The organism is Enterobacter sp. IF2SW-B1 (assembly GCF_001743375.1).
GTDB lineage: Bacteria > Pseudomonadota > Gammaproteobacteria > Enterobacterales > Enterobacteriaceae > Enterobacter > Enterobacter bugandensis.
Genome location: NZ_MJAA01000001.1, coordinates 736,034 through 792,895 on the forward strand (window position 1 = coordinate 736,034; position 56,862 = coordinate 792,895).

General features: G+C 57.7%; 57 protein-coding genes (2 of these 57 only partly in view). 28 read left to right on the top strand and 29 right to left on the bottom strand.

The features are described from left to right. Positions 1-1,326, bottom strand: partial view of a type II secretion system secretin GspD gene (gene gspD, locus A6013_RS03605; RefSeq protein WP_048959671.1) — the 5' portion only. It extends 609 nt beyond the left edge of the window; 1,326 of the gene's 1,935 nt are visible here — the first part of the coding sequence; it begins with the start codon at positions 1,324-1,326; the stop codon falls past the left edge of the window. 13 nt (positions 1,327-1,339) lie between these two features. Continuing rightward, entirely contained in the window at positions 1,340-2,071 is a 732-nt protein-coding gene (gspC, locus tag A6013_RS03610) for a type II secretion system protein GspC (RefSeq protein ID WP_069732568.1), read from the bottom strand. A gap of 302 nt (positions 2,072-2,373) precedes the next feature. On the opposite strand from gspC, the gene A6013_RS03615 reads away from it, so the two are divergent. Next, entirely contained in the window at positions 2,374-3,939 is a 1,566-nt protein-coding gene (locus A6013_RS03615; RefSeq protein WP_069732569.1) for an ExeA family protein, read from the top strand. Then, positions 3,939-4,577: a hypothetical protein gene (locus A6013_RS03620; RefSeq protein ID WP_069732570.1), complete on the top strand. Its 639-nt coding sequence runs from the start codon at positions 3,939-3,941 to the stop codon at positions 4,575-4,577. The genes A6013_RS03615 and A6013_RS03620 overlap by 1 nt, the downstream gene beginning before the upstream one ends. Here the strand turns inward: A6013_RS03620 and A6013_RS03625 are convergent, their stop codons facing one another. From A6013_RS03625 to A6013_RS03635, 3 genes are all read right to left on the bottom strand, one after another. Further along, on the bottom strand, positions 4,578-5,201 hold the full coding sequence (locus tag A6013_RS03625) for a helix-turn-helix domain-containing protein (protein ID WP_028012518.1): 624 nt from the start codon (positions 5,199-5,201) through the stop codon (positions 4,578-4,580). It abuts the gene before it with no gap. A gap of 272 nt (positions 5,202-5,473) precedes the next feature. Beyond that, a complete protein-coding gene (locus tag A6013_RS03630) occupies positions 5,474-6,304 on the bottom strand; it encodes an N-acetylmuramoyl-L-alanine amidase (protein ID WP_069732571.1) in 831 nt (276 codons plus the stop codon). Continuing rightward, a complete protein-coding gene (locus A6013_RS03635) occupies positions 6,301-6,624 on the bottom strand; it encodes a heavy metal-binding domain-containing protein (RefSeq protein ID WP_028012516.1) in 324 nt (107 codons plus the stop codon). Before A6013_RS03635 ends, A6013_RS03630 begins: the two co-directional genes overlap by 4 nt. Positions 6,625-6,721: 97 nt before the next feature. Here A6013_RS03635 and A6013_RS03640 point away from each other — a divergent pair, with 97 nt between their 5' ends. From A6013_RS03640 to artJ, 6 genes are all read left to right on the top strand, one after another. Continuing rightward, entirely contained in the window at positions 6,722-7,240 is a 519-nt protein-coding gene (locus A6013_RS03640; RefSeq protein ID WP_069732572.1) for a lipoprotein, read from the top strand. A gap of 226 nt (positions 7,241-7,466) precedes the next feature. Then, positions 7,467-8,195 (top strand): arginine ABC transporter ATP-binding protein ArtP, encoded by a 729-nt coding sequence (gene artP, locus A6013_RS03645; protein WP_008500030.1) that lies wholly within the window; start codon positions 7,467-7,469, stop codon positions 8,193-8,195. 19 nt (positions 8,196-8,214) lie between these two features. After that, positions 8,215-8,946, top strand: a complete 732-nt coding sequence (gene artI, locus A6013_RS03650) for an arginine ABC transporter substrate-binding protein ArtI (RefSeq protein WP_008500032.1) — start codon at positions 8,215-8,217, stop codon at positions 8,944-8,946. A gap of 6 nt (positions 8,947-8,952) precedes the next feature. Beyond that, entirely contained in the window at positions 8,953-9,669 is a 717-nt protein-coding gene (gene artQ, locus A6013_RS03655) for an arginine ABC transporter permease ArtQ (RefSeq protein WP_028012514.1), read from the top strand. Next, a complete protein-coding gene (artM, locus tag A6013_RS03660; protein WP_028012513.1) occupies positions 9,669-10,337 on the top strand; it encodes an arginine ABC transporter permease ArtM in 669 nt (222 codons plus the stop codon). Before artQ ends, artM begins: the two co-directional genes overlap by 1 nt. 179 nt (positions 10,338-10,516) lie before the next feature. Continuing rightward, a complete protein-coding gene (gene artJ / locus A6013_RS03665; RefSeq protein ID WP_015571008.1) occupies positions 10,517-11,248 on the top strand; it encodes an arginine ABC transporter substrate-binding protein ArtJ in 732 nt (243 codons plus the stop codon). Positions 11,249-11,323: 75 nt separating this feature from the next. On the opposite strand, the gene A6013_RS03670 is transcribed toward artJ, so the two are convergent. The 11 genes from A6013_RS03670 to nfsA all read right to left on the bottom strand — a co-directional run bounded on the left by A6013_RS03670 (position 11,324) and on the right by nfsA (position 22,043). Beyond that, positions 11,324-12,793, bottom strand: coding sequence for an ATP-binding protein (locus tag A6013_RS03670; RefSeq protein WP_028012512.1), 1,470 nt, complete (start codon positions 12,791-12,793; stop codon positions 11,324-11,326). Further along, a complete protein-coding gene (locus A6013_RS03675; RefSeq protein ID WP_041912037.1) occupies positions 12,777-13,484 on the bottom strand; it encodes a response regulator transcription factor in 708 nt (235 codons plus the stop codon). Before A6013_RS03675 ends, A6013_RS03670 begins: the two co-directional genes overlap by 17 nt. Positions 13,485-13,556: 72 nt before the next feature. Next, positions 13,557-14,684, bottom strand: a complete 1,128-nt coding sequence (rlmC, locus tag A6013_RS03685; RefSeq protein WP_069732573.1) for a 23S rRNA (uracil(747)-C(5))-methyltransferase RlmC — start codon at positions 14,682-14,684, stop codon at positions 13,557-13,559. A gap of 40 nt (positions 14,685-14,724) precedes the next feature. Further along, positions 14,725-15,198, bottom strand: coding sequence for a YbjO family protein (locus A6013_RS03690; protein WP_069732574.1), 474 nt, complete (start codon positions 15,196-15,198; stop codon positions 14,725-14,727). A 65-nt stretch (positions 15,199-15,263) separates the two neighbouring features. Next, the gene (gene potI, locus A6013_RS03695; protein WP_028012508.1) at positions 15,264-16,109 is read right to left on the bottom strand and encodes a putrescine ABC transporter permease PotI; all 846 of its coding nucleotides are present in this window, start codon (positions 16,107-16,109) and stop codon (positions 15,264-15,266) included. Continuing rightward, positions 16,106-17,059 carry a putrescine ABC transporter permease PotH gene (gene potH, locus A6013_RS03700; protein WP_041910674.1) on the bottom strand — a complete coding sequence of 318 codons (954 nt, stop codon included), beginning with the start codon at positions 17,057-17,059 and terminating at the stop codon, positions 16,106-16,108. The genes potI and potH overlap by 4 nt, the downstream gene beginning before the upstream one ends. A gap of 9 nt (positions 17,060-17,068) precedes the next feature. Next, a complete protein-coding gene (potG, locus tag A6013_RS03705) occupies positions 17,069-18,202 on the bottom strand; it encodes a putrescine ABC transporter ATP-binding subunit PotG (RefSeq protein WP_045630953.1) in 1,134 nt (377 codons plus the stop codon). A 143-nt stretch (positions 18,203-18,345) separates the two neighbouring features. Then, positions 18,346-19,458, bottom strand: a complete 1,113-nt coding sequence (potF, locus tag A6013_RS03710) for a spermidine/putrescine ABC transporter substrate-binding protein PotF (RefSeq protein WP_041910676.1) — start codon at positions 19,456-19,458, stop codon at positions 18,346-18,348. Positions 19,459-19,808: 350 nt separating this feature from the next. Continuing rightward, the gene (locus A6013_RS03715) at positions 19,809-20,285 is read right to left on the bottom strand and encodes a YbjN domain-containing protein (RefSeq protein WP_003858385.1); all 477 of its coding nucleotides are present in this window, start codon (positions 20,283-20,285) and stop codon (positions 19,809-19,811) included. Between the two features lie 63 nt (positions 20,286-20,348). Next, positions 20,349-21,251 carry a 30S ribosomal protein S6--L-glutamate ligase gene (gene rimK, locus A6013_RS03720; protein WP_028012504.1) on the bottom strand — a complete coding sequence of 301 codons (903 nt, stop codon included), beginning with the start codon at positions 21,249-21,251 and terminating at the stop codon, positions 20,349-20,351. A gap of 69 nt (positions 21,252-21,320) precedes the next feature. Continuing rightward, the gene (nfsA, locus tag A6013_RS03725; protein WP_028012503.1) at positions 21,321-22,043 is read right to left on the bottom strand and encodes a nitroreductase NfsA; all 723 of its coding nucleotides are present in this window, start codon (positions 22,041-22,043) and stop codon (positions 21,321-21,323) included. 185 nt (positions 22,044-22,228) lie between these two features. Between nfsA and A6013_RS03730 the strand changes: the two genes are divergently transcribed. Further along, positions 22,229-22,498, top strand: coding sequence for a GrxA family glutaredoxin (locus tag A6013_RS03730; protein ID WP_028012502.1), 270 nt, complete (start codon positions 22,229-22,231; stop codon positions 22,496-22,498). A 30-nt stretch (positions 22,499-22,528) separates the two neighbouring features. Here A6013_RS03730 and A6013_RS03735 read toward each other — a convergent pair whose 3' ends face one another. After that, positions 22,529-22,897, bottom strand: a complete 369-nt coding sequence (locus A6013_RS03735; RefSeq protein ID WP_080339193.1) for an inner membrane protein YbjM — start codon at positions 22,895-22,897, stop codon at positions 22,529-22,531. Between the two features lie 279 nt (positions 22,898-23,176). Here A6013_RS03735 and A6013_RS03740 point away from each other — a divergent pair, with 279 nt between their 5' ends. From A6013_RS03740 to arsC, 4 genes are all read left to right on the top strand, one after another. After that, entirely contained in the window at positions 23,177-24,862 is a 1,686-nt protein-coding gene (locus tag A6013_RS03740) for an aspartate:alanine antiporter (protein WP_069732575.1), read from the top strand. A 253-nt stretch (positions 24,863-25,115) separates the two neighbouring features. Continuing rightward, entirely contained in the window at positions 25,116-25,436 is a 321-nt protein-coding gene (locus A6013_RS03750; RefSeq protein WP_069732577.1) for a metalloregulator ArsR/SmtB family transcription factor, read from the top strand. A 40-nt stretch (positions 25,437-25,476) separates the two neighbouring features. Beyond that, positions 25,477-26,766, top strand: coding sequence for an arsenic transporter (locus A6013_RS03755; protein ID WP_069732578.1), 1,290 nt, complete (start codon positions 25,477-25,479; stop codon positions 26,764-26,766). 12 nt (positions 26,767-26,778) lie between these two features. Further along, on the top strand, positions 26,779-27,210 hold the full coding sequence (gene arsC / locus A6013_RS03760; RefSeq protein ID WP_069732579.1) for a glutaredoxin-dependent arsenate reductase: 432 nt from the start codon (positions 26,779-26,781) through the stop codon (positions 27,208-27,210). A gap of 21 nt (positions 27,211-27,231) precedes the next feature. Here arsC and A6013_RS03765 read toward each other — a convergent pair whose 3' ends face one another. Next, positions 27,232-27,783 (bottom strand): TetR/AcrR family transcriptional regulator, encoded by a 552-nt coding sequence (locus tag A6013_RS03765; RefSeq protein WP_069732580.1) that lies wholly within the window; start codon positions 27,781-27,783, stop codon positions 27,232-27,234. 81 nt (positions 27,784-27,864) lie between these two features. Between A6013_RS03765 and A6013_RS03770 the strand changes: the two genes are divergently transcribed. Together A6013_RS03770 and A6013_RS03775 are read left to right on the top strand one after the other, a co-directional pair. Next, on the top strand, positions 27,865-29,079 hold the full coding sequence (locus A6013_RS03770) for an MFS transporter (protein WP_069732581.1): 1,215 nt from the start codon (positions 27,865-27,867) through the stop codon (positions 29,077-29,079). Further along, positions 29,069-29,881, top strand: coding sequence for a Cof-type HAD-IIB family hydrolase (locus tag A6013_RS03775; protein WP_028012490.1), 813 nt, complete (start codon positions 29,069-29,071; stop codon positions 29,879-29,881). Before A6013_RS03770 ends, A6013_RS03775 begins: the two co-directional genes overlap by 11 nt. Positions 29,882-29,948: 67 nt before the next feature. Here the strand turns inward: A6013_RS03775 and A6013_RS03780 are convergent, their stop codons facing one another. Then, positions 29,949-31,181 (bottom strand): MFS transporter, encoded by a 1,233-nt coding sequence (locus A6013_RS03780; RefSeq protein ID WP_069732582.1) that lies wholly within the window; start codon positions 31,179-31,181, stop codon positions 29,949-29,951. Positions 31,182-31,349: 168 nt separating this feature from the next. Here A6013_RS03780 and A6013_RS03785 point away from each other — a divergent pair, with 168 nt between their 5' ends. From A6013_RS03785 to deoR, 3 genes are all read left to right on the top strand, one after another. Beyond that, entirely contained in the window at positions 31,350-32,078 is a 729-nt protein-coding gene (locus A6013_RS03785) for a phosphatase PAP2 family protein (protein ID WP_047368172.1), read from the top strand. Between the two features lie 7 nt (positions 32,079-32,085). Then, the gene (ybjG, locus tag A6013_RS03790) at positions 32,086-32,694 is read left to right on the top strand and encodes an undecaprenyl-diphosphate phosphatase (protein ID WP_028012487.1); all 609 of its coding nucleotides are present in this window, start codon (positions 32,086-32,088) and stop codon (positions 32,692-32,694) included. Between the two features lie 66 nt (positions 32,695-32,760). Further along, positions 32,761-33,519 carry a DNA-binding transcriptional repressor DeoR gene (gene deoR, locus A6013_RS03795; RefSeq protein WP_047368171.1) on the top strand — a complete coding sequence of 253 codons (759 nt, stop codon included), beginning with the start codon at positions 32,761-32,763 and terminating at the stop codon, positions 33,517-33,519. 39 nt (positions 33,520-33,558) lie between these two features. Here deoR and dacC read toward each other — a convergent pair whose 3' ends face one another. Then, complete coding sequence (gene dacC / locus A6013_RS03800; RefSeq protein WP_032644979.1) at positions 33,559-34,764, bottom strand: serine-type D-Ala-D-Ala carboxypeptidase; 1,206 nt, start codon at positions 34,762-34,764, stop codon at positions 33,559-33,561. 240 nt (positions 34,765-35,004) lie between these two features. Here dacC and A6013_RS03805 point away from each other — a divergent pair, with 240 nt between their 5' ends. Then, complete coding sequence (locus A6013_RS03805) at positions 35,005-35,631, top strand: glutathione S-transferase family protein (RefSeq protein WP_045259989.1); 627 nt, start codon at positions 35,005-35,007, stop codon at positions 35,629-35,631. Here the strand turns inward: A6013_RS03805 and A6013_RS03810 are convergent, their stop codons facing one another. Next, positions 35,632-36,750 (bottom strand): PQQ-dependent sugar dehydrogenase, encoded by a 1,119-nt coding sequence (locus tag A6013_RS03810; protein ID WP_069732583.1) that lies wholly within the window; start codon positions 36,748-36,750, stop codon positions 35,632-35,634. A 108-nt stretch (positions 36,751-36,858) separates the two neighbouring features. Next, a complete protein-coding gene (bssR, locus tag A6013_RS03815) occupies positions 36,859-37,242 on the bottom strand; it encodes a biofilm formation regulator BssR (RefSeq protein ID WP_028012482.1) in 384 nt (127 codons plus the stop codon). A gap of 216 nt (positions 37,243-37,458) precedes the next feature. Here bssR and rimO point away from each other — a divergent pair, with 216 nt between their 5' ends. Continuing rightward, positions 37,459-38,784 (top strand): 30S ribosomal protein S12 methylthiotransferase RimO, encoded by a 1,326-nt coding sequence (rimO, locus tag A6013_RS03820; RefSeq protein ID WP_041910688.1) that lies wholly within the window; start codon positions 37,459-37,461, stop codon positions 38,782-38,784. A gap of 63 nt (positions 38,785-38,847) precedes the next feature. On the opposite strand, the gene gsiD is transcribed toward rimO, so the two are convergent. Genes gsiD through iaaA form a run of 5 tightly spaced genes read right to left on the bottom strand, consistent with a single transcriptional unit; the run spans position 38,848 to position 45,070 of the window. Next, positions 38,848-39,759 (bottom strand): glutathione ABC transporter permease GsiD, encoded by a 912-nt coding sequence (gsiD, locus tag A6013_RS03825; protein ID WP_028012480.1) that lies wholly within the window; start codon positions 39,757-39,759, stop codon positions 38,848-38,850. Between the two features lies 1 nt (position 39,760). Beyond that, on the bottom strand, positions 39,761-40,681 hold the full coding sequence (gene gsiC / locus A6013_RS03830) for a glutathione ABC transporter permease GsiC (protein ID WP_069732584.1): 921 nt from the start codon (positions 40,679-40,681) through the stop codon (positions 39,761-39,763). A 5-nt stretch (positions 40,682-40,686) separates the two neighbouring features. Beyond that, complete coding sequence (gene gsiB, locus A6013_RS03835; RefSeq protein ID WP_048999336.1) at positions 40,687-42,225, bottom strand: glutathione ABC transporter substrate-binding protein GsiB; 1,539 nt, start codon at positions 42,223-42,225, stop codon at positions 40,687-40,689. Between the two features lie 23 nt (positions 42,226-42,248). Further along, entirely contained in the window at positions 42,249-44,120 is a 1,872-nt protein-coding gene (gsiA, locus tag A6013_RS03840; protein ID WP_069732585.1) for a glutathione ABC transporter ATP-binding protein GsiA, read from the bottom strand. Positions 44,121-44,131: 11 nt separating this feature from the next. Beyond that, the gene (gene iaaA / locus A6013_RS03845; protein WP_045260003.1) at positions 44,132-45,070 is read right to left on the bottom strand and encodes a beta-aspartyl-peptidase; all 939 of its coding nucleotides are present in this window, start codon (positions 45,068-45,070) and stop codon (positions 44,132-44,134) included. 188 nt (positions 45,071-45,258) lie between these two features. Here iaaA and moeA point away from each other — a divergent pair, with 188 nt between their 5' ends. Together moeA and moeB are read left to right on the top strand one after the other, a co-directional pair. Continuing rightward, positions 45,259-46,491: a molybdopterin molybdotransferase MoeA gene (gene moeA, locus A6013_RS03850; RefSeq protein WP_069732586.1), complete on the top strand. Its 1,233-nt coding sequence runs from the start codon at positions 45,259-45,261 to the stop codon at positions 46,489-46,491. A gap of 1 nt (position 46,492) precedes the next feature. After that, positions 46,493-47,245, top strand: a complete 753-nt coding sequence (gene moeB, locus A6013_RS03855; RefSeq protein WP_069732587.1) for a molybdopterin-synthase adenylyltransferase MoeB — start codon at positions 46,493-46,495, stop codon at positions 47,243-47,245. 89 nt (positions 47,246-47,334) lie between these two features. On the opposite strand, the gene fsa is transcribed toward moeB, so the two are convergent. Further along, positions 47,335-47,997 (bottom strand): fructose-6-phosphate aldolase, encoded by a 663-nt coding sequence (gene fsa, locus A6013_RS03860; RefSeq protein ID WP_069732588.1) that lies wholly within the window; start codon positions 47,995-47,997, stop codon positions 47,335-47,337. A gap of 127 nt (positions 47,998-48,124) precedes the next feature. On the opposite strand from fsa, the gene A6013_RS03865 reads away from it, so the two are divergent. From A6013_RS03865 to A6013_RS03880, 4 genes are all read left to right on the top strand, one after another. After that, positions 48,125-49,024, top strand: a complete 900-nt coding sequence (locus tag A6013_RS03865; RefSeq protein WP_069732589.1) for a glycyl-radical enzyme activating protein — start codon at positions 48,125-48,127, stop codon at positions 49,022-49,024. A 4-nt stretch (positions 49,025-49,028) separates the two neighbouring features. Further along, positions 49,029-51,461, top strand: coding sequence for a formate C-acetyltransferase/glycerol dehydratase family glycyl radical enzyme (locus A6013_RS03870; protein ID WP_048999330.1), 2,433 nt, complete (start codon positions 49,029-49,031; stop codon positions 51,459-51,461). Positions 51,462-51,627: 166 nt separating this feature from the next. After that, positions 51,628-52,443, top strand: coding sequence for a Cof-type HAD-IIB family hydrolase (locus tag A6013_RS03875; RefSeq protein WP_048999329.1), 816 nt, complete (start codon positions 51,628-51,630; stop codon positions 52,441-52,443). Positions 52,444-52,592: 149 nt separating this feature from the next. Continuing rightward, complete coding sequence (locus A6013_RS03880) at positions 52,593-53,849, top strand: DUF1479 domain-containing protein (protein WP_069732590.1); 1,257 nt, start codon at positions 52,593-52,595, stop codon at positions 53,847-53,849. Here the strand turns inward: A6013_RS03880 and A6013_RS03885 are convergent. Next, a complete protein-coding gene (locus A6013_RS03885) occupies positions 53,846-54,919 on the bottom strand; it encodes a LacI family DNA-binding transcriptional regulator (protein ID WP_069732591.1) in 1,074 nt (357 codons plus the stop codon). The two genes, A6013_RS03880 and A6013_RS03885, sit on opposite strands and share 4 nt — an antisense overlap. A 288-nt stretch (positions 54,920-55,207) precedes the next feature. On the opposite strand from A6013_RS03885, the gene A6013_RS03890 reads away from it, so the two are divergent. Beyond that, entirely contained in the window at positions 55,208-56,509 is a 1,302-nt protein-coding gene (locus A6013_RS03890; protein WP_028012467.1) for an MFS transporter, read from the top strand. Between the two features lie 17 nt (positions 56,510-56,526). Next, positions 56,527-56,862, top strand: the start of a protein-coding gene (locus A6013_RS03895) for a TIM-barrel domain-containing protein (protein ID WP_069732592.1). Its footprint extends 2,028 nt past the window's final position; the window shows 336 of its 2,364 coding nt (coding positions 1-336); it begins with the start codon at positions 56,527-56,529; its stop codon lies beyond the right edge, outside the window.

A 56,862-nucleotide genomic window follows, 5' to 3' on the forward strand; every position in this document is an offset into this window, starting at 1 on the left:
GTCCTGGCCCACGTTAAACGACGCTTCTTTGTTATCCAGCGTGACCACGCTCGGCGTGGAGAGAATGTCGTTTTTACCGTCGGTGGAGAGCGCGGTCATCAGGGCGCCGAAGTCGCCGTTGAAGAAACCGGTCGCCAGGCCGGTGAAGCTTGCCCCCTTCATGGTGCCGTTTTTAATCTGGCTGATAGGCAGGCCGGTTGAGCCGAACTGCACGCCGCCGTGCTTGCTGGTCCACTGCACGCCGAGATCCAGGCCGTTACCGTCCTGCACTTCAGCAATGATCGCTTCCACCAGCACCTGTGGACGGCGAATGTCGAGCTTGTCGATCACCTTCTCCAGGGAGTTCATCACGTTAGGCTGCGCGGTGATCACCAGCGAGTTCGTTGACTCGTCGGCGCTAATATTCAGATCGCTGGCCGCCGTGGCGGTTTTCGACTTCGGCGCACCCGCCTTGTCTTTCAGCTGCTCGCCAATACCGGTCAGCACCGGAACCACTTTGGTGGCGCTGGCGTATTTGAGGTAGAAGACGCGGGTATTCCCCTCGTTGTTCTGCTCGCGATCCAGCTGATGGATCAGGGAACGGGTGCGCATGCGCGCATCTTCCGAACCGCTGATCACCAGGCTGTTGGTCTCGTCATCCGCTACCACCTTGGTGGCGAGCTGCGGCGCGTTCTGCCCCTTCTGCTCTTCGTTGTTGAGGTTGTTCAACATGTCGGAGAGCTCTTTGGCGGACGCAAAGCGCAGCGGCACGATTTCGCGACGCTGAATGCCGTCTCTGTCGACGCGCTGCACCAGATCCACCAGGCGGTTCACCACCGAGGCTTTCCCGGTTAACAGCAGGACGTTCGACGGTTCAAAATGCACCACGTTACCGATACCGGTGGCATCGTTCAGCTGGCGCAGCAGCGGCGCCAGCTCACGCACCGGCACGTTTTCCATGCGCACGACGCGGGTGATGATCTCATCGCCTTTGCCCGGATTTTTGCTGTCGGCCAGCGGGGCCCCGGCGGTGCGGGCTACGCTTGAGCGCACCACTTTCACCATGCCGTTGTCCATCGGGATCACCGACAGACCGTACAGGTCCAGCACGCTCAGGAAGAACTGGTAATACTCATCTTCCGTCAGCACGTTATAGGTTCTGACCGACACCGTGCCCTGAACGGACGGGTCGACGAGAATGGTTTTGTTAAGATTGCGGCCTACCGTATCGATAAACTCGCGGATATCGGTATTTTTAAAGCTCGCGCTAAAGTTGGCTGCAAGCAGCGAACTGGAATATAACGACAATGCGGTCAGCGCCACGCACGCCCAAGGAAATTTCTTCATGTCTGTACACTTGTTAATTGTTTAGAACATTAACCCGAATATTTTCAAGGTGAGCGTGACGTCTGACGACGACCTCCGCTTCTTTCATTTTCGACCAGTTGGCAATAATACTTTTTGCCTTTGCTTCATCGGTCATATCGACAGAGTTGACTTTCACAGCCACGTCGCCCTTTTCCAGCCCGGAATGGCTGAAGAACGCTGAGGCATTCCTTGGATTGATGTTGTAGCCTTCCAGTTGGCCTTTTTCGATTACCGGTTTTAACACCAGATAATCATCCAGATGCACGCTTTCCGCGCCTGCATCTTTCGTCGATTTGGTTACCGGGCCGCTGTCAACGCCGCCCTTAAAATAGTCAGGCTTATTTAACGCCAGTACCTGCGTAGCACCTTCATAATTAACCACCACATTGTCTTTGTTAATTTCCTGAATAAAGGCATCGTTAAAACCGGTCAGCGGCTCGCCTTCGCGATAGCTGCGCTGGCCTGCCGGGGTTTTAATCACCGCAAAGGAGAGCCAGTCATCGTCACTGCTGACAATTCCTTCAATTTCCGCTGCCAGCGGGGCTTTCGCGGCAGCCGGTAAGTTATCCTGACGCACCGCAGCCGTGAACAGAGTAAATGTCTTTTCTTCACGACGATTTTTCAGCGGCTGTTCATCAGATTTAGCCAACTTATTCGTAACTTTTTTATAATCTTTAAACGTCAGATAGCCTTGCTGGCCGCAAAAAATTAACAGCACAAACATAATACAAGGCGTTATCCACCGTGACAGAAATGAGAACCTCATTTTTCATCTGGCCTTTAGCAAAGCGGAAATAAGCAGCGTCGGGCTGCGCCAATATGTGTGAAAAATAGTAATTAACTGCCGTAAATACGACCATCGACTTCGCCATTAACTTTAATAAAAAAAAACTATTGACCAAATAAAATCGGGATGTTAGGTCATTGCAACTGGATATTTTTACCCTGTGCGCAAATTGACCACCCTGTGGCGTTGCTTTACTTTCTCGTCCTGTTGCTATTCCTAATCAGAGACGGTAAGTCGTTATGTATCAGAGCCACTTTAAATTTAAACAACCGCCATTCAGAACAATCACGGGTTTCTCCGGCGATTTTCTGGTGCCTTATCATCAGGACGTATTCAACCTGCTGAAAGAGAAAAGCCAGGTGGCGGGAATTATCGGGCTCTTTTGCAACGACGCACCGCTGCTGGGCCACTTCAGCGATGCGCTGAAGGCCAGCCTTCCTGGCGCCATTGCCATCAACGCGTTTCCTAAGCTGAGTGCCAGTAGCCTGCTGTACAAGCTCAACCCGGGAACGAAAGAGAGCAAGAGCCGCATTCAGGCGGTGGATGCCGTGCTGCATCAGTGGCAGGGCGGAAAAAACCGCAGCAAAACCCTGGTCATCCGTCACGCGGAAGCGATGAAGGAGACCTGCCGTGAGGTGCTGGGGATGTTGCTTACGCGTGCTCAGGAGCTGGAGTTCCGTCTGTCCATCGTGCTGATGGGCAGCGCGGATCAGGAAGCCGCCCTCTTACACCCATCTGAACTTCGCGAATATGCCCATACCCGTCATACATTGCGTCCCCTGACCTGCCGGGAATTTCTCAGCTATGTGCAGGCGCAGTGTGAAGAACACGGGTGCGAAAATTCGCCGCTAACCCCGGCGCGCGTGCGCAAGATGCACGCGCTGACCAAAGGCAACATCAGCAAACTGAATGAACTGGCGCACCTGTCAATGCTCGCGGCCTGGACCGAACGTGCAGCGCAGGTCAGCCCGCGTCATTTACGCCTGGCGGCAGGCGAGATCCTCCCGGCGAAAAAACACGGTAAGCGCCTGGCGACCGTGGGATTGTTCGCCTCGGTTCTGTTCGCCGCCTGCGGATGGTATTTAACCGCCTCAATCAATGCAAAACTGCCGATTCAGCTTCCCGTACCGGCGAGCTGGAAACAGCAGAAGCCAAAAGCCGACGCGCCTGTCGTGCCGGTTATCGACAATGAAGTGGTTAATCAGCCGGATGCGATGCACCAGCTGTACCTGATGTGGGGGTATGACGCCTCCGCGGATGATGCGCTGTGTCAGAACGCCGGGAAGGTCAATCTGATGTGTAAACAGGGCAACGCGTCACCGGATACGCTGGCACAGGAGGGTTATCCGTGGGTCAGTGAACTCAAAACCGGTAACCATCTTAACTACGCTGTTGTCGCCCGCGTAGGCGATGACTCGATGGATCTGCTGATGAATAACCGCACCTGGCAGGTGAGCCGCAGCTGGTTTAACCAGCATGCCACCGGTAACTTTACCCAGCTGCATCGCCTGACGCCGGAAGGCAAAGATGCCATCAGCGCCGCCAGCGATGCGAAAGACATGGGCTGGCTGGATCAGGCGCTGAGTCTGGCTCTTGGCCAGCCTGAAACCCATGCTCAGACCTGGACGGCTGAGATGATGAAACGCACCCGCGAGTTCCAGCAAAAAATGCATCTGCATGTGGATGGCATTCCAGGGGAAGATACGCTGATGCAGTTAATGCGTGAAACCCATACCACGCCGAGCGTGCTGATTCAGGCCACGCATGCCACACCGGACGCCAACACGCAGGAGAAGCATTCCTAATGTCTACCATCTGTCTTGCGGCTCAGCGCAGCTACACCACCGGAGAGGCGGTCTGGTTTTCGTACCGCCTCCCCAGCCTGAGAAAAATTTGCGGTCATACCTTTTTATGGGTATTGGGTTTGTGCGCCCTGGTCATGGCAGGGCTGTACGCGCATATTTACTGGAATTTGCGCCACCCGGCCCCTGAACCGGTAAAAGCGAGCGTCGCTAAACCGGAAACGCAGCTTTCCGATATGCATTATGTGTACGTGAGTAAACCGTTCCCGCATCCGCATCCTAAACCGGCGCCGGTACGGGAAGAGATGCCGCCCATGCAGGATCTGCCGATAAGCACCGATGATGCTGACTGGCAACAGGCCCCTGACAGCACCGTGCCGCAGGATGCCGGGCACGATACCTCGCGTGATACCCTGCCGGGAACCGAGGCGCACGAAAACGCCACCGCGTCGTCGGGTAGTGAAGATGCTTCGTTAGCCGAATTGTTTAAGCAGGCGTTAAAAGAACAAGAGCAGGATTATTCTCAAGGCAAAATTCCCGCGCCGCCGGTTGACGAAACGCAGGATCAATCGCAAAGCAGTTTGTTGCATAACGATAACGTCCAGTCTCCTTTGAGTAAAAAAGGAGACCGGCTGGAGTAGTTAATATTTTTCAGGCAGCGTAGTGAGGTTAAGCAGACGACCTTTCTCTACCACAATATATTGACCTTTTTTCAGGTCGGAGAGGATTTTAATAATGGTACTGCGGGCCAGGTTGGTATATTCCTGAATATAGTCATAGATATTAATATCGCGCTGTTGGTGAACAATCAGCTCATTAATTTCGTAGAGGAATTCGCGGACCACAGAATAGGCGCTACGGGCGACCAGAACATCATCGCGTTTGCTCAGCAGGCAGATGTACCAGGAGAGCACTTTGGTCAATTCAGGCCACAGATTTTTCTCGGTCATAAGCTGCGCGAAGGCCTCTTTTTTGATGCTGCGTACCACGGTGTTTGCGCGGACCAGGCCGTACATATGGGCTGACTGATAGAAAATAGCGGACAGGCCAAACACGCACTGTCCGGTGACGGTAAACATGCAGAGTTCGTCTGATTCACGACGGAATTCGACTTCGCCGCTGACGATAATATGAATATACTGAGAGTCAGCCGTGGAAATTTTCTGCCATTTCTTTAAGGTTTTCTCTTCAAAACCTTCCGTGGCAGAAATAATGGCTTCCATTTCAGGTTGTGGACGTAATTTTTTACCGTAAATGCTTAACATTGTTATACCCATTTAAGATTAGATTTATTAGACATAGCATGGCCGCGGTATTAAAACCGAAAACCAACAATCTTTTCCTGATGAAAGGCTCAAGGAGAAAATAAAAACGCCTGCCGCCAGCAATATTTTTTTGATTTACTTAGCAAGCTATGTGTCTATCTTAAATCCGGATAATTTTAAGTCAATTTACTAAAAATGAATTGAGTTTGTACTTGAGATTAATCTCAAGCACAAATAAGGGGAAAACGCGCATTCGGGCGCAAACCGAAGGTTTACCCCTGCCCGTATTTCTCTAAAAGGGCTTCTGCAATGGCCATCGTTTCCACATCCGCGACGCCGTTCCATACCTGCGGGCGATAGTGCATCTGGAAGGCGGTGATAACGCGTTGCTGCTGCTGATCCGTGGCGTTGTCCGGCACCTCATAGCCATAGCGCATCAGCAGATCGAGCAGGGCTGCACGATCTACCTCCTGATAGCGCGGACGACCATTGATATAGAAGTTCACGCGCCCGGCATCGGGCCAGGCCCCAATCCCCTGCTTCGCCAGCGCCTGCCAGGGAAACAGCGGGCCGGGATCGTCCTTACGCTGGGGCGCGATATCAGCATGCGCCACCACGTTCTGCGGTTTGATGTCGTACCGGGCGATAATGTCTTTCGCCAGCGGGATAAGCGCCGCGATTTGCGCGGGCTCAAACGGGGCGAAAACTTTCACACCGTCGCGCTTCTGCCAGCCGCGGTTCTCCAGCTCAATGCCGACAGACGTGTCGTTGATCCGGTTGGTGCCGCGCCAGAAGCTGATGCCCGCATGCCAGGCCAGCTCGCTCTCCGGCACCAGCTGCCAGATGCGCGGCTTCCCGTCCGGCGTCGGCGGTTTTGCGGGGATGAGATAGTGGGAGCTGACGTTTTTGTCGGTTAAGGTCGCAAGCGAGGTGTCGAAGTCGTCGGCGGTGTAGTGGATCACCAGCACCTTTATGCGCGGGTAGGCCGCCTGCGCCTGATGGCGAGTATCCAGCTCGTAGGCACCTTTATCAACAATGCCTTTTTCCTGGGCGCATCCTGCCAGCAACATCGCCAGCAGGAGCGTTGAAAGCGAGCGCCTCATCGACGGGTTTTCACCGCCGTGCCGCTTACGCTCACCATCAGCATGCTCGAATCTTTGCCGACGGTTTCATAATCAATATCGATTCCTACAACGGCATCTGCGCCCAGCGCTTTGGCCTGCTCGCCCAGCTCCTTAAACGCAATTTCGCGCGCTTTACGCAGCTCTTTTTCGTACGCGCCGGAGCGTCCACCGACAATGTCACGAATCCCGGCAAAGAAATCCCGGAAAATGTTCGCGCCCAGAATCGCTTCGCCGGTGACCACGCCGCAATACTCGGTAATGGTCTGTCCTTCCAGGGTTGGCGTTGTTGAAAACTGCATACTTTCTCTCCTTCTTTAGCGTTCAATGCGTTAGCAACAGCATTATCGGTTCGTTACGCTATGATTGAAAGGATAGTTAATAAATAAGGAAATCAACATGCGCTACTCTGCTTTAACACTTTTAGTGCCCTGCGCGCTGGTGCTCAGCGCCTGTACTACCACGGTCACGCCAGCCTTTAAGGATATCGGTACCCGCAGCGGCCCCTGCATAGACGGCGGCCCGGATACCGTGGCGCAACAGTTCTATGATTACCGCATTCAGCATCGCGGAAATGATCTCACCGCCCTGCGCCCGTACCTGAGCGATAATCTTGCAAAACTGCTCAACGATGCCACTCGCCATCCGCAGCATAACGCCCTGCTGAAATCCGATCCGTTCTCCAGCCGCACCATGCTGCCGGACAGCGCCGAGGTGGCCAGCGCATCAACCATCCCGAACACCGATGCGCGGAACATTCCGCTGCGCGTGAAGCTGACCCAGGGAACCCAAACCTGGCAGGACGAAGTGCTGATGATCCGTGAAGGCCAGTGCTGGGCGGTGGACGATGTGCGCTATATCGGCGGCAGCGTTCATGCCCCGGCCGGCACGCTGCGCCAGTCGATTGAGAACCGCTAGATCATTAGTGATAAAAATGTTACCCCCGTAAAATGTCCGGCATTTCACGCGGAATGCCGACATTTATACTCGCCGACCTTGCCGTTCGCTATTTTGTGCTATGTTTAAGAGGAAATGCGGGTTATATTTAACTTTTAACGCAGAAATATTGCATAACTATTCTGTCAACGGTACTATCTGCGGCCTCAATTGCTATAGATTGCCTGGATGAGTAAAGACTGCCCCGATGAGTATTAAACTAAACGGCATTAACTGCTTCTACGGCGCACACCAGGCGCTGTTTGACATCACGCTGAACTGCCCGGAAGGCGAAACGCTGGTTTTACTTGGCCCAAGCGGCGCAGGCAAAAGCTCCCTTCTGCGCGTCCTTAATCTGCTTGAAATGCCCCGTTCCGGTACGCTGGCTATCGCCGGTAACCATTTTGATTTCGCGAAAACCCCGTCAGATAAAGCTATACGCGAACTGCGTCAAAACGTCGGCATGGTCTTCCAGCAATACAATCTCTGGCCGCACCTGACGGTGCTGCAAAACCTGATTGAAGCCCCGTGCCGCGTGCTGGGGTTAAGCAAAGATCAGGCCATCGCGCGTGCTGAAAAGCTGCTGGAGCGTCTGCGCCTTAAGCCCTACAGCGACCGCTATCCGCTGCACCTCTCAGGGGGTCAGCAGCAGCGCGTGGCGATTGCCCGTGCGCTGATGATGGAGCCCGCGGTACTGCTGTTTGATGAGCCGACCGCGGCGCTGGACCCGGAAATCACCGCCCAGATCGTCAGCATCATTCGCGAGCTGGCGGAAACCAATATTACGCAGGTCATTGTTACCCACGAAGTGGAAGTGGCGCGTAAAACCGCCAGCCGTGTGGTCTACATGGAAAACGGGTATATCGTTGAGCAAGGTGACGCGAGCTGCTTCGCGAACCCGCAAACCGATGCCTTCAAAAACTATTTATCTCATTGATTGTGTCAGGGGAAATATAATGAAAAAAGTATTACTTGCCGTGCTGCTTGCTGGCGTTACCCTTTCCGCTACCGCAGCCCAGACCATTCGTTTCGCCACGGAAGCCTCCTACCCTCCGTTTGAGTCCATTGATGCGAACAACAAAATTGTTGGCTTCGACGTAGACCTGGCAAACGCCCTGTGTAAAGAGATCGACGCAACCTGTACCTTCAGCAATCAGGCGTTCGACAGCCTGATCCCAAGCCTGAAGTTCCGCCGTATTGACGCCGTCATGGCCGGTATGGACATCACTCCTGAGCGCGAAAAGCAGGTGCTGTTCACCACCCCTTACTACGACAACTCCGCCCTGTTTATTGGTCAGAAAGGTAAATTCACCTCTGTCGATCAGCTGAAAGGCAAGAAAGTCGGCGTGCAGAACGGCACCACGCACCAGAAATTCATCATGGATAAACATCCGGAAATCACCACCGTTCCGTACGACAGCTACCAGAACGCGAAGCTGGATCTGCAGAATGGCCGTATCGACGGCGTATTTGGTGATACCGCTGTCGTGACCGAGTGGCTGAAAGCCAACGACAAACTGGCGCCAGTGGGCGACAAAGTGACCGATAAAGATTACTTCGGTACCGGTCTGGGGATTGCCGTTCGTCAGGGCAACACCGAGCTGCAGCAGAAATTCAACGCTGCGCTGGAAAAAGTGAAGAAAGACGGCACCTACGAAACCATCTACAAAAAATGGTTCCAGAAGTAATTCCTGATGAATGAAATTTTTCCTTTAGCAAGCGCCGCCGGGATGACCGTCGGCCTTGCCGTTTGCGCACTGATTATCGGCCTGGTGCTGGCGATGTTCTTTGCGGTGTGGGAATCAGCAAAATGGTTCCCCGTCGCCTGGGCGGGCTCCGCGCTGGTCACCGTACTGCGTGGGCTACCGGAAATTCTGGTGGTCCTGTTCATCTATTTCGGCTCCTCACAGCTGCTGCTCACGCTGTCGGACGGCTTCACGATCAATCTCGGCTTTGCGCAGATACCGGTGCAGATGCAGATTGACAACTTTGACGTCAGCCCGTTCCTCTGCGGCGTGATTGCCCTCTCCCTGCTCTACTCCGCGTACGCGTCGCAAACCCTGCGCGGTGCGCTGAAAGCGGTACCGCAGGGGCAGTGGGAATCCGGTCAGGCGCTGGGCATGTCGAAAGCAGCGATCTTCTTCCGTCTGGTGATGCCGCAGATGTGGCGCCACGCCCTGCCGGGCCTGGGCAACCAGTGGCTGGTATTGCTGAAAGATACCGCGCTGGTGAGCCTGATCAGCGTGAACGATTTGATGCTGCAAACCAAAAGCATCGCCACCCGTACTCAGGAGCCATTTACCTGGTACATCGTGGCGGCGGCTATCTACCTGGTAATCACGCTGCTCAGTCAGTACATCCTCAAGCGTATTGACCTGCGTGCGACGCGCTTTGAACGGAGACCAGGCTGATGCTTGAATATTTCCCGGAGCTGATGAAAGGGCTGCACACCAGCCTGACGCTGACCGTGGCGTCCATCATTGTGGCGCTGATCCTGGCGCTCATCTTCACCATCATCCTGACGCTGAAAACGCCGGTGCTGGTGTGGATCGTGCGCGGCTACATCACCCTGTTTACCGGTACGCCGCTGCTGGTGCAGATCTTCCTGATTTACTACGGTCCGGGCCAGTTCCCGTCGCTGCAGGCGTATCCGGTTATCTGGCACCTGCTCTCTGAGCCGTGGCTCTGCGCTCTGATTGCCCTTTCGCTGAACAGCGCGGCCTATACCACCCAGCTGTTTTACGGGGCGATCCGTGCCATCCCGGAAGGACAATGGCAGTCCTGCGGGGCGCTGGGCATGAGCAAAAAAGACACGCTGGCGATCCTGCTGCCGTACGCCTTCAAGCGCGCGCTCTCCTCTTACTCCAACGAAGTGGTGCTGGTGTTTAAGAGTACTTCTCTGGCCTACACCATTACCCTGATGGAAGTGATGGGTCACGGGCAGCTGCTGTACGGGCGCACCTATGACGTGATGGTGTTCGGCGCGGCCGGCGTGGTCTATCTGGTGGTGAACGGTCTGCTGACGCTGATGATGCGACTGATTGAGCGTAAAGCGTTAGCGTTTGAGCGCAGAAATTAACCACGCGAGTGCATAAAACGTAATTACCAGAGCGGATAACCCGATGGCTTATCCGCTTTTTTTTATACCAAACACAATATTTAATCATATTTATTGCATATAAATTCATTAACTGGCATTGTACATCCATGCCGCAGACACGGCGCATAATGACAAGATAGACAGACGGGAGCATTACAATGAAAAAGTTAGTTCTGGCCGCACTACTCGCCACCTTCGCCGCTGGCGCATCCGCTGCTGATAAAATCAATTTTGGCGTTTCGGCCACCTATCCGCCGTTTGAATCGCTGGACGCCAGCAATCAGATCGTCGGTTTCGATATCGACCTGGCGAAAGCCCTGTGCAAGCAGATGCAGGCCGACTGCACCTTTACCAACCATGCCTTCGACAGCCTGATCCCGTCGCTGAAATTCAAGAAATACGATGCGGTGATCTCCGGGATGGACATCACGCCGGAGCGTAGCAAGCAGGTCGCGTTCACCGACCCGTACTACGCCAACTCGGCGGTGGTAATTGCGAAGAAAGGGGCTTATAAATCCTTTGACGAGCTGAAAGGCAAACGCATCGGAATGGAAAATGGCACCACGCACCAGAAATACCTGCAGGACAAACATCCTGAAGTGAAAACCGTGGCCTATGACAGCTACCAGAACGCGATTATCGACCTGAAAAATGGCCGTATCGATGGCGTATTCGGCGACACCGCCGTGGTAAACGAATGGCTGAAAACCAACCCGCAGCTGGGTACGGCGACCGAGAAAGTGACCGATCCGCAGTACTTCGGCACGGGCCTCGGCATCGCGGTACGTCCGGATAACAAAGCCCTGCTGGAAAAACTGAACGGCGCGCTGAAGGCGATTAAAGCAGACGGCACGTACCAGAAAATCAGCGAGCAGTGGTTCCCGCAGTAATCTCTTTTTGCCGGGTGGTCTGGCCTACGGGGGTGGTCTGTAGGCCGGGTAAGCGCAGCGCCACCCGGCAATTTTTCACAGCGGCACAAAGAACCTGAACCGCGCCCCGCTCACGGACTCCATCAGCCTGATCCCGCCGCCGTGCAGCTCCAGCATTCGCTTAACGATTAACAGCCCTAACCCGCCGCGGTTCTCCCGCGATGCCTGGGTATTCAGCGCCGAAGGCCGCTGGAACAGATCGTCGCGCAGCGAGGCATCCACACCCGTTCCGGAGTCTGCCACTTCGACCTGAAGCCGTTCATTCTCCTGCCAGACCGCCAGACGAATTTCCCCGCCAGTGGGCGTATGACGCATCGCGTTATCGAGCAGGTTGGTCACCACGCGCTCGATCATCGACACATCGGCATTGACCAGCGGCAAGGGGCCCGGCACGTCAATATGCAGATTCACCTCGCGCGTGCGGGCGGTAAGCTCAAACTTCTGCGCCACGTCGGAAATCAGCTCTCCCATCGCGAACCGTTCGCGCTGCGGCTTAATGCCGCCGTGCTCAAGGCGCGCCAGCTCGAAAAGCTGCTGGGAAAGATGTCGTACCTTTTGTCCCTGACGCAGCGCGGTGGCGAGATACTGCTGGTGCTCCTGCGGCGTCAGGGTGGCGGATTTGAGCGACAGGGTTTCAAGATAGCCCAGCAGCGAGGTCAGCGGCGTGCGAAGATCGTGCGAAATGTTGGCGATAAACTCCCGGCGCTGGCGATCGCTGTCGGCCAGCTGGTCCCACTGGCGGGTAATTTTCCGCGCCAGCTCGATGAAACTGTTGCGCAGGAGCGCCACTTCGTCATTGGCTGCGGCATCCGGCGGCTGTGCTGCGAGCAGCCTGATTGCGCTAATGCTGTCCTGCTCCAGGCCGGTGACCTCTTCCGTCAGGCGCTTAACCGGACGCGTTACCCAGTACCAGACCAGCAGACCCGCCAGCAGGCCAAACAGCGCGACCCACAGCAATGACCAGAGCACCGTGCTCCAGAGCGCCTTATGCCAGGCCATTTCCGCCAGCGCGTTCGACTCCTCGCCCTGCAAAATAATGTACAGGTAGCCCTTAAGCTCGCCGTCCTGCCGCAGCGGCGTGGCGCTGAACACTTTTTTATTTTGACTGCGCGGATCGTCGCCCAGTACCGGTATGGCGGTACCGCTCAGGAAGGTCTGAACCGGTGCCAGGTCGATTTTTTGCCGCTGAATATGGCCCGGCGGTGCGGCATCGGCCAGGATTTCGCCGTCCGGCGAGATAACGTACAGTTCAACGCTCGGGTTGAAGGTCATCAGCCGGTCGAACAGCGGCTTCAGCGCGGTGCGGTCAACCCTGCCCTGCGCGTCCAGAATCGGTTCCCGCTGGACAATCTGCTGCGCCAGGCCGCCCGACAACCGCTGCACCATCGCGTTGCCGTACTGCATACTGCTGTAGAGCTGTACCGCGCAGGCGACGGTAGCGCAGAGCATCATCAGCAGGACAAACAGCAGCGTCAGGCGCTGGCTCAGGCTAAAGCGGCGCATCATGGTTTGGCTCCGCAAATTTATAGCCCTTGCCCCAGACGGTGCGAATTATCTCCGGCTCGGCGGCGTCCTTCTCAATCTTGATGCGCAGGCGGTTGATATGGGTGTTGACGGTGTGCTCGTAGCCTTCGTGCTGATAGCCCCACACCTGCTCCAGCAGCGCCAGACGGGAAAACACCTCGCCGGGATGGCGGGCGAAGAAGTACAGCAGTTCGAATTCGCGCGGGGTGAGATCCACCACCTGGCCGTGAAGCAGCACGCTGCGCGCCAGGGGATCGATCGTCAGGCCGTGGGCCTGAATTTGCCCGTCAGCCTGCGCCTGCCCCATCGCCTGCTGGCGGCGGAACAGCGCTTTGATGCGGGCAATCAGTTCCTGCACTGAAAAGGGTTTTGCCAGATAATCATCGGCGCCGGTTTCCAGCCCGGTGATGCGGTCGGTTTCGCTGCTGCGGGCGCTGATGATGATCACCGGCAGGTAGCGGGTCATCTGGCGGATGCGGCGGCAGATCTCCAGGCCGTCAACGTTGGGCAGCATCAGGTCGAGGATCACCGCATCCCACGGCTGTTTTTCAAGGCGCTGCAGGGCGTTGCCCCCGTCGGGCTCGTGGGTGATGGCGTAGCCTTCGTCTTCTAAGTTGAGCCGCAGAAGCGCCGCGATATCGTGGTCGTCTTCCACCAGCAGGATCTGCTTCATGGGTAAGCCTTTATTCATCTCTTATGACGTAAGCTTACCTGATTTTATGGGCGGGCAGAGTTCACATTTTGTTTAAGATTTCACGAGCAACGTCAGGACTTCATAATGCGCGGTATGCGGGAACATATCGAAAAGCTGCACGCGTTCAATGCGGTAGCCCGGCAGATTAGCGATATCTTTCGCCATGGTCTGTGCGTTACAGCTTGAATAGACGATGTATTCCGGCGCCATCTGGCTCAGGTAGTCGCACAGGGATTTGCCAATCCCACGACGCGGCGGATTAACCAGCACCAGCTCCGGCACGTTGCCCTGACCGGTCGCGAACTGCGTGGAGTCCAGCGCCTGAAAGTGCAGATTGGTTAACCCTAACTCGGCGGCGGACTGCTTTGCGCAGGCAATCGCTTCGGCGGAGATCTCAATGCCGGTGAGCTGCATCTCAGGCGTGGCGCAGTGCAGGCCAAAACCGCCCACGCCGCAGAACAGATCCCACATATGATGGATGTTTAACGCGTGCACCCAGTCGCGGGCGGTGGCGTACAGGCTGCTTGCCACGGTCGGGTTGGTCTGGAAGAAGCTTTGCGGGCGGATCCACAGCGGCACGCCGTTGAAGCTCTCCGCCAGCGCGTGCTGGTCGGTGAAGAAAACCTCTTTCTCCCCTTCCATGATCGCCATATGCACCGGCTGAATGTTTGCGGTAATCACCTTTAACTGAGGAAGCTGTTCCTGCAGCCACGGCAGCGCCGCGCGCAGCTGCGCCAGCTTGGCTTCCGAGCGCAGCACGAAGCGCAGCATCATGCCGCCGTCGATCTGGCTTTCCGTCAGGAGAAGGTACTTCAGCTCGCCGCGCCTGCGGGCAACGTTGTAAGGCGTTAACCCCGCGCGAGCGATAAACGGTTTCAGTGCGGCAAAGACCGGCTTAAACGAGGCGGGATAGAGCGGGCAGTCGGTTAAGTCTTCCGGCGTGCCGTCGCGGTGCAGCATCCCCAGCAGCGGTTTTTCAACGCTGCCGCTGACCACCATTTTGGCTTTGTTGCGAAAGCCCTGCTCCGGGCCGCTGACGGGTGCGCACCACTCGCCCACCGCGTGCGCTGCCAGCAGCTGTTGCAGGTCGGCCATTTTGGCGGTGAGTTGTTGAGAGACCGGCTGTTCTATCCACTGACAGGAGCGGCAGCGTCCGGCGTCATAGAGTGCGCACTGCATATGAAAACCTTAAGGAAAACGAGGGCTGCGATTATACACATTATTGCAGTCGGAAGAACCGCCGACTGGACGCCGGAACGAAAAGCAGGCAGAGCACCAGCATATCCGGCAGTTTTTGCATGACCAGCGCATGGAAAATCTCACGTCGCGACTCGCCCGGAATGCTGAACAGCTCAGGATAGCCATAGCCCAGCGAGGCGGCCCACAGATAGCTGGCGGCGGTCACCTGCGTGAGCAGATAGACCCAGCGCGCCCAGTTTCGCCCTTTGACCAGCGAAAACGCGCAGTAGATCTCGATAAACACCAGCACCAGGCTGCTTAAAAAGACCAGGGTCAGATTCCACGTCTGCACGCTGCGGTGAATGAATTCCCCGATGCCGCGCATGCCCAGCGTATTCAAAATCATCAGCACGTCCAGGCAGCGGATCATAATAATGGCGAGCGCCGCCACCTGAACCAGCGCAGGAACGTTAGGACGGGCGTGCGTAATACGTGATTTTTTTACTAATCCCAATGTTTTACTTCCCTGAAAAACAGTGCCGCGTCATGCGCGGCACATCACCGGAAATTTTAAATCCTTCAGCCGCGTCTTGCACGCTGGATATCGCGCACGCGCTGTTTTTCCGCGCGCGCCATCAAATACCAGGCGATAAATCCGACAATTCCGACCACGCCGAGGATGATAGAGGCCAGAGCGTTGATCTCCGGGTTCACCCCCATGCGCACGCTGGAGAAGACCAGCATCGGCAGCGTCGTCGCGCCCGGCCCTGAGACAAAGCTGGCGATAACCAGATCGTCGAGGGAGAGCGTGAACGCCAGCAGCCAGCCGGAGATCACCGCCGGCATAATCATCGGCAGGGTAATGATGAAAAAGACCTTTAGCGGCGTGGCGCCGAGATCCATCGCCGCCTCTTCAATGGAGCGGTCCAGCTCGCGCAGGCGCGAGGAGATCACCACCGCCACATACGCGGTACAGAAGGTGACGTGCGCCAGCCAGATGGTGAGCATGCCGCGATCCGCCGGCCAGCCGATGGCGTGCGCCAGGGCCACGAACAGCAGCAGCAGCGACAGGCCGGTAATGACGTCCGGCATCACCAGCGGGGCAGTGATCATAAAGGCGAAACCGTTTGAGCCGCGAAAACGCCCGAAGCGCACCATCACCAGCGCGGCGATGGTGCCCAGAACGCAGGCCATCGTGGCCGCCAGCGCGGCAATGGTCAGGCTCAGCCCCACCGCGCTCATCATCGCGTCGTCGTGGAACAGCTCGCTGTACCAGCGCGTCGACCAGCCCGCCCAGACCGTCACCAGCTTAGAGCTGTTGAACGAGTAGATCACCAGCATCAGCATCGGCGCATACAGGAAGGTGAAGCCGATAACGAGGATCAGAATGCGCCACGGGGAGCGTACTACCGGTAAGTTGTTCATCCGCGATCTCCCATCTGTTTCTGCTGATGCTTATGGAACCACATGATCGGGACGATCAGCAGAAGGAGCATGATAATCGCCACCGCCGACGCCACCGGCCAGTCGCGGTTATTGAAGAACTCCTGCCACAGCACGCGGCCAATCATGATGCTGTCCGGGCCGCCGAGCAGTTCCGGGATCACAAACTCCCCGACCGCCGGAATAAACACCAGCATCGACCCGGCAATGATTCCGCCTTTGGTCAGCGGGACAATCACGCTGAAGAAGGTCTTCAGCGGACGCGCGCCGAGATCGAGCGAGGCTTCCACCAGCGAGTAGTCAATCCGCGTCAGGGCGGTGTAAATCGGCAGCACCATAAACGGCAGATAGGCATACACAATGCCGATATAGACCGCAAGGTTGGTGTGCAGGATGGTCAGCGGCTGATCGATAACCCCAAGCCACATCAGAAAATTATTCAGCACCCCGTTGTTTTTCAGGATCCCCATCCACGCGTAAACGCGTATCAGAAACGAGGTCCACGACGGCAGGATCACCAGCAGCAGCAGGATGTTACGCGTTGACGGCTTGCTGTGCGCCACGGCCCACGCCAGCGGGTAGCCCATCACCAGACAGCAGAGCGTCGAGATCGCCGCCACCTGCAGAGACTGCAGATAGGCTTCGAAATAGAGCGGATCCTCGGTGAGCTGGAGGAAGTTGCCCAGATTCAGCGTCAGCGTCAGCTGCCCGTCGGCCCACTCCCACAGATCAGTATATGGCGGGATCGCCCGCGCCATCTCCGCCAGGCTGATCTTAAAGACGATCAGGAACGGCAGCAGGAACAGCAGGATCAGCCACACGTAAGGCATGGCGATTACCAGCTTGCGGCCGTGGTTCATCTTAAGGCGCGTCAGCCAGTGGGCAAAGCCGCCCGGTTTTTTGACGCGGGCTGGAGGTTCAAGTGTGCTCATGATCGCTCCTTATACCGTCAGCACGACGCAGCTGTCCGCGTCCCAGCACAGGCGCACTTCGTCGCCCCAGGTCGGCTGCCCCTTGCGGTAGCGATGTTCGTTCTGTAGCTGCGCGCTGAGCATCTGTCCGCTTTTCAGGCGCACGTGGTAAATGGAGAGATCGCCCAGATAGGCAATGTGCACCACTTCCCCGACGGCAAAGTTATAGCCATCGGCAGGCGGATCGTCACAGAGCATGATCTTCTCCGGGCGCAGCGCCACGTAGACCGGCACGTTATCCACCACCGAGCTGTCAGGATCGACCTTAAGCGGATGCTGCAGCCCCGGCGATTCGATGACCAGACCATCCTCCTGACGATCCTTCAGCAGCCCTTCGAAGACGTTAACCGAGCCGATGAACTCCGCGCTGTAGCGGGTGGTCGGATGCTCGTAAATCTCTTCCGGCTCGCCAATCTGCACGAACTTCCCGCGGTTCATGATCGCGATACGCCCGGCCATGGTCATGGCCTCTTCCTGGTCATGGGTGACCATCACGCAGGTCACCCCCACGCGCTCGAGGATATCGACCACTTCGAGCTGCATACGGTCGCGCAGCTTTTTATCCAGCGCGCCCATCGGCTCGTCGAGCAGCAGCAGTTTCGGGCGTTTCGCCAGGCTTCTCGCCAGCGCCACGCGCTGACGCTGACCGCCGGAAAGCTGGTGCGGCTTACGCTTCGCGAACTCCTGCATATGCACCAGGCTCAGCATTTCGGCCACGCGCGCGGTGATTTCGGCTTTCGGCAGCTTGTCCTGCTTCAGGCCAAAGGCGATGTTTTGCTCCACCGTCATGTGCGGAAACAGCGCGTAGGACTGGAACATCATGTTAATCGGGCGCTGATACGGCGGCACGCTGGAGAGATCCACGCCATCGAGCATAATTTGCCCGGCGGTAGGCTGTTCAAAACCGGCCAGCATACGCAGCAGGGTCGATTTACCGCAGCCCGATGCGCCCAGTAGCGCGAATATTTCGCCTTTATAGATAGTCAGGCTGACGTCGTCCACGGCATGCTGGCCATCGAAAGATTTGGTGAGGTTACGAATTTCAAGAAGCGGGGTCAGCGCTTTACGGACTTTCGCCTGCGGGCGGGGGATCGCGTCATTCACGGGGTGCTCTCCGGCATAGATCAATACTGGTGCAAACGCACCGTCTGGGTGCGCATCGCCGGGCGGCGCGAACGCTTGCCCGGCCTACGGGTTGTGTAGGCCCGGTAAGCGATAGCGCCACCGGGCAACATTACCAAACGCCGTTATTTACCGCTTTTCACCTTGGTCCACGCGCGGGTACGCACGCGGTCAATTTTTGGATCCTGAACCTTCAGGGTGAACAGCTTGGCGAACACGTCCGCTGGCGGATAGATTGCCGGGTTACTGCGGATCGCTTCACTCACCAGCGGCACGGAGGCCTTGTTACCGTTGGCGTAGTAAACGTGGTCGCTGATGTGGGCGATCACCTCAGGACGCATCAGGTAATTCAGGAACTGGTAGGCTTCGTCTTTGTTTTTCGCGTCAGCCGGCATGGCGAAGACGTCAAAGAAGGCCAGCGCCCCCTCTTTCGGAATGAAGTAGGACACATTCACGCCGTTTTTCGCCTCTTTCGCGCGGTTCGCCGCCTGCCACACGTCCCCTGCCCAGCCGATCGCCACGCAGATGTCGCCGTTCGCCAGGTCGTTGATGTACTGGGACGAGTGGAAATAGCGAATGTTTGGACGCAGCTTCAGCAGCAGATCGGTCGCCGGGCCGGTGTAATCATCGGCTTTATTGCTGTTCGGGTCTTTGCCCAGGTAGTTCAGCACGGTGGCGAAAATCTCTTCCGGCGCATCGAGGAAGGAGACGCCGCAGCTTTTCAGCTTCTCAAGGTTTTCCGGCTTCAGCACCACGTCCCAGCTGTCCAGCTTAACGTCCGGGCCCAGCGCGGCTTTGACTTTATCCACGTTGTAGCCGATACCGGTGGTCGCCCACAGGTAAGGCATGGCGTATTTGTTGTCAGGGTCGTGCTTCGCCACCAGCTTCAGCACTTCCGGATCGAGGTTTTTCCAGTTCGATAACTTGCTCTTGTCCAGCGGCTGGAAGACGCCCGCCGTCAACTGACGCTCCAGGAAGCTTGCGGAAGGTACGACCAGGTCAAAACCGGTGCTGCCTGCCATCAGCTTTCCTTCCAGCACTTCGTTGGAATCGAAAACGTCATAGACCACTTTAATGCCGGTCTCTTTTTCAAAATTAGCGACCGTGTCCGGCGCAATATAGTCAGACCAGTTGTATACGTGCAGCGTTTTTTGTTCCGCAGCGAGCGTGCCGGCAGAGACGGCCATCAGAGCACCCGCAACCAGACCCGATAACCATTTTTTATTCAAGGCGATCATAGTGTTATTCCTTCTGAAAGCTCGTTAACAAACGAACTAAACTGTGCAATCTGGATATATGCAAAAATCATGCATAGTTTGTCGCTCTGCTCAAAATAAAAAGAAACCTCTTTACCCGGCAGGATCCGCTCGCTTTTTTAAGCATCGCAAGAATAACTGTAGCCCGTGTCTCCGGCTATAGCCCAGACGAAAAAACGCCTTTTATCAATTTTTTATGCAGGTTAAGTCTACGTGATAAGCCGAAATGGCCTTGAGGGAGGTGAAAAATTCTTTAAAGAAAGGTTAAAGGCAGCAGAAAAAATGGCCTTCTGCAGCCGCTATGGCAGCGACTGCGCAAAAGTCAGACAGGCTTAGTGAAGAAAATTGGGAGATGCATCATTATTCTCAGCATCGTCTTCCGCGCTATACAGCAGATGATGTGCATTGGCTTCCATCATAACCATGGAAATTTGCTCTTCGCTCAGGCGCATAAACCAGGCGAACTGCTTGAACGACAGCCCTGCCCCGGAGAATAAAGACTGGCAAACGACCAGTTTAGGCAGATTATCGTCCTGTATATCGAGAAATGCTTTCACCGTCAAAGAACTGGCGTTGATAGCCGAGAGATCGGAGGCCAGCGCCAGCAGCGCAGAAGGCTTCACTTCGGCCAGCGCGGAAAAAAGAATCACGTCGTTAATCAGATCGATTTTGGCATCGAAAATGCCGTCGAAATTCTGCATATGAGGCAGATGCAGCGCCTGGCAGGAATCACATTCGAAGAAGGTGATCCCGGCATCATCAAGCCATTGACGTAACGTATCCAGTGTAGGTACGACCTGTAAATCCATCGCTGTGCAGCCTCTTTAGTAAAAACTTCGCATAGGGTACTCAAAAAGCGCCCGGTAATCCATTTAACCGCCCGTTTTCAGACAGTAACCCGGCGTGGCATGACGCTCGATCCATGAGATCATTTTACCTGCAATATCGACCCCTGTGGTTTTTTCCACACCTTCCAGCCCCGGGGAGGCGTTCACCTCCATCACCAGCGGCCCGCGTGTCGCGCGCAGAAGGTCCACACCCGCTACGTCCAGCCCCAGGGTTTGCGCCGCTTTCACGGCTATTTCCCGTTCGCGTTCGCTAATATCGGCTACCCGCGCAACGCCGCCGCGGTGAAGGTTAGAGCGGAAGTCGCCCTCTTTGGCCTGGCGCTCGATGGCCGCTACAACCTCGTTCCCCACCACGAAACAGCGAATGTCGCGCCCTTTCGCCTCTTCAATGTACTCCTGCACCAGAATGTGCGCATTCAGCCCGCGAAAGGCGTCGATCACGCTCTCCGCCGCCTGACGCGTTTCCGCTAACACCACGCCAATGCCCTGCGTGCCTTCCACCAGCTTGATCACCAGCGGCGCGCCGCCCACCATGTCGATGAGATCGCTGGTGTCGTCCGGTGAATGAGCAATGCCTGTGACCGGAAGATCGATCCCCTGTCGTGCGAGCAGCTGTAGAGAGCGCAGCTTGTCGCGGGCGCGGGAAATGGCGACGGATTCGTTGAGCGGATAGCTGCCCAGCATCTCGAACTGGCGCAGCGCGGCGGTGCCGTAGTAGGTAATCTGGGAGCCGATGCGGGGGATGACCGCGTCAAAGTGCGGCAGCTTGCGGCCTTTGTAGTGAATCGACGAGGCGGCGGGGTCGATATTCATATAGCAGGACATCGGGTCGAGGATCTCAACCTGATGCCCGCGTTTCGCCGCCGCTTCTCGCAGGCGCTTACATGAATAGAGCGTTCCGTCCCGGGACAATATGGCAATTTTCACCCTGCACCTCTCTGAAGACATGGAAAAAGCCTGCATATCATATACGCAGGCAGGCGCAGGAGGAATGGACTATCGCGTTGCCCAGCCCTGCTTGTGCAGATACTCAAGAATAAACGGGCGGTTTTCTTTGATGATGGTGCGGCGAATATGGTCCGTCCAGGTGTCGCGACGGTTATTGCTGCCGCGCGTCATGTAGTAGTTCGCCAGCTCTTCGTCGTATTGATTCAGGACATCCTGATCGACCGGCTGGTAATGGTTTTCATGCACCAGCATCGCGGCAGGAATGCGCGGCTTGAGATCCGGGTTGTCCGCCGGCCAGCCGAGGCACAGGCCAAACAGCGGCAGCACGTGTTTTGGCAGCTTCAGCAGGTCGGTCACGCTTTGAATGTTGTTACGCAGCCCGCCGATATAGACACCGCCTAACCCCAGCGATTCCGCGGCCGTAAAGGCGTTTTGCGCCATCAGCGCGGTATCCACCACGCCCAGCAGCAGCTGTTCGGCCAGCCCCAGCTCGGCCTCAGGGCAGATCTGCAGGTGGCGGTTAAAGTCGGCGCAGAACACCCAGAACTCGGCTGCCTGAGCCACATGCTTCTGCCCGCCGGTGAGCGTCACCAGCTGTTCACGCATGGCCTTATCGGTGATGCGGATAATCGAGCTGCACTGCAAAAAGCTGGAGCTGGAGGTGGCTCTTGCGCTGTCAATAATCGCATTACGCTGCGCCTCGGTAATCGGCTCATCGGTAAAGTGGCGAATGGAGCGGTGGGACTGGAGCAGGTCTATGGTTGGCGTCATCTTGTCTCTCTTTAGTCTTGCTTAATACGTATGGCAGCCAGTATAGGCAATGATGTGCGCGGTGTAATTGGCGAAACATAGCTCATAGATATTATAACGACAGGCGAAACCTTCTTTAATGACGGCGGGTTATGGGGCACTATACGTGTCATTCGCCGTCAGGCTTGTTTTTTGAGGAGAGAGAAATGTTTGCAGTAATTTTTGGTCGTCCAGGGTGCCCTTACTGTGTGCGCGCGAAAGAGCTGGCTGAGAAACTGACCGAAGAGCGCGATGACTTCAACTTCCGCTATGTGGACATCCACGCGGAAGGCATCACCAAAGCCGACCTGGAAAAAACCGTCGGTAAGCCGGTTGAAACCGTGCCGCAGATCTTCCTCGATCAGAAACACATCGGCGGTTGCACCGACTTTGAGGCCTACGCTAAAGAGCATCTGGGCCTGTTTGCCGAGCAGTAATGAAGAGACGCCCTCACCCTGAGGGCGTTTTTATTTGCGGTGCCGTCGGTGCTGAACCAGGCTGCGCACAAACAGATAGCACAGCGCGCCAAGCGCGCACCAGAATACGCCGCTCAGCAACCACGCCAGCTCCTGCCAGAAACTCCGCGTTGAAATATACATCAGGCGCATCATCAGCAGACACAGCGGTGCAGCGAGCATGGCGCCCAGCAGCGGCTTCACCACCTCCCCTTGACGGGAGAGAAAACTGGCGGCAGCCCCCGGCAACGTGAAGAAGAGCAACCCCAGCTCAGGATGCCCGGACGCCCTGAACGCGCCCTTTACATTAAATGCGAGCGACATGCACACGACCGTGAACAGCAAAAAACAGCTGATCACCCCCGCCCAGTTTCGTTTCATATTCAAACTATCCTCCTGACTTATCTCTATCAAATACACATTCGTCGGGTAGACGCCCAGTCAGATAAAGCAGTGCGGCAATCCATGCCAAAGTACGCACAGGGTGATGCGATAATCAGTAGCTGTCAGTAGCTAATGCGATTAAACTACACGCCAGCTAATGTTTTAGGGAATAAAGCAGGAAACAGGGAGCGTTAGCGCTTTTCCCTGATCCAGAAAACAGTAGCCCAAAAAGTCCTTTCATTCAACAACTTACTGGTAAACAAGAAGTTAGCCTCCGTGAATATAAACGTCGCAGACTTGTTAAATGGGAATTACATCCTGTTATTATTTGTGGTACTGGCGCTGGGTCTTTGCCTGGGTAAATTGCGTCTGGGTTCGGTTCAACTCGGTAATTCCATTGGCGTTTTAGTCGTCTCCTTATTATTAGGCCAGCAGCACTTCAGCATTAACACGGACGCGCTGAACTTAGGTTTTATGCTGTTTATTTTTTGCGTTGGCGTAGAAGCGGGACCTAACTTTTTTTCAATTTTCTTCCGCGACGGCAAAAATTATCTGATGCTGGCGCTGGTGATGGTCGGCAGCGCGCTGCTGATCGCGTTAGGACTGGGCAAACTGTTTAGCTGGGATATCGGGCTTACGGCCGGTATGCTGGCCGGCTCTATGACGTCAACCCCCGTGCTCGTGGGCGCCGGTGATACCCTGCGCCATTCCGGCATGGCGGGCGCGCAGCTCTCTACCGCCCTCGACCATCTGAGCCTGGGCTACGCCCTGACCTATCTGATTGGTCTGGTGAGCCTGATCGTTGGCGCGCGCTACCTGCCAAAACTGCAGCACCAGGATCTGCAGACCAGCGCCCAGCAAATCGCCCGCGAGCGCGGCCTGGATACCGATTCCAAACGTAAAGTCTATCTCCCGGTTATCCGCGCCTACCGCGTCGGACCGGAGCTGGTGGCATGGGCAGACGGCAAAAATCTTCGCGAACTGGGGATTTACCGCCAGACGGGCTGCTACATCGAACGTATCCGCCGCAACGGCATTCTGGCGAACCCGGACGGCGACGCGGTGCTGCAGATGGGCGACGACATTGCGCTGGTGGGTTACCCGGACGCCCACGCCCGTCTCGACCCGAGCTTCCGTAACGGCAAAGAGGTGTTCGACCGCGACCTGCTCGACATGCGCATCGTCACCGAAGAGATCGTGGTGAAAAACCATAACGCCGTGGGCCGCCGCCTGGCGCAGCTGAAGCTGACCGACCACGGCTGCTTCCTCAACCGCGTGATCCGCAGCCAGATTGAGATGCCTATCGACGACAACGTTGTGCTCAACAAAGGCGACGTGCTGCAGGTCAGCGGCGACGCGCGACGCGTAAAAACCGTTGCCGACCGCATCGGCTTTATCTCCATTCACAGCCAGGTCACCGACCTGCTGGCCTTCTGCGCCTTCTTCATTGTTGGCCTGATGATCGGGATGATCACCTTCCAGTTCAGCAACTTTAGCTTCGGCATCGGTAACGCCGCCGGTCTGCTGTTCGCCGGGATCATGCTGGGCTTCCTGCGAGCGAACCACCCGACCTTCGGCTACATTCCGCAGGGCGCGCTGAACATGGTGAAAGAGTTCGGTCTGATGGTGTTTATGGCGGGCGTCGGCCTGAGCGCGGGCAGCGGCATCGGCCACAGCCTGGGCGCCGTCGGCTGGCAGATGCTGGTTTCCGGCCTTATCGTCAGCCTGGTGCCGGTGGTGATCTGCTTCCTGTTCGGCGCCTACGTGCTGCGTATGAACCGCGCCCTGCTGTTCGGGGCAATGATGGGGGCCCGTACCTGTGCCCCGGCGATGGAAATCATCAGCGATACCGCGCGCAGCAACATCCCGGCGCTGGGATATGCAGGCACCTATGCTATCGCGAACGTACTGCTGACGCTGGCGGGTACGCTGATTATCATCATCTGGCCGGGACTCGGATAACTCCTAAGTTTGCGCGTAATGAAAAAATTTTTGTAACGCGCAGAACTTTTTTAGCAGGGGGCAGTCATAACTAGTGCCACTGCTTTTCTTTGATGTCCCCAATTTGTGGAGCCCATCAACCCCGCCGTTTTGGTTCAAGGTTGATGGGTTTTTTGTTGCCTGAAATTCCCCTTTCTGTAATCTGACCTTCTCTCTTCCCACCAAAACATATATGATTAAACGAATATGATCTAATCTACCCTCAGGAATCCCCATGCTCCACCCACTCCAGCTCTTCAAAATCCTCTCCGACGAAACGCGACTCGCCATCGTCATGCTGCTTCGCGAAACGGGAGAATTGTGTGTCTGCGATCTCTGCTCCGCCACCAACGAACCGCAGCCGAAAGTCTCCCGCCACATGGCCTTGCTGCGCGAGTCCGGGCTGGTTATCGATCGTCGCGAGGGCAAATGGGTCCATTACCGTCTCTCTCCCAACATGCCGGCATGGGCGGCAGCCGTTATCGACACCAGCTGGAACTGCCTGCGGGAAGAGACGCGCATGAAGCTGAAAAACCGACTCTCAGGCTCGTGCTGATCACAACACATTCACAAAAACAGATATAATGGAGTAAGCGATGTTTCTGGCAGGGGCAATTTTTCTGTTTACGCTGGTACTGGTCATCTGGCAGCCCAAAGGGCTCAGTATCGGCTGGAGCGCGACCATTGGCGCCGTGCTGGCGCTGGCCAGCGGGGTAATTCACATTAACGATATACCTGTGGTCTGGAATATCGTCTGGAACGCCACGGCGACGTTTATCGCCGTCATCATTATCAGCTTGCTGCTGGATGAGTCCGGCTTTTTCGAATGGGCGGCGCTGCACGTTGCCCGCTGGGGAAACGGTCGCGGGCGATTGCTGTTTACTTATATCGTGCTGCTGGGTGCGGCCGTGGCGGCGCTGTTTGCCAATGACGGCGCGGCGCTGATCCTGACGCCTATCGTCATCGCCATGCTGCTGGCGCTGGGGTTCAGCAAGCAGGCCACGCTGGCGTTTGTGATGGCGGCAGGTTTTATCGCCGATACCGCCAGCCTGCCGCTGATTGTCTCCAACCTGGTCAACATCGTGTCGGCAGACTTCTTTAAGCTGGGGTTCAGCGAATACGCCTCGGTGATGATCCCCGTTGATATCGCCGCGATTGTCGCAACGCTGGTGATGCTGCATCTCTTCTTCCGCAAGGAAATTCCACCGGAATATGACCTGGCGAAACTTCAGGAGCCCGCGCGGGCCATTCACGATCTCCCGACGTTCAGAACGGGCTGGATCGTGCTGCTGCTTCTGCTCGTCGGCTTCTTTGTGCTTGAACCTCTCGGCATTCCGGTCAGCGCCATCGCCACCGTCGGCGCGCTGATTTTATTCGCTGTTGCAAAACGGGGACATGCAATAAACACCGGAAAAGTGCTGCGCGGCGCACCCTGGCAAATTGTTATTTTCTCGCTCGGGATGTATCTGGTGGTGTATGGCCTGCGCAATGCCGGGCTGACGGATTATCTCACAGGCGTGCTGAATAGCCTGGCCGGACACGGACTGTGGGCCACCACGCTGGGAACCGGATTCATCACCGCGTTCCTGTCATCCATAATGAACAATATGCCCACGGTGCTGATTGGCGCGCTCTCCATTGAGGGCAGTACGGCGACGGGATTGATTAAGGACGCGATGATTTACGCCAACGTGATTGGCTGCGATCTGGGGCCAAAAATCACGCCTATCGGCAGCCTCGCCACCCTGCTCTGGCTCCACGTGCTGGCGCAGAAAAACATGACGATTACCTGGGGCTACTATTTCCGGACGGGCATCATCATGACGCTGCCGGTCCTGTTTGTGACGCTCGCCGCGCTGGCGCTACGTCTCTCCTTCACACTGTAATGAGCCACTGATATGAGCCACATCACCATCTACCACAACCCAGCCTGCGGCACCTCGCGCAATACGCTGGAGATGATCCGCAACAGCGGCACGGAGCCGGAGATTATCCTCTATCTGGAAACCCCGCCGTCGCGCGATAAGCTGACCACCCTGATTGCCGACATGGGCATTTCGGTGCGGGATCTGCTGCGCAAAAACGTGGAGCCCTATGAACAGCTCGGCCTGGCCGAAGATATCCTCAGCGACGACCAGCTTATCGACTTTATGCTGCAACACCCGATTCTGATTAACCGTCCGATTGTGGTCACGCCGCTGGGCACCCGCCTGTGCCGCCCGTCTGAATTCGTCCTCGACATCCTGCCGGACGCGCAGAAAGGCGCGTTTAGTAAAGAGGATGGCGAAGCCGTCGTGGACGCCAGCGGGAAAAAAATCGAACGCAGGTAAAACAGGCAGGGCGAGTGATGCCTAAGGGTTCCCCTCGCCCGCAATTCTCCCCACCATCGCCCGAATTTCCTCCCGGCTTAATGGCTCTCGGTCAGTCACATAGTGCAGCGTCATCCCTTCGATGAAGGCATCCAGCGCACGGGTGGTGACCGGGTCGAACCACTGCTCCAGCGTGGTCTGGCTCATTTTCATCCAGTCCTGCATCACCGTTTTGAGCGCCGCGCTGCGGTGCATAAAGGCGTAAAGCTGATACATCAGCGCCATGTTGTGCGGCATGGTCACCTGCGAGCTGTGGATCAGGGTGGTGATGGATTCACACGCCATCTCCGGCCCGGTGACGCCCGCGAAGAAATCCCGGTACTGCTGCGACATCTGCCGCGTAAACCACGTGAAGGCCTCCTCCAGCAGCGGCTCCATGCCGTCGAAATAGTAGGTCATCGACCCCAGCGGCACGCCCGCGCAGGTGGCGATTTTGCGGTGCGTGACGGCGTGAATCCCGTGTTCGGCAATGGTGTCCAGCGTCGCCTGGAGAATTTTTTCACGTCGATGCGGATCGTTCGGTGGTCTGCTCATAAATCCCTCACCTGGTTTGTGTACAAATGTACACAAACTTGCTAGTGTTGTCGCTACTGTTGTACTTCTGGTGCTACCCCAATGACGCTGACCTCTTCCCGCAACGCCCTGCGACTACGCATGTGGGCATTGTTTATGTTCTTCTTTATTCCCGGTCTGCTGATGGCCTCCTGGGCCACACGTACGCCCGCCATTCGCGATATTTTGTCCGTCTCTACCGCGGAGATGGGCATCGTGCTGTTCGGTCTGTCGATAGGCTCCATGAGCGGTATCCTCTGCTCCGCGTGGCTGGTGAAGCGCTTTGGCACGCGGGCGGTGATCCGCACCACCATGTGCTTCGCGGTAATTGGGATGATCGTGCTAAGCGTGGCGCTGTGGTTTGCTTCGCCGGTGCTGTTTGCCCTGGGGCTGACGGTATTTGGCGGCAGCTTCGGCTCGGCAGAGGTTGCGATAAACGTTGAAGGGGCGGCGGTCGAGCGCGAGATGAACAAAACCGTGCTGCCCATGATGCACGGCTTTTACAGCCTCGGCACGCTCGCCGGCGCGGGCGTGGGGATGGCGCTGACGGCCTTTGGCATGAGCGCGAATCTGCATATCCTGCTGGCGGCGCTGGTATGCATCATTCCGATCCTGACCGGCATTCGGGCGATCCCGAACGGTACCGGCAAGAATTCCGCTGAAGAACAGCATTCGACGGAAAAAGGGCTGCCCTTCTACCGCGATTTCCAGCTGATGCTCATCGGCGTGGTGGTGCTGGCGATGGCGTTCGCGGAAGGCTCCGCCAACGACTGGCTGCCGCTGCTGATGGTGGACGGCCACGGCTTTAGCCCGACCTCCGGCTCGCTGATTTACGCCGGGTTTACACTGGGGATGACCGTAGGGCGCTTCACCGGCGGCTGGTTTATCGACCGCTACAGCCGCGTGGCGGTAGTGCGCGCCAGCACCCTGCTCGGCGGCCTGGGTATCGCGATGATCGTCTTTGTGGACGTGGACTGGATTGCCGGGGTCTCGGTGATCCTCTGGGGTCTGGGCGCGTCGCTCGGCTTCCCGCTGACTATTTCGGCCGCCAGCGACACCGGCCCGGATGCCCCGACCCGCGTCAGCGTGGTGGCGACCACGGGCTACCTCGCCTTTCTGGTCGGGCCGCCGCTGCTCGGTTTCCTCGGTGAGCACTACGGGCTGCGCAGCGCCATGCTGGTGGTGTTAGGGTTGGTGATTATCGCGGCGCTGGTGGCGCGCGCGGTGGCAAAGCCGGAAACGGAACAAACGTCAATGGAGAAGGGATATGAGCGTTAAACTGATCGCCGTCGACATGGATGGCACATTCCTGAGTGATGCCAAGACCTATAACCGCCCGCGCTTTCTGGCGCAGTATGCGCGCATGAAGGAGCAAGGCATTCGCTTTGTGGTCGCCAGCGGCAACCAGTATTACCAGCTGATCTCCTTCTTCCCGGAGATCGCGCATGAAATTGCCTTTGTTGCCGAAAACGGCGGCTGGGTGGTCGATGCCGGGGAAGATGTCTTCAACGGCGAGCTGACAAAAGCGCATTTCAGCACCGTGGCCACCGTCTTAAATGACGTCCCCGGCATTGAGATTATCGCCTGCGGGAAAGGCAGCGCCTACACGCTTAAGACCTATGACGATGCCTTCATTGATATCGCGTCAAAATATTATCACCGCCTCGAAAGGGTGCAGGATTTCAACAGCCTGAACGACATCTTCTTCAAGTTCGGGCTCAACGTTTCCGATGACGAAATTCCGCGCATTCAGGCGCTGCTGCATGAAAAGTTAAGTGACATTATGGTGCCCGTCACTACCGGTCACGGCAGCATTGACCTGATTATCCCCGGCGTGCATAAAGCCAACGGCCTGCGGATCCTGCAAACGCGCTGGGGCATCGAGGACAGCGAAGTGGTGGCCTTTGGTGACAGCGGCAACGACGTGGAGATGTTGCGTCAGTCCGGGTTCAGCTTTGCGATGGCAAATGCCAAACCGCATATTAAAGCGGAGGCGCGCTTTGAAGCACCGCATAATAACGAGGAAGGCGTTTTAAACGTGATTGAGAAGGTGTTGAACGGGGAGGCACCGTTTAATTGACCGCATGCGGTATGGCAGCCTCGCCCCTCACCCTGGCTCTCTCCCCAAAGGGGAGAGGGAAAAAAGATTATGGTTGCAGGGCGTTTCCGACGCGTTTGTCCTTCAGGAACACCACCATCAGGCCAACCCACAGCACGCCGTTGGCGAGGTTAAACAGGCTGAACAACCCGTTGCCGCCCAGCGCGTAAGCGTGCTTGCTCACCTCGATACCGACGGTAAAAATCAGCATCTGCAGCATGCCCATCGCCGCAGAGACCGTACCTTTACTCATCTCGCTCGCAAACAGGGTCAGGCGCACCAGGCCAGCGTTCGCCACGCCAATTCCGAAGGCATAAATGCTCAGCCCCGCCGTCATCCACAGGTAGGCGTGGGATGACGCGACGGTCGCTACCGCCGCCAGAATCAGCCCTGCCGCAATCGGCCAGCCGCCCATGATAATCAGTGAACGCACGGTGCGGCGAGACGTCAGACGGGCCAGCAACAGGTTACCAATAATCAACGCGCCAAAGATCGGCACCTGCAGCAGGCCGTACTCGTAGCTGCTGAGCTTTTCACCGCTGATGATAATAACCGGTGACTGCGCGATCCACGCCAGCAGAGGCAGGCTAACGAATCCGGTCGCCAGCGCCCCCGCCACAAAGCGGCCATTTTGCAACACTGCTTTGTAATCCCGGCCCAGCTCTTTCAGCGAGAGTTTTTCGCCCAGACGGGTAGCCGTTTCCGGCATCGCGCGGTGCAGGCCGAAGAACGCGATGGCGGCGAGAACAGCAAAGAGCACAAACATCCCTTCCCACGGCGCAACGTGCACCCACGCGGCCCCCACCAGCGGCCCGAGTAAGGGGGCGATCAGCGCCACGTTAGCCATCAGCGCGGTAATTTTGATACACACCGCCTCCTCAAACGACTCCTGGATGGCGGCATACCCCACGGCGCCGATAAAGCACAGGCTCACCCCCTGCAGGAAACGCAGCAGCGTAAATTGTTCAATGTTTTGCGCCAGCAGCGTGGCGAGGCAGGTAACGATAAACCACACCACGCCCGTCAGCATCACCGGACGGCGGCCAATACGATCCGACAGCGGGCCTAACAGCCACTGCAAAAACATGCCGCCAGCCAGATAGGCGGTCATGGAGGTCGGCACCCACTCGATTCCCGCGTTGTACTGCGCCACCACGGCCAGCATACCGGGCTGGATCATATCGTTGCCGATATAGGTAGAGAATTCGTAGAGCACCAGACACAGAGGGAAAAGCAACGCCTGACGACCCAGACGTGAACCAGAAGAAGAACGGTTTAACATGCAATCTCTTTATAATGACAAAATCGCGACGAGTTTAATGAAATGCCGTAATCCGAGATAGTGATTTATCGAGGAGAAACAGAAATAAAGCACATATCGTCTTCGTTTAAGGTTTCCTTAAGTTGACAGATTTATGATAGCGCGATTACTCGTCACTGATCCCTAATTATGGCACTCACTTCCAGCCGTTCAGAATTGTCTAACTTACAGACTAATAAGACAAAACAACTTTACCGCTTACCGTCCCGCTTTTATGGTTATCAGCTTTTGGTGCTAGTAGCGCTTGCCGTGGTGTTTACGTGGCTATCGCGCGATGAAGCGCTCGACAGATGGATCACCGGTTTTTGGTATGACGCGGCGACACAGACTTTCCCGCTGCAGAAAGACCACCTGCTGGATCTGCTGAACCATCGTCTGGCGAAGTACATTGCGATTGCCTTAGGCGCCGTGGCGCTGCTTTACGGCGCTTACAAACGTAACGCAAGGCTTGTCACAGCCGCGCTGCTGATGGGGCTTGGCGCGCTGGTGGTCGGCGTGCTGAAAAGCATCAGCCACCACAGCTGCCCGTGGGATCTGGTGGAATATGGCGGTAAGGCCGTGTCTTACCCCCTGTTCAGCGCCGTTCCGGCAGACAGCGGTCCGGGCCGCTGCTTCCCGGGTGGCCATTCTTCCAGCGGCTTTATGGTGATGGGGCTGTTTTTTGCCTTCTGGCGCGAGCGTCCGCGTCTCGCCTGGAGCTTTGTGGTCCTTGGCGCGGTTCTGGGTCTGGCGATGGGCTTCGGCCAGGTGATGCGCGGGGCACATTTTTTCTCTCACAACCTGTGGGCCGGGTGGTGGGTCTGGTTTTCCCAGGTGGCGGTCTACGGGCTGGTTTCCACCCGGTTTGCAAAAGAGTGATTACGCTATGCTAGAGAATCTGAATTATCAGCTGTTTTATCTGATCAACGCCACCCCGGCCTCGCCAGAGTGGATGATTGATTTTGCCACCTTTCTGGCGAAAGACCTTATCAGCATCGTGCCTGCGCTGGCTGCCATTCTCTGGCTGTGGGGGCCGCGCAGCCAGGTTAAGGCACAGCGCCAGCTGGTGATCAAAGTCGCGATGGCGCTCGGGGTAAGCGTGCTGGTCAGCTATCTTCTCGGCCACGCATTCCCGCACGATCGTCCTTTTGTCGATCGCATTGGCTACACCTTCCTGCACCACGCGCCGGATGACTCTTTCCCGAGCGATCACGGTACGGTTATCTTCACCTTCGCGCTGGCTTTCCTGTTCTGGCATCGCCTGTGGTCGGGTGCGGTGCTGATGGTGGTCGCTGTGGCTATCGCCTGGTCGCGCGTCTATCTTGGCGTCCACTGGCCGCTGGATATGGTGGGCGGTTTCCTGGTGGGGCTGATTGGCTGCGTGAGCGCGGCTATCCTGTGGAATCTCTTCGGTGAGGCGCTCTACCGCGGGCTCTCTTCGCTCTATCGCGCCATTTTTGCCATCCCGATCCGTAAGGGCTGGATACGTGACTAATCCCAACCGGACAGGTTACACTGAGCCCCCGCCCTGCGGGGGCTCACTTTTTTATCCCGAGGAACTATGGAAACACGACGCGATGACCGCATTGCTCAGCTGCTGCAGGCGCTGAAGCGCAGCGATAAGCTGCATCTGAAGGAAGCCGCCAACCTCCTCGGCGTCTCAGAGATGACCATTCGTCGCGATCTGAACAGCGACAGCGCCCCCGTGGTACTGCTGGGCGGGTACATCGTCCTTGAGCCGCGCAGCGCCAGCCATTATCTGATCAGCGACCAGAAGACGCGTCTGGTTGAAGAGAAGCGCAAAGCCGCGCGCCTTGCGGCTACGCTGGTTCAGCCGCACCAGACGCTGTTTTTTGACTGCGGCACCACCACGCCGTGGATTATCGAAGCCATCGACAGCAGCATTCCCTTTACCGCCGTGTGCTACTCCCTGAACACCTTTCTGGCGCTTCAGGAGAAACCCGAGTGCCGGGTGATCCTCTGCGGCGGCGAGTTTCACGCCAGCAACGCCATCTTTAAACCGCTTAACCTGCAGGACACGCTTAGCAATTTATGCCCGGACATCGCGTTTTATTCTGCCGCAGGCGTGAACGTGCGCCAGGGTGCAACCTGCTTTAATCTGGAGGAGCTGCCGGTCAAGCACTGGGCGTTAAATGCCGCGCAGTATCATGTGCTGGTGGTCGATCACAGTAAGTTTGGCAAGGTGCGTTCGGCAAGAATGGGCGAGCTGGCGCAGTTTGACGCCATCGTCAGCGATTGCCGCCCCGATGACGAGATTGTGGCCCATGCAAAGGCACAGCAGGTGAAGTTGATGTATTGAGGTTATGCCGGGTAAGCGCAGCGCCACTCGGCATAAAACTTAACTAAACCAGCTGCCAAACCAGCTATGGAATTTCATCAACACGAAATCCCACATCCGGCTGAAGAAGCCGCCCTCTTCCACCGCTTCCATCACAATCAGCGGACGCTGTTCAATCGACTTACCGTTTAGCTGGAAATCAATCGTCCCGACCACCTGGCCTTTTTTCAGCGGCGCGGTGAGCTGCGGTTCGGTCAGGGTATAGCTTGCTTTCAGGTTTTTCAGCTGACCGCGTGGAATGGTCACGGAACCGGCCTCACCCGCCCCCAGATTCACCTCGCTCTTATCACCAAACCAGACGCGCTGGCTGACGAACGTGGCATCCGGTTTAATCGGCGTCACGGTTTCATAGAAGCGGAAGCCCCAAGTCAGCAGTTTTTCTGACTCGTTAAAGCGGATGCGGTCGGTTTTGGTGCCCAGCACCACCGAGATCAGGCGCATGTCGCCCTGCGTCGCGGAGGCCACCAGGTTGTAGCCCGCGCCGGCCGTGGTGCCGGTCTTCATTCCGTCCACGTTAACGTTGCTGCTCCACAGCAGGCGGTTGCGGTTCGGCTGGCGAATTTTGTTGAAGGTAAACTCTTTCTCTTTGTGGATGGCGTATTCATCCGGCACGTCGTGGATCAGCGCTTTTCCCAGCAGCGCCATGTCGCGCGCGGTACTGAACTGTCCCGGCGCATCCAGGCCGTGGACCGTTTTGAAGGTGGTGTTGGTTAAGCCGAGCTTTTGCGCATAGCCATTCATCAAACCAATGAAAGAATCCTGACTGCCGGCAACGTAGTCGGCCAGCGCGATACACGCATCATTTCCCGACTGAATGATTACCCCTTTGTTCAGATCGGAGACGGAGACCTGATCGCCAGGCTTCAGGAACATCACCGACGAGCCCCGCAGCGCCGGGTTGCCTGTCGCCCAGGCATCCTTCCCGATGGTGACCATATCGTCCAGCTTGATCTTGCCCGCTTTTAACGCCTGCCCGACCACATAGCTGGTCATGATTTTGGTCAGGCTGGCCGGATCGAGTTTCTCATCCGCATTGCCTTCCGCCAGCACCTTACCGCTGGAATAGTCCATCAGGATCCAGGCGCGCGCGTCCACAGGCGGCGCTTCGGGCGCAGCCTGTTCAGCCGCGTAGAGTGTTGGTGCAAACAGGAAAAGAAGCGCAGAGCCTGCCGCCAGGCTGCGCAGAGAAGTCATTTTTCGCGTCATAAATGCCACCCGAGTGTCCATTCAAAAATTACGTCACATCACCGTGTCGCAAGAAGCGATGAGTAATAGCGCACTAAAACGGTTAAAGAAACCCAACGAGGGTAAAGTTATTAAAGTTTATGCAATAACATTCATTTACGCTTTGATTCAGGCGATTTTTTTGTCTTCTGTTGCGTAATTGTTAGGTTTATCTCACCATGGCAAAAAGCCGACCCAGATTCACACTCAACAGGAGTAAATATGATTACGCTGTGGGGCAGGAATAATTCGACCAACGTTAAGAAAGTGCTCTGGACGCTGGAGGAACTGGATTTACCGTTTAACCAAATCATGGCTGGCATGTCGTTCGGCGTGAACAAAGAGGCCGACTATCTGGCGATGAACCCGAACGGCCTGGTGCCGCTGCTGCGCGATGACGAAACAGACGCAACCCTTTGGGAGTCCAACACCATTGTGCGTTACCTCGCCGCCCAGTACGGTCTTGGCCGCCTGTGGGTTGAAAACCCGGCGCAGCGCGCGCAGGGTGAGAAGTGGATGGACTGGGCAAATCAGACGCTCTCTCCCGTTCACCGCGTGATCCTGATGGGGCTGGTGAGAACCCCTGAAGCCGAGCGCGACTACCCCGCCATTCATGCCGCGCAGGATGCCTGCGAAAACCTGTTTGCGATGATGGACGATGAGCTGGCGAAGCACGCCTGGTTCTCCGGCGATACGTTCGGCGTGGGGGACATTGCCGTAGCGCCGTTCGTCTGGAACCTGACTAACCTCGGTCTGAAATGGACGCCGCGCCCGAACCTTGACCGCTGGCTTAAGCAGCTTAGCGAGCGCCCGGCGTACCGTAACGTGGTGATGATCCCGGTCACCTGATTACGCACCGGACGGGCTGACTTTTAACAGCTGCCCGTCCGTTTCGTCGGTCAGGACATACAGATAGCCATCCGGCCCCACCCGCACATCGCGAATACGCTGCTCCCGGTCGCCCAGGATCCGCCCGTCCTCCGTCACTTTATTGCCGTCCACGCTCAGCACGATAACGTCCTTTTCCTTCAGCGCCCCAATAAACAGCTTGTTTTTCCACTGCGGGAACACGTCGCTATTATAGAACGCCATGCCGCTGACCGCGGGCGACACTTTCCAGACAAACAGCGGCTTTTCGGCTCCCTCAACGTGCTCGCCTTTGGCTTCCGGGATTTTCAGCCCGCTGTAGTTAATGCCGTGCGTCGCCAGCGGCCAGCCGTAATTTTTGCCCTTCTCCGGGATGTTGATTTCATCCCCGCCGCGCGGGCCGTGCTCGTTCAGCCACAGCGTGTCGCTCCACGGGTTCATCGCCATCCCCTGCGGGTTACGAATGCCGTAAGACCAGATTTCCGGCCGCGCGCCGGAGGTGTTCACAAAGGGGTTATCCGGCGGCACTTTACCGTCTTCGGTGAGGCGCGCCACTTTACCCTGCAGCTTGTCCAGATCCTGCGCCGTCGGGCGCTGGTTGTTCTCGCCGAGTCCAATAAAGAGATACCCTTTGCCGTCGAACACCAGTCGCCCACCAAAATGGTTACCGGTAGAGAGTTTCGGCATCTGGCGGAACACCACCTGGAATCCCTCGATGCGGGAAAGATCGTCGCTCAGGCGGCCATAGCCCACCGCCGTTCCGGCCTTGCCGTCACGCCCGGCTTCGGCGTAGCTCAGCCAGACGCGGCGCGACTTTTCAAAATCAGGCGCCAGCACCACGTCCAGCAGTCCTCCCTGGCCGTTCGCCCACACCTTCGGCACGCCGACAATGGGATCGGAAAGTCCTTTCCCGGCCTGCCAGCGCTTGAGCTGCCCGCCCTTAAGAGTGACCAGTAAACCGTCATTGCCCGGCAGGAACGCCATCGACCAGGGGTGATCGAGTCGGTTTTGCAGCACCTCAACCTTTACCGCCTCTGGCGCAGCAAGAAGCGAAAACGGAATAAACAATGCAGGTAGGAAAATCAACGAGGATCGAGGCATAAAGCGCTCCTTTTTCGGCATATGGCATAAAGATTAGCCATTACCTCCGGGCGTGTTACCACTTTTACAAAAGCTTAATCAGATGGGGGGAGTTGTCTCCCCCCGAACTCAGTGCTGTGCAAGCGTCTCGTGCTTGTTAAGACACATGATGCAAAGAGAGAGCGTTGTCAGGCAGTTTTCAAGCTTCTCCGCGTTAACAGCGATAAAATTTGGGCAGTCGTGGCGTCCGTTCATCAAACATACCCCTGCAATGGAGAGCACCTCAGCGGCGCGACGCAACGCCATCAGCTCGCATTCATCGTATTCCGCCTTCAGGGTCGGTGCTTTTTCACGCATGAAATTACACAGTTCAAACAGATTATCACGCAGATGTTCGCTTTCGCTGACTGACATATAGCCCTTTGCCTTCCTGAGCTGCAGATAGGCGGCCAGGTCGATTCGGGCGTTGATCAGCTTGTTAAGCAGATCGCGTTTCAGTCTGTCAACGGACATGCTATTTCCTCCTCTGTCAGCCATGTTGCACATTCAGAATAAGGTCATTTTTTGTACAGTTTAATGCCTGAGATCAATTATTCTTAACTGATTAACATTATTTACAATGTTACAACCTCGGCCTGGCGCATCCACCTTGCAAAGAGTGTATAAATCCCCCGCGATACGCTGTAAAATCCCGCCCTGATAACTCCATAATTGATGAATTTTTAACCTATGAGCAATGTTACGCACCAGCCGAAAATCGGCTTCGTCTCCCTGGGCTGCCCGAAAAACCTGGTGGATTCAGAACGCATCCTGACCGAACTGCGCACCGAGGGCTATGACGTGGTGCCAAGCTACGACAACGCCGATATGGTGATCGTTAACACCTGCGGGTTTATCGACAGCGCGGTCCAGGAGTCACTGGAAGCCATCGGTGAAGCGCTGACCGAAAACGGCAAAGTGATTGTTACCGGCTGCCTGGGCGCGAAAGTGGACCAAATCCGCGAAGTGCACCCGAAGGTGCTGGAGATCACCGGCCCGCACAGCTACGAGCAGGTGCTGGAACATGTTCATCACTACGTGCCAAAACCAAAGCACAACCCGTTCCTGAGCCTGGTGCCGGAACAGGGCGTGAAGCTGACGCCGCGTCACTACGCCTACCTGAAAATTTCTGAAGGCTGCAACCATCGCTGCACCTTCTGCATCATCCCGTCCATGCGTGGCGATCTGGTGAGCCGTCCGATTGGCGAAGTGCTGGCGGAAGCGAAACGTCTGGCCGACGCGGGCGTGAAGGAGCTGCTGGTGATTTCCCAGGACACCTCAGCTTATGGCGTGGACGTCAAACACCGCTCCGGTTTCCACAACGGCGAGCCGGTGAAAACCAGCATGGTGGGCCTGTGCGAGCAGCTGGCTAAGCTCGGTATCTGGACGCGTCTGCACTACGTTTACCCGTACCCGCACGTTGACGATGTGATCCCGCTGATGGCGGAAGGCAAAATCCTGCCGTACCTGGATATCCCGCTGCAGCACGCCAGCCCGCGTATCCTGAAGCTGATGAAACGCCCTGGCTCCGTTGACCGCCAGCTGGCGCGCATCAAGCAGTGGCGTGAAATCTGTCCGGATCTGACCCTGCGCTCCACCTTTATCGTCGGCTTCCCGGGTGAAACCGAAGAAGACTTCCAGATGCTGCTCGACTTCCTGAAAGAAGCCCGTCTGGACCGCGTCGGCTGCTTCAAGTACAGCCCGGTGGAAGGCGCAACCGCCAACGAGCTGGCGGATCAGGTGCCGGAAGAGGTTAAGGAAGAGCGCTGGAACCGCTTCATGCAGCTGCAGCAGCAGATTTCTGCCGAGCGTCTGCAGGAGAAAGTGGGCCGCGAGATCATGGTTATCATCGACGAAGTGGACGAAGAAGGCGCGATTGGCCGCAGCATGGCGGACGCCCCTGAAATCGACGGTGCGGTGTACCTGAACGGCGAAACCAACGTTAAGCCGGGTGATATTATTCGCGTCAAAGTTGAAAACGCCGACGAGTATGACCTGTGGGGTAGCCGGGTTTAATCTCACTGCACATCTTTTACAGGCCGGGTAAGGCGTAGCCGCCACCCGGCACATTTCACTGCACTACCCCTTTATCCTCGGATCCAGCGCGTCGCGCAGTCCATCCCCCAGCAGGTTAAACGCCAGCACGGTCAGGAAAATCGCCAGGCTCGGGAAGATCGCCACGTGCGGCGCAATCACCATATCGGCCCTCGCCTCGTTCAGCATCGCACCCCACTCCGGCGTCGGCGGCTGTGCCCCTAACCCCAGAAACGACAGGCTGGCCGCCGAAATAATCGACACGCCGATACGCATGGTGAAATAGACCACGATGGACGACACCGTCCCGGGCAGAATATGGCTGAACAGAATGGTGGTATCGCTGGCTCCCATGCTGCGGGCGGATTCAATAAACGTCTGCTGCTTCAGCACCAGCGTGTTGCCGCGCACCAGGCGGGCAAAGGCCGGAATCGAAAAGACCGCCACCGCGATAATGACGTTCGCCATCCCGCTGCCCATAATGGCGACAACGGCAATCGCCAGCAGAATGCCGGGGAAAGCAAACAGCACGTCGCAGATGCGCATGATGATGCGGTCCCACCAGCCTTCATAATACCCGGCGACGAGCCCCAGCACGGTACCGATAGCCGCGCCGATCAGCACCGCGACTACCCCGGCGGCGAGAGAAATTTGCGCCCCCACCAGCACGCGGCTGAAGATATCGCGGCCAAGCGAGTCCACGCCGAACCAGTGCAGCATTGAGGGGCCGTCGTTCAGGCGGTCATAGTCAAAGTAGTTTTCCGCATCAAACGGCGCTACCCACGGCGCAACGATCGCCACGGCAATCAGCACCAGCACGAACAGCCCCGCCGCCATTGCGACCGGCTGACGGCGAAAACGTCGCCAGAATTCGGACCATGGGGTGCGGACATGCTCCGGTTTCAGCCCCGGCATCGCGTTCAAAACGGCCTGACGCCGCCAGTTCAACAATCGCATCTTACTTATACCTGATGGCCGGGTTAATGGCGGCGTAGAGCACGTCCACCACTAAGTTGATAAGAATAAACTCCAGCGAGAAAAGCAGGACTTCTGCCTGAATCACCGGGTAGTCGCGCATCTCGACGGAATCGACCAGCAGGCGCCCCAGCCCCGGCCAGTTGAAGACCTTTTCCACGACGATAGAGCCACCCAGCAGGAAACCAAACTGTAGCCCCATCATCGTCACCACCGGGATCATCGCATTGCGGAACCCGTGCTTGAGAATGACCCACTTCTCGCTGACTCCTTTCGCCCGCGCGGTGCGAATATAATCTTCGCTCAGCACGTCCACGAACGAGGCACGGGTAAAGCGGGCCATCACCGCCGAAACGGCAGCGCCCAGCGTCATGGAGGGCAGAATGTAATGCTTCCAGGTATCGGCCCCGACGGTCGGCAGCCAGCCCAGTTCAACGGAGAAGATCTGCATCAGCAGCATCCCCAGCGCGAACGCCGGGAAGGAGATGCCGGTCACCGCCAGGGCCATGCCGAGCTTGTCCGGCCAGCGGTTACGCCAGACGGCCGCAATAATCCCCGCGCCCAGCCCAAACGCCACCGCCCAGCTCATGCTGGCAATCGTTAGCCAGAACGTGGGCATAAAGCGGCTGGCAATCTCCTCCGACACCGGACGCCTCGACACCATCGAGATACCAAAATCGCCCTGCAGAACGTTGCACATATAGTGCAGAAACTGCATATACAGCGGCTGGTCGAGGCCCAGCTGTTTACGCACCAGCTCAATGACGGTGGCATCCGCTTCGGGCCCGGCTACCAGACGCGCCGGATCGCCCGGCAGCATGTGGACAAACAAAAACACCAGCACCGCCACTATCAGCAGCGTCGGGATAAGCCCCAGCAGACGTTTACAAACATAATTCAGCATGAGGTTTATTTTAAATCCGCATCGTCAAAGCTAAAGCCGGTGTCCGGCATGATGTAGAACCCGGTCAGCGCTTTGTTATGGGCTGAGACCAGTTTCTCCACCACCAGCGGTACCCACGGCGACTCTTTCCAGATAATGTCCTGCGCGTCCTTGTAGAGGCGGGCTTTCTCCTCCGGTTTGGTGGTTTTCAGGGCATCGGCCAGGTCTTTGTCCACCTGCGGATTGCTGTAAAACGCGGTGTTGAACAGGGTTGGCGGCCAGTTCTGCGAGGCGAACAGCGGCGACAGCGCCCAGTCGGCTTCACCGGTCGAGGCCGTCCAGCCTGTGTAGAACATTCGCACGCCGCTCTCTTTCTGCCCTTTCCCCTCCACTTCTGCCGCACGCTGCCCGGCATCCATCGCGGTGACCTGCGCCTTAATCCCCACCTGCGCCAACTGCTGCTGGGTAAACTGCAGCACCTTCTGCGCGGTGCTGTGATTGTGCGACGACCACAGCGTGGTGCTGAAGCCGTTCGGGAAACCCGCCTCTTTCAGCAGCTCGCGCGCTTTAGCCGGATCGTACGGCCACGGCTGATAGCTTTGCGCATACGCGATAGACGGCGGCAGCACGCCGGTGGCCGGGGTGGCATAACCCGCAAAAGCGACCTTCACCAGCGCCTGACGGTTAATGGCATAGTTGATGGCTTCACGCACCTTCGGGTTATCGAACGGCTTCTGCGTGACGTTCATGCTGATGTAGCGCTGCATGATAGACGGGCTGGCAACCAGCTCCAGCTTGCTGTTTTTCTGCAGAATGGCGGCCTGCTCATAAGGGATGGGGAAGGCAAACTGCGCCTCGCCGGTTTGCAGCATTGCCGCGCGGGTGTTGTTATCCACCACCGGACGCCAGGTGATGGTGTCCAGCTTCGGCAGACCCTGCTGCCAGTATCCCGCGAATTTTTTCACCTTCACAAAATCGGTCTGGTTCCAGGTGAGCAGCTCGTACGGCCCGGTTCCCACCGGGTGGAAGCCGATCTCTTTACCGTACTTTTTCAGCGCGGCGGGCGAGATCATCGCCGTCGCCGGATGCGCCAGAATATTGATAAACGCGGAGAATGGCTCTTTCAGGGTGATTTTTACCGTTGCCGGGTCGACTACCTCGGTGCTGGCGATATTTTTATACAGGTTATAGCGCTTGAGGCTGTTTTCAGGATTGCTGGCACGGTCGAGGTTGACCTTTACCGCCTCCGCATTGAAATCAGTCCCGTCCTGGAACTTCACGCCGGAACGGAGCTTGATGGTATAGACCAGCCCGTCGTCGGATACGGTGTACCCCTCCGCCAGCACATTTTTCAGCTTCATCTCTCTGTCGAGACCAAACAGCCCCTGATAGAACGATTTCGCCACCGCCTGGGAGAGCGTGTCGTTGGCGTCGTACGGATCGAGCGTGGTGAAGTTGGAGCCGACGGCAACCACCACGTCTTTGGCGGCGAACGCGGGGGCAGCGGCCAGGGCTGCCGTCACGCTCGCGGCTAACAACCATTTACGCGCTACAAATGTAACCATTGTGTTCTCCTGCCTGTTGTAAGTTATAACCGTGAGAAGGCATTGTCCTGGCGCGGCGGAGCCACGAAGTGGCCCGGACCAACCTCACGCAGCGTGACGCGCTCCACGGCTTCGCCCCGTTTACGAATGTTGCTCGGCATCTCATCCTGCAGCAGCACGCGCTGGCCGTGACGGTGCGCGGGATCGGCAACCGGCACCGCCGCAATAAGCTTGCGGGTGTAGGGGTGCTGCGGGTTCTCAAACACCGCCCTTCGCGGGCCAATCTCCACGATCTGCCCCATAAACATCACCGCCACGCGGTGGCTGATACGCTCTACCACCGCCATATCGTGCGAGATAAACAGGAAGGCAATCCCCATATCCCGCTGTAAATCCAGCAGTAAGTTGATAATTTGCGCCCGGATCGAGACATCCAGCGCCGAGACGGATTCATCCGCAATCACCACCTTCGGGTTCAGCGCCAGCGCGCGGGCGATGCATATACGCTGCCGCTGCCCGCCGGAAAACTCATGCGGATAACGCCAGGCGTGTTCCGGCTTCAGGCCAACGCGCTCCAGCAGCCAGGCCACGCGACGCTGCGCCGCCTCGCCGTCGAGCAGGTTATGCACCCGCAGCGGCTCCATAATTGAGTACCCTACCGTATGGCGCGGGTCGAGAGAGGCATACGGATCCTGGAAGATAAACTGAATATCTCGTCGTATCGCCTGTAATTTATTATCTGGCAGGGCGTCGATACGTTCACCGTTAAAGGTTATCGTCCCCTCCTGGGTCTCCACGAGCCTGAGCAGCGCCCGCCCGGTGGTGGATTTCCCGCAGCCGGACTCTCCTACCAGCGCCAGCGTTTCACCCGGCCAGAGATCGAAACTGACGTTTTCCACCGCATGCACTTCGCGCTTCAGGCGGTTGAAAATTCCGCTGCGCAGCGGAAAGCGGGTCACCAGATTGCGCACTTCGAGTATCGGTTTGCCCGACACCACGGTGTCCTGCTCGCCTTCATCCTCCTGCAGCTCTGTCGCCTCCAGGGAAATCAGCGGAAAACGGCGCGGCAAATCGCTGCCGTTCATTGCCCCAAGCCGCGGCACCGCCGCCAGCAGCGCTTTGGTGTAAGGATGCTCGGGGGCATGGAAAATCTGCTCGACCGCACCGGTTTCCACAGCATTGCCCTTGTGCATCACCAGCACCCGATCGGCGATGTCAGCCACTACGCCCATATCGTGAGTGATGAAAATCACCCCCATCTCCATCTCCTGCTGCAGCACTTTGATGAGCTGCAGGATCTGCGCCTGAATCGTCACGTCCAGCGCCGTCGTCGGCTCATCGGCAATCAGCACCGCCGGACGGCAGGAGAGCGCCATGGCAATCATCACCCGCTGGCGCATGCCGCCGGAAAGCTGATGCGGGTAGCGCCCCAGAATGGCCTGCGCCTCCGGAATGCGTACCAGCTCCAGCATCCGTCGGGCCTCTTTGAGCGCCTCATCGCCGCTCAGCCCCTGATGCAGCCGGATGGACTCGGCAATTTGCTCCCCGACCGGGAACACCGGGTTCAGGGAGGTCATCGGCTCCTGGAAGATCATCGCGATATCCGCCCCGCGCACGCCCTGCATCTGCGCGCCGCTCAGCTCGTTTAAATCAATGACCTGACGGTTACGGCGGCGCAGGAGCATTTTCTCGCTGCTGATTTGCCCGCCCGTCTGTTCCAGCAGGCGCATCAGCGCCAGCGCGGTGACCGATTTCCCGGAGCCGGATTCGCCAACAATAGCCAACGTCTCGCCGCGCCTGAGCGAGAACGATAAATTCTGTACTGCGGGGATGAACTGCCGCTCTTCCTGAAACGCAATATTCAGCTGATGGACAGCCAGCACCTCGCGGTTGTCCAGTTCTTCAGTGTGCGGCACGCGCTGCCCCCTTATTCACGATAGATGCCCGTGCTCGGCTCATCACCGGCATAACCCCAGGCGCGGTACATGCCTTCGCTGTTGAACGGCAGGGCCACGTTGCCCTCACGATCGACCGCAATCAGCCCGCCGACGCCGCCCAGGGCAGGTAATTTTTCCATCACCACGCGCTCGCAGGCCTCGCTCAGGCTTAAACCGCCGTAATCCATCAGCGCGGTGATGTCGTAGGCCGCGAGGGCGCGAATAAACACTTCCCCGGTGCCGGTACACGACACCGCCGCCGTGGCGTTATTGGCATAGCAGCCCGCGCCGGGCAGCGGGCTGTCGCCGACGCGTCCCGGCAGCTTGTTGGTCATGCCGCCCGTTGACGTCGCCGCCGCGAGGTTACCGGCTTTATCGAGCGCCACCGCGCCAACCGTGCCCATTTTGGTGGTTTCATCCAGCGGCGCAGTATGGTCAAGCTGCGTTATGCCCGCCGTACGGGCTTCCAGCAGCTGCTGATAGCGTTCTTCCGTGGAAAACAGATCCGGCGATACCGGTTCCATTCCGTGCTCAAAGGCAAATTTTTCCGCCCCAGCGCCCGCCAGCAGAACGTGCGGGCTCTCCTCCATCACCAGACGCGCCGCCAGCACCGGATTTCGCAGATGGCTCACGCCCGCCACGGCGCCCGCCTTCAGGGTGACGCCGTCCATCACGCAGGCGTCCAGCTCGTGGGTTTCATCCCGGGTAAAGACCGAACCTATTCCGGCATTAAAGAGCGGACACTCTTCCAGCAGGCGCACCGCCTCGGTGACCACATCCAGCGCGCTCTCGCCCGCTTCCAGCATTTTCTGGCCCGTTTCCACAATGGCGTACAGCGCGTCAATGTAGCGCTTTTCCTGCTCGGGACTGAGCTGTGCACGGGTGATTGCCCCTGCGCCGCCATGAATTGCGATTACCGCATTAACCATTCGCATCACCCGTTAGCCTGATTCGCGGCTTTTTCTATAAATATCATTATCGTCGATGAAACTTCAGATGATTTTTGAATATAGAAAGACGCAACAGTGATGTAAAGCGTACACCCATCGGGTCATACAGTTAGCCGCACTTTTCTGCCATAATGGGCGCTTTCGTTGTTACTCCGCAGGAGCCCACCATGGATTTTACCGCCGGACTGATGCCGCTTGAGACGGCACTCTCGCAGATGCTTGACCGTATTTCTCCGCTGCATGACGTTGAGACGCTGCCGCTTGTGCGCTGTTTTGGTCGTATTGCCGCGCGCGATATCGTCTCGCCGATGAACGTGCCGGGGTTCGATAACTCCGCGATGGACGGTTACGCGGTGCGCCTGGCGGATCTCCAGACGGGTAACGCCCTGCCGGTGGCGGGTAAAGCCTTTGCGGGCCAGCCGTTTAGCGGCGAAAGGCCTGCGGGCACCTGCGTGCGAATCATGACCGGCGCGCCGGTTCCGCAGGGCTGCGACGCCGTGGTGATGCAGGAAGAGACCGAGCAGACCGACGACGGGGTGCGTTTTACCGCGAACGTTAAAGCGGGCCAGAACATCCGCCGCACGGGCGAAGACATCACCCTCGGCGCGACCGTTTTTGCCGCCGGGCAGAAATTGACGGTAGGTGAACTGCCGGTGCTGGCGTCGCTCGGCATCGCGGAAGTTGACGTTGTCCGCAAGGTGCGCGTGGCGGTCTTCTCCACCGGCGACGAGCTGCAGCTTCCGGGCCAGCCGCTGCAGGATGGCCAGATTTATGACACCAACCGCCTGGCGGTACACCTGATGCTGGAGCAGCTGGGCTGCGAGGTGATTAACCTCGGGATTATTCCAGACGACCCGGAAAAACTGCGCGCGGCGTTTATCGAGGCGGACAAATCCGCCGACGTGGTCATCAGCTCCGGCGGCGTCTCCGTGGGCGAAGCGGATTACACTAAAACCCTGCTTGAAGAGCTGGGCGAAATCGCCTTCTGGAAGCTGGCGATTAAGCCGGGCAAACCGTTCGCGTTTGGCAAGCTTCCGCACAGCTGGTTCTGCGGCCTGCCGGGTAACCCGGTCTCTGCGGCGCTCACCTTCTACCAGCTGGCGATCCCGCTGCTGGCGAAGCTTTCAGGCAACAAAGCCAGCCCGCTGCCGGAGCGCCTGCGCGTGCGTGCCGCTACGCGCCTGAAAAAATCACCGGGTCGTCTCGATTTCCAGCGCGGCATTCTGGCACGCGGCGCGGACGGTGAGCTCGAAGTGAGCACCACCGGACATCAGGGCTCGCACATTTTCAGCTCCTTCAGCCAGGGTAACTGCTTTATCGTGCTGGAGCGCGAGCGCGGCAACGTGGAAGCCGGCGAATGGGTTGAGGTTGAGCGCTTTAACCACCTGTTCGGAGGCTGACATGACGGTGGAGCTGAGCGACCAGGAGATGATGCGCTACAACCGCCAGATCGTGCTGCGCGGGTTTGACTTTGAGGGTCAGGAAGCGCTTAAGGCAGCCAATGTGCTGGTCGTCGGTCTCGGCGGGCTGGGCTGCGCCGCCGCGCAGTATCTTGCGGCGGCGGGCGTGGGCAGGATGACGCTGTTGGATTTCGATACCGTCTCGGTGTCCAACCTGCAGCGCCAGACGCTGCACAGCGACGCGACGGTTGGCCAGCCGAAAGTAGACTCTGCCCGCACGGCGCTGGCGCGCATCAACCCCAACGTTCAGTTCCCCCTGATTGACGCGATGCTGGATGACGACGCGCTGTTCGCGCAGATTGCGCAGCACGATCTGGTGCTCGACTGCACCGATAACGTCGCCGTCCGTAACCAGCTGAACGCGGGCTGTTTTGCCCACAAAACCCCGCTGGTCTCCGGCGCGGCAATCCGCATGGAGGGGCAAATTAGCGTCTTCACGTACGCGGATGGTGAACCCTGCTACCGCTGCCTGAGCCGTCTGTTTGGCGAGAATGCGCTGACCTGCGTCGAGGCGGGCGTGATGGCACCACTCGTCGGCGTGATTGGCTCATTGCAGGCAATGGAAGCGATTAAAGTGCTGGCGCACTACGGCACGCCTGCCGCGGGGAAAATCGTGATGTATGACGCGATGACCTGTCAGTTCCGCGAGATGAAGCTGATGCGCAATCCGGGGTGTGAGGTTTGCGGAGGTTAAAGCAAACGGCAACCTTCAGGTTGCCGTTTTAGTGTTTGCTCCCTCTCCCTGTGGGAGAGGGTTGGGGTGAGGGCATCAGGCCGCACCCGTCAGATAGACGTCCGTCCAAACGCCCCCTGCCAGTCCTGCTCAAACTTCACGATCGCCGCATCCACCGCAGGCGAGGTAATAAACTGCTGCGCCACGTCCAGCGGCAGCGTGATGGACTCGCACCCTGCCAGCAGGCAGTCCAGCGCCTGACGCGGGGTTTTAAAGCTCGCGGCCAGCACCTTTGACTGCGGGGTATGCAGCGCCAACAGCTGCTGCAATTCAATCACGGTCTGAATCCCGTCCCCGCCCTGCGCGTCCACGCGATTAACGTAAGGGGCCACATACTCTGCTCCGGCCAGGGCGGACAGCATCCCCTGCGCGGCGCCATACACCGCCGTGCCCAGCGTCGGGATCCCTTCCGCTTTCAGCATCTTAATGGCCGCCAGCCCTTCTGCGGTCACCGGCACCTTCACCACCAGGTCGTTAATGATAGCGCGCAGCTTGCGCGCGTCTTCCACCATCCCTTCGGCGGTGGTTGCCATTACCTGCGCAAACAGACGGCCCTTACCGCCCAACGCGTCGTGCAGCGCGGGCAGCAGCTCGTCGAGCGGCGTTTTTCCTGCCGCCACAATGCTTGGGTTGGTGGTCACGCCCGCCAGCGGGAAGATACGCGCCAGCTTTTTGACTGCCGCAACGTCAGATGTGTCGAGATAAAGTTCCATGATGTCACCCTCAAAATTAGCCTGCACTTACCCTATCACGACAAAACCTGCTCAAGAGTTGACCTGCATCAAGATAACTTTCATTCGAAAGTCATTTAATCTTCACATGCAACTTGAGGGCAAAAATATGATCTTCAATATTCAGCGTTATTCCACCCACGACGGCCCCGGTATTCGAACCGTGGTGTTCCTGAAAGGCTGCTCGCTGGGCTGTCGCTGGTGTCAGAACCCGGAAAGCCGCTCGCGCAGCCGGGACGTGCTGTTTGACGCGCGCCTGTGTCTGGAAGGCTGCGACCTGTGTCAGCTGGCGGCACCGGGCTGTATCGAACGCGCGCTCAATGGCCTGGTCATCCACCGCGAAAAGCTGAGTGAAGAGACGCTTAACGCCCTCACCGACTGCTGCCCGACGCAGGCGCTTACCGTCTGCGGTGAAGAGAAGCAGGTGGACGAGATCATGACCACCGTGCTGCGCGACAAACCCTTTTATGACCGCAGCGGCGGCGGGATCACCCTCTCCGGCGGCGAGCCGTTTATGAACCCGGAGCTGGCGCACGCCCTGTTCAAGGCCAGCCACGAACAGGGTATCCACACCGCCGTCGAAACCTGCCTTCACGTGCCGTGGCACTATATCGAGCCGTCATTACCGTACGTCGATCTGTTCCTTGCCGACCTTAAGCACGTCGATGGAGCGGTGTTCAAACAGTGGACCGACGGTTCGGCCAAACGGATCCTGGACAACCTGAAGCGCCTCGCCGCTGCCGGGAAAAAGATCACCATCCGCGTGCCGCTGATCCAGGGCTTTAACGCCGATGAAGCGTCCATCACAGCCATTACCAACTTCGCCGCCGACGAACTCGGCGTCGATGATATTCATTTTTTGCCGTATCACACGCTGGGCATGAACAAATACACCCTGCTCAGCCAACCCTACTCTGCCCCTGACAAACCGCTGGATAACCCTGCCCTGCTGGATTTCGCGCAGCAGTACGCCTGCCAGAAAGGGTTAACCGCGACCTTACGAGGATAAACCTATGACCACCCTGAATCTCAACACCCTCAGCGAACGTATTAAAGCGCATAAAATGGCGCTGGTGCATATCGTCAAGCCGCCGGTCTGTACCGAGCGCGCGCAGCATTACACCGAAATGTACCAGCAGCACATGGACAAGCCGATCCCGGTGCGTCGCGCCCTGGCGCTGGCACATCACCTGGCGGAACGCACCATCTGGATCAAGCACGACGAGCTGATTATCGGCAACCAGGCAAGCGAAGTGCGCGCCGCGCCGATCTTCCCGGAATATACCGTCTCCTGGATTGAGAAAGAGATTGACGATCTGGCGGACCGTCCGGGTGCGGGCTTCGCGGTGAGCGAAGAGAACAAGCGTGTGCTGCATGAAATCTGCCCGTGGTGGCGCGGCCAGACGGTGCAGGACCGCTGCTACGGCATGTTCACCGACGAGCAGAAAGGCCTGCTGGAAACCGGCATCATCAAAGCCGAAGGCAACATGACCTCCGGCGACGCCCACCTGGCGGTAAACTTCCCGCTGGTGCTGGAGAAAGGTCTCGACGGCCTGCGCGCCAAAGTGGACGAGCGCCGCTCGCGCATCAACCTGACGGTGCTGGAAGACCTGCACGGCGATCAGTTCCTGAAGGCAATTGATATCGTGCTGGAAGCCGTCAGCCTGCACATCAAACGCTTCGCCGACCTGGCGCGTGAGATGGCGTCTACGGAAACCCGCGAAAGCCGCCGCGACGAGCTGCTGGCGATGGCGGAAAACTGCGACGTGATTGCCCACGAGCCGCCAAAAACCTTCTGGCAGGCGCTGCAGCTGTGCTACTTCATTCAGCTGATCCTGCAGATTGAGTCCAACGGCCACTCCGTGTCGTTTGCGCGGATGGACCAGTATCTCTATCCGTACTACCGCCGGGACGTGGAGCTGGACCAGAGCCTGGACCGCGAGCACGCCATCGAGCTGCTGCACAGCTGCTGGCTGAAGCTGCTGGAAGTGAACAAAATCCGCTCCGGCTCGCACTCCAAAGCCTCTGCCGGCAGCCCGCTGTACCAGAACGTCACCATTGGTGGTCAGAAGCTGGTCAACGGCGAGCCGATGGACGCGGTGAACCCGCTCTCCTACGCGATCCTGGAGTCCTGCGGTCGCCTGCGCTCCACCCAGCCGAACCTGAGCGTGCGCTATCACGCGGGCATGAGCAACGACTTCCTCGACGCCTGCGTGCAGGTGATCCGCTGCGGCTTCGGGATGCCTGCCTTTAACAACGACGAAATCGTGATCCCGGAATTTATCAAGCTCGGCGTTGAGCGCGATGATGCCTATGACTACGCGGCCATCGGCTGCATCGAAACCGCGGTAGGCGGCAAGTGGGGCTACCGCTGCACCGGCATGAGCTTTATCAACTTCGCCCGCGTGATGCTCGCCGCGCTGGAAGGCGGCCGCGACGCCACCAGCGGCAAGGTGTTCCTGCCGCAGGAGAAAGCGCTCTCCGCCGGTAACTTCGACAATTTCGAGGAGGTGATGGCGGCGTGGGATACCCAGATCCGCTACTACACCCGCAAATCTATCGAAATTGAGTACGTGGTAGACACCATGCTGGAGGAGAACGTCCACGACATTCTCTGCTCGGCGCTGGTGGACGACTGCATCGAACGCGCGAAAAGCATCAAGCAGGGCGGCGCGAAGTATGACTGGGTCTCCGGCCTGCAGGTGGGTATCGCCAACCTCGGCAACAGCCTGGCAGCGGTGAAAAAGCTGGTCTTTGAGCAGGGCGCTATCGGTCAGCAGCAGCTGGCGGCGGCGCTGGCGGATGACTTCGACGGGCTGACCCACGAGCAGCTGCGCCAGCGCCTGATCAACGGCGCGCCGAAGTACGGCAACGACGACGACAGCGTGGACATGCTGCTGACCCGAGCCTATCAGACCTACATTGAAGAGCTGAAGCAGTACCACAACCCGCGCTACGGCCGCGGCCCGATTGGGGGTAACTATTACGCGGGCACCTCTTCCATCTCCGCGAACGTGCCGTTTGGCGCGGCGACGATGGCGACGCCGGACGGACGTAAGGCGCATACCCCACTGGCGGAAGGGGCAAGCCCGGCCTCCGGTACGGACCACCTCGGCCCGACGGCGGTGATCGGCTCGGTCGGTAAACTACCTACCGAGGCGATCCTGGGCGGCGTGCTGCTTAACCAGAAGCTGAATCCGTCGACGCTGGAAAACGACAGCGATCGCCAGAAGCTGATGGTACTGCTGCGTACCTTCTTCGAGGTGCACAAGGGCTGGCATATTCAGTACAACATTGTCTCCCGCGAAACGCTGCTGGAAGCGAAGAAGCACCCGGACCAGTACCGCGACCTGGTAGTGCGCGTGGCGGGTTACTCGGCGTTCTTCACCGCCCTGTCGCCGGATGCGCAGGACGATATTATCGCCCGTACTGAGCATACGCTGTAAGAAAACGCCCGGTGGCGCTGCGCTTACCGGGCCTACAGAGTCTCCCCGTAGGCCGGGTAAGGCGAAGCCGCCACCCGGCTTTCTGACTTTCATTCGAAATTAAATTTGTGCTCCCCGTCACCTTGTTATTAGAATGTTTCAAAACGCAGTGACCCAGGAGCACAGTATGACCGTTAAAGTTATCGTCACCGATATGGACGGAACTTTCCTTGATGATGCCAAGCAGTACGATCGTGACCGCTTCCAGGCACAGTTTGAGCAGCTTAAATCCCGCAATATTGAGTTCGTTGTCGCCAGCGGTAACCAGTATTACCAGCTCATCTCCTTCTTCCCCGAGCTGAAAGAGCAGATCTCCTTCGTGGCGGAGAACGGCGCGCTGGTGTTCGACCACGGCGAACAGGTTTTCCACGGCGAGCTGACCCGCCATGAGTCGCAGATCGTTATTGGCGAACTGCTGAAAGACGAAGGGCTGAACTTTGTAGCCTGCGGTCTGGAGAGCGCCTACGTCAGCGACAAAGCCCCGGACGCCTTCGTGGCGCTGATGTCAAAGCACTATCACCGCTTAAAACGCATCAGCGATTACCGCGAAATCGACGACGTGCTGTTTAAGTTCTCCCTGAACCTGCCGGACAGCGATATCCCGAACCTGGTCGATAAACTGCACGTCTCCCTGGACGGCATCATGAAGCCGGTCACCAGCGGTTTCGGTTTTGTCGATTTGATTATCCCCGGCCTGCACAAAGCCAACGGCATTAGCCGCCTGCTGAAACGCTGGAAAATCTCCCCGCAGGAATGCGTCGGCATTGGCGACAGCGGCAACGATGCCGAGATGCTGAAGCTGGTGAAATACTCTTTTGCGATGGGCAACGCGGCGCAGAGCATTAAAGACATTAGCCGCTACAGCACCGACGATAACAACCATCAGGGCGCGTTGAACGTGATTCAGGCCGTGCTCGACAACCACTCTCCTTTCGACGTCTGATCCTTTCCTCGCCGGAGCCCCGCTCCGGCCTCTCACTCTTTTTCCGACCTGTGGCTTGCGTCAAGTTTTTAAACTTGCATTAACTTATTTTTAACTTAAAGTATCACTTGTAGACATTTTTACTTTCGAATGAAAGATGCGAGGCAGTTATGACCTTTACCAGTGAAACCTTGCCAGCGGACCACAAAGCGGCAATCCGTCAGTTAAAACGTGAGTTACGCGCGCAGATCGGCGACGTGCAGGCGGTGTTCGACAAGCTCAGCGATAAAATCGCCACCCGCGTGGCGGAGATCAACGCCCTGAAAAATAAAGGCGAATCCGTCTGGCCGGTGATTCCGTTTGCAGATGTGAAAAACGGCACGATTACCGACGCTCAGCGCGAGGCCGTTAAGCGCCGCGGCTGCGCGGTGATTAAAGGTCACTTCCCCCGCGAGCAGGCGCTGGCGTGGGATCGGTCGATGCTCGACTACCTCGATCTGAACAAGTTTGACGAGGTATACAAAGGGCCGGGCGACAACTTCTTCGGCACCTTAACCGCCTCCCGTCCGGAGATTTACCCGATCTACTGGTCCCAGGCGCAAATGCAGGCGCGCCAGAGTGAAGCGATGGCGCAGGTGCAGTCGTTCCTGAACCGTTTATGGACATTCGAGAGCAACGGTAAGCAGTGGTTTAACCCTGACGTCAGCGTGATTTATCCGGACCGCATTCGCCGCCGTCCGCCGGGAACCACCTCCAAAGGGCTGGGGGCGCATACCGATTCCGGCGCGCTGGAGCGCTGGCTGCTGCCGGCTTACCAGCAGGTGTTTGCCCGCGTGTTTGACGGCAACGTCGAGAAATACGATCCGTGGAACGCCGCGCACCGTACTGAAGTGGAAGAATACACCGTGGATAACACCACCAAATGCTCGGTGTTCCGCACCTTCCAGGGCTGGACGGCGCTGTCGGACATGATCCCCGGCCAGGGGCTGCTGCACGTGGTGCCGATCCCGGAAGCAATGGCCTACATTCTGCTGCGTCCGCTGCTGGACGACGTGCCGGAAGACGAACTCTGCGGCGTGGCGCCGGGGCGCGTGCTGCCGATTTCCGAGAAGTGGCACCCGCTGCTTGTCGAAGCATTAACCAGTATTCCGGCGCTGGAAGCCGGCGATTCCGTGTGGTGGCACTGCGACGTGATCCACTCCGTCGCGCCGGTGGAAAATCAGCAGGGCTGGGGCAATGTGATGTACATCCCCGCCGCGCCAATGTGCGAGAAGAACCTCGCCTACGCGAAGAAGGTCAAGGAAGCGCTGGAGACCGGCGCGTCGCCGGGAGACTTCCCGCGCGAGGATTATGAAAAAAGCTGGCAGGGCCGCTTTACCGTGAACGATCTCAATATCCACGGCAAGCGCGCGCTGGGCATGGCTTAACTGTCGTACAGCCCTTCCCGCTCCACGGCGGTGCGTCGTTTCCCCTGACGTATCCGCCGTACCGACTCCCGAACGGCCAGCGTGCCGTTCAGCAGCAATGTTCCTACCGGCGCGTCCGGGCGCATCAGCCGCTGCTGGAGCATATGCACCGCTTCCGTTCCCAGCTCGTCGCGGGGAACATGCACCGCCGTTAAGGGCACATCCTGAATCGCCGCCAGATTAAAGCCGTCAATGCTCATCACCGAGACGTCCTGCGGCACGCGCAGACCGTGATTTTGCAGCGCGCTGATGGTGCCTGCCGCCATAAAGTCCCCGCCTACCAGGAACGCCGTCGGCAGGTCTTTTCCCTTCTGTTGGTTAAGCCACTCGCTCACCAGTTGCTCCGTCTCTCTGGCACTGAAGCTTGGCACCACCAGCAGGTCGCGCCTGTCGTTAAACCTGAGATTATGGACGTGCCACGCGTCGCGGATCCCCGCCAGGCGCAGCTCCATGGTGTAGCGACGCAGGCACAGCACGTTCATCACCTCGCGGTGCCCCATCTCGAACAGGTACTCCGCCGCCCGCTCGCCAATCGCACGGTGATCCGGGGCAACGGCAGGCAGGCGCATGCGGCGGTCCCGACAGTTAATCAGCATGCAGGGTTTCCCCACATCCACCGCCAGATCGTGGATATGCGGATCGTCGATACCGAGCAGAATGGCCGCCTGGGTATCCGGCTCGTTCATGCGTGCCAGAAAAATCTGGGCGTCGCTGTCGTTCTCCTCCAGCGCGCAGTAGCGCAGCCGAACCTCGTGCGAGGCAAGCCCTTTGCTCACGCTCTGGATCACGCGGTAGTAAAAGATGTCGGACCGCTCGTCGAAGGCACGCTGAGGGGCAAAAACCACCAGGCTGTTAAGCAGCAGACGCCCCGCCGCCATGCCGTCCATCACCCCCAGCTCCCGCGCGCACGCCAGCACCTTAGCCCGCGCCTTTTCGCTGGTATTCGCTTTGCCTGCCAGCACACGGGAAACCGTACTGATGGAGAGCTGGGTACGGGCGGCGATTTCGGTGATTTTTAGCCTTTTGTCCATTTTGTGATCTGGCTCCATTTGCGAAATGAAAAAATTTTCATAGCGTGTTCATCAGGCAATAACTGACATAAAGACCATCATGCCAGAGGGTTTACGTCAGTTATGAGAAATTTTGCACAAAATCCACTTTTGCCCTCTCATTTTCTTCCCTAAGGTGAACTTGTCACACAGCTTCCATACTAGTTGTATAGCAACTTAAGCATTCTAAGCGGATAGAAATCAAAGGCATAACAATCTGTGTGACACCTGAACCTCCGTCCCCTTACCGTCCGTCTTGTGGAGAGTAAAATGAGTCAGGACATCAATAACACCGTTGCGACAAGCAAAACCCGTCGCGTCATTAAGAATTTGCGCTGGTACGTGCTGGTGCTGTTTTTACTTGGCGTCACCGTTAACTACATCACCCGTAACTCACTGGGGATCCTCGCCCCGGAACTGAAAGAGAGCCTCGGGATCACCACCGAGCAGTACTCCTGGATAGTCGGCGCGTTTCAGATCGCCTACACCATTTTCCAGCCCCTGTGCGGCTGGCTGATTGACGTTATCGGCCTGAAGATTGGCTTTATGGTCTGCGCCGGGATCTGGGCGCTGATGTGTATCTTCCACGCGGGTGCCGGAAGCTGGCTGCATCTCGCGATCCTGCGCTTCTTTATGGGTGCTTCCGAAGCTGCCGCCACGCCAGCGAACGCAAAAACCATCGGTGAATGGTTCCCGAAATCAGAGCGTCCCGTTGCCGCCGGCTGGGCGGGCGTGGGCTTCTCCATCGGCGCGATGCTGGCCCCGCCTATCATCTACTTTGCTCACGCGTCGTTCGGCTGGCAGGGCGCGTTTATGTTTACCGGCGTGCTGGCGCTGCTGTGGGTGATCCTCTGGTGGGCGTTCTACCACAACCCGGAACAGCACCCGAACCTGAGCCGCGACGAGCTGGCGTTTATCAAGCAGGATAACGAACCCGCACCGGTCAAGCTGCCCTTCCTGACCGCGCTGAAAACCGTCTCGAAAAACAAACGCTTCTACGGTATCGCCATCCCGGCCTTTATGGCAGAACCCGCCTGGGCGGTGCTGAGCTTCTGGGTACCCCTGTACCTCGCCAAAGAGCACGGCATGGATTTGAAGCAGATTGCGATGTTTGCCTGGCTGCCCTTCCTCGCCGCCGACCTCGGCAGCGTGGCAAGCGGCTACCTGACGCGCCTGTACACCCGCTGGTTCGGCTGCTCCCGCGTGAACTCGGTGGTGGCAAGCTCCGTCACCGGCGCGTTTCTGATGATTTCTCTGGCCATCGTCGCCGTGACCCGCGACCCGTATATCACCATCGTGCTGATCTCCATCGGCGGCTTCGGGCACCAGATTATCTCCTGCATGCTGAGCGCGCTGGTGGTGGAGTCCTTCGACAAAGGCCAGATGGCGACCGTCAACGGCATGCGCGGCTCGGCGGCGTGGATCGCCAGCTTCCTGTTCTCCCTGTTAATCGGGGTGACCGCCGACAAAATCGGCTTCAACCCGCTTTTTATTGCCATGGGCTTTTTTGACCTGATTGGCGCTCTCTTCCTGGTGGCATTTATTGCTGAACGTCGCGCCAAGCGCGCCTGATAGTGGATGTATTGCATATGAAAACCCTGAAAAACTGGACCGTCGATAAGCAGTCTGCGAATCATCTGGAGCTGCTGGTCGATAATCAGCACCGCCTGTGCCTGTATGTGCTGGAAGAGAACCTGTTCCGCGTGCTGATTAAGCGCAAAGGCGAGCTGGCGCTGGACCGCACCTGGAGCATCGCGCCGGAACAGGACGTGCCGTGGGAAGGCCGCCATCGTGACGACTTGAGCGGTTTCTCCTGCCCGGCCTGGACCCTGACGCAGCAGGATGACGCAGTGACGGTGGCAACCGAGCAGCTACGCGTGACCGTCCACCAGCCCCTGTGGCTGGAGTGGCACTACCGTAATGAT

Coding starts and splice junctions, on each gene's coding strand:
- gspC (WP_069732568.1), bottom strand. CDS start 2,071: ATGTTTGTGCTGTTAATTTTTTGCGGCCAGCAAGGCTATCTGACGTTT.
- A6013_RS03615 (WP_069732569.1), top strand. CDS start 2,374: ATGTATCAGAGCCACTTTAAATTTAAACAACCGCCATTCAGAACAATC.
- A6013_RS03620 (WP_069732570.1), top strand. CDS start 3,939: ATGTCTACCATCTGTCTTGCGGCTCAGCGCAGCTACACCACCGGAGAG.
- A6013_RS03625 (WP_028012518.1), bottom strand. CDS start 5,201: ATGTTAAGCATTTACGGTAAAAAATTACGTCCACAACCTGAAATGGAA.
- A6013_RS03630 (WP_069732571.1), bottom strand. CDS start 6,304: ATGAGGCGCTCGCTTTCAACGCTCCTGCTGGCGATGTTGCTGGCAGGA.
- A6013_RS03635 (WP_028012516.1), bottom strand. CDS start 6,624: ATGCAGTTTTCAACAACGCCAACCCTGGAAGGACAGACCATTACCGAG.
- A6013_RS03640 (WP_069732572.1), top strand. CDS start 6,722: ATGCGCTACTCTGCTTTAACACTTTTAGTGCCCTGCGCGCTGGTGCTC.
- artP (WP_008500030.1), top strand. CDS start 7,467: ATGAGTATTAAACTAAACGGCATTAACTGCTTCTACGGCGCACACCAG.
- artI (WP_008500032.1), top strand. CDS start 8,215: ATGAAAAAAGTATTACTTGCCGTGCTGCTTGCTGGCGTTACCCTTTCC.
- artQ (WP_028012514.1), top strand. CDS start 8,953: ATGAATGAAATTTTTCCTTTAGCAAGCGCCGCCGGGATGACCGTCGGC.
- artM (WP_028012513.1), top strand. CDS start 9,669: ATGCTTGAATATTTCCCGGAGCTGATGAAAGGGCTGCACACCAGCCTG.
- artJ (WP_015571008.1), top strand. CDS start 10,517: ATGAAAAAGTTAGTTCTGGCCGCACTACTCGCCACCTTCGCCGCTGGC.
- A6013_RS03670 (WP_028012512.1), bottom strand. CDS start 12,793: ATGATGCGCCGCTTTAGCCTGAGCCAGCGCCTGACGCTGCTGTTTGTC.
- A6013_RS03675 (WP_041912037.1), bottom strand. CDS start 13,484: ATGAAGCAGATCCTGCTGGTGGAAGACGACCACGATATCGCGGCGCTT.
- rlmC (WP_069732573.1), bottom strand. CDS start 14,684: ATGCAGTGCGCACTCTATGACGCCGGACGCTGCCGCTCCTGTCAGTGG.
- potI (WP_028012508.1), bottom strand. CDS start 16,109: ATGAACAACTTACCGGTAGTACGCTCCCCGTGGCGCATTCTGATCCTC.
- potH (WP_041910674.1), bottom strand. CDS start 17,059: ATGAGCACACTTGAACCTCCAGCCCGCGTCAAAAAACCGGGCGGCTTT.
- potF (WP_041910676.1), bottom strand. CDS start 19,458: ATGATCGCCTTGAATAAAAAATGGTTATCGGGTCTGGTTGCGGGTGCT.
- A6013_RS03715 (WP_003858385.1), bottom strand. CDS start 20,285: ATGGATTTACAGGTCGTACCTACACTGGATACGTTACGTCAATGGCTT.
- nfsA (WP_028012503.1), bottom strand. CDS start 22,043: ATGACGCCAACCATAGACCTGCTCCAGTCCCACCGCTCCATTCGCCAC.
- A6013_RS03730 (WP_028012502.1), top strand. CDS start 22,229: ATGTTTGCAGTAATTTTTGGTCGTCCAGGGTGCCCTTACTGTGTGCGC.
- A6013_RS03735 (WP_080339193.1), bottom strand. CDS start 22,897: ATGAAACGAAACTGGGCGGGGGTGATCAGCTGTTTTTTGCTGTTCACG.
- A6013_RS03750 (WP_069732577.1), top strand. CDS start 25,116: ATGCTCCACCCACTCCAGCTCTTCAAAATCCTCTCCGACGAAACGCGA.
- A6013_RS03755 (WP_069732578.1), top strand. CDS start 25,477: ATGTTTCTGGCAGGGGCAATTTTTCTGTTTACGCTGGTACTGGTCATC.
- arsC (WP_069732579.1), top strand. CDS start 26,779: ATGAGCCACATCACCATCTACCACAACCCAGCCTGCGGCACCTCGCGC.
- A6013_RS03765 (WP_069732580.1), bottom strand. CDS start 27,783: ATGAGCAGACCACCGAACGATCCGCATCGACGTGAAAAAATTCTCCAG.
- A6013_RS03770 (WP_069732581.1), top strand. CDS start 27,865: ATGACGCTGACCTCTTCCCGCAACGCCCTGCGACTACGCATGTGGGCA.
- A6013_RS03775 (WP_028012490.1), top strand. CDS start 29,069: ATGAGCGTTAAACTGATCGCCGTCGACATGGATGGCACATTCCTGAGT.
- A6013_RS03780 (WP_069732582.1), bottom strand. CDS start 31,181: ATGTTAAACCGTTCTTCTTCTGGTTCACGTCTGGGTCGTCAGGCGTTG.
- A6013_RS03785 (WP_047368172.1), top strand. CDS start 31,350: ATGGCACTCACTTCCAGCCGTTCAGAATTGTCTAACTTACAGACTAAT.
- ybjG (WP_028012487.1), top strand. CDS start 32,086: ATGCTAGAGAATCTGAATTATCAGCTGTTTTATCTGATCAACGCCACC.
- deoR (WP_047368171.1), top strand. CDS start 32,761: ATGGAAACACGACGCGATGACCGCATTGCTCAGCTGCTGCAGGCGCTG.
- dacC (WP_032644979.1), bottom strand. CDS start 34,764: ATGACGCGAAAAATGACTTCTCTGCGCAGCCTGGCGGCAGGCTCTGCG.
- A6013_RS03805 (WP_045259989.1), top strand. CDS start 35,005: ATGATTACGCTGTGGGGCAGGAATAATTCGACCAACGTTAAGAAAGTG.
- A6013_RS03810 (WP_069732583.1), bottom strand. CDS start 36,750: ATGCCTCGATCCTCGTTGATTTTCCTACCTGCATTGTTTATTCCGTTT.
- bssR (WP_028012482.1), bottom strand. CDS start 37,242: ATGTCCGTTGACAGACTGAAACGCGATCTGCTTAACAAGCTGATCAAC.
- rimO (WP_041910688.1), top strand. CDS start 37,459: ATGAGCAATGTTACGCACCAGCCGAAAATCGGCTTCGTCTCCCTGGGC.
- gsiD (WP_028012480.1), bottom strand. CDS start 39,759: ATGCGATTGTTGAACTGGCGGCGTCAGGCCGTTTTGAACGCGATGCCG.
- gsiC (WP_069732584.1), bottom strand. CDS start 40,681: ATGCTGAATTATGTTTGTAAACGTCTGCTGGGGCTTATCCCGACGCTG.
- gsiB (WP_048999336.1), bottom strand. CDS start 42,225: ATGGTTACATTTGTAGCGCGTAAATGGTTGTTAGCCGCGAGCGTGACG.
- iaaA (WP_045260003.1), bottom strand. CDS start 45,070: ATGGTTAATGCGGTAATCGCAATTCATGGCGGCGCAGGGGCAATCACC.
- moeA (WP_069732586.1), top strand. CDS start 45,259: ATGGATTTTACCGCCGGACTGATGCCGCTTGAGACGGCACTCTCGCAG.
- moeB (WP_069732587.1), top strand. CDS start 46,493: ATGACGGTGGAGCTGAGCGACCAGGAGATGATGCGCTACAACCGCCAG.
- fsa (WP_069732588.1), bottom strand. CDS start 47,997: ATGGAACTTTATCTCGACACATCTGACGTTGCGGCAGTCAAAAAGCTG.
- A6013_RS03865 (WP_069732589.1), top strand. CDS start 48,125: ATGATCTTCAATATTCAGCGTTATTCCACCCACGACGGCCCCGGTATT.
- A6013_RS03870 (WP_048999330.1), top strand. CDS start 49,029: ATGACCACCCTGAATCTCAACACCCTCAGCGAACGTATTAAAGCGCAT.
- A6013_RS03875 (WP_048999329.1), top strand. CDS start 51,628: ATGACCGTTAAAGTTATCGTCACCGATATGGACGGAACTTTCCTTGAT.
- A6013_RS03880 (WP_069732590.1), top strand. CDS start 52,593: ATGACCTTTACCAGTGAAACCTTGCCAGCGGACCACAAAGCGGCAATC.
- A6013_RS03885 (WP_069732591.1), bottom strand. CDS start 54,919: ATGGACAAAAGGCTAAAAATCACCGAAATCGCCGCCCGTACCCAGCTC.
- A6013_RS03890 (WP_028012467.1), top strand. CDS start 55,208: ATGAGTCAGGACATCAATAACACCGTTGCGACAAGCAAAACCCGTCGC.